General features: G+C 57.1%; 49 protein-coding genes. 24 read left to right on the top strand and 25 right to left on the bottom strand.

Annotated elements, in window-relative coordinates; all coding sequences use genetic code 11:
- Positions 1-42: 42 nt before the first annotated feature.
- On the bottom strand, positions 43-1230 hold the full coding sequence (locus SVU69_02265; GenBank protein MDY6941823.1) for an acyl-CoA dehydrogenase: 1188 nt from the start codon (positions 1228-1230) through the stop codon (positions 43-45).
- 28 nt (positions 1231-1258) lie between these two features.
- A complete protein-coding gene (locus tag SVU69_02260) occupies positions 1259-1720 on the bottom strand; it encodes a MaoC family dehydratase (protein ID MDY6941822.1) in 462 nt (153 codons plus the stop codon).
- An 885-nt stretch (positions 1721-2605) separates the two neighbouring features.
- Between SVU69_02260 and SVU69_02255 the strand changes: the two genes are divergently transcribed.
- Positions 2606-3028: a DUF4345 family protein gene (locus SVU69_02255; protein MDY6941821.1), complete on the top strand. Its 423-nt coding sequence runs from the start codon at positions 2606-2608 to the stop codon at positions 3026-3028.
- Positions 3029-3070: 42 nt separating this feature from the next.
- Here SVU69_02255 and SVU69_02250 read toward each other — a convergent pair whose 3' ends face one another.
- Positions 3071-3895 (bottom strand): pyruvate, water dikinase regulatory protein, encoded by an 825-nt coding sequence (locus SVU69_02250; GenBank protein MDY6941820.1) that lies wholly within the window; start codon positions 3893-3895, stop codon positions 3071-3073.
- Positions 3896-4145: 250 nt separating this feature from the next.
- Here SVU69_02250 and ppsA point away from each other — a divergent pair, with 250 nt between their 5' ends.
- Complete coding sequence (gene ppsA / locus SVU69_02245) at positions 4146-6527, top strand: phosphoenolpyruvate synthase (GenBank protein MDY6941819.1); 2382 nt, start codon at positions 4146-4148, stop codon at positions 6525-6527.
- Positions 6528-6659: 132 nt separating this feature from the next.
- On the opposite strand, the gene orn is transcribed toward ppsA, so the two are convergent.
- Positions 6660-7223, bottom strand: coding sequence for an oligoribonuclease (orn, locus tag SVU69_02240; GenBank protein MDY6941818.1), 564 nt, complete (start codon positions 7221-7223; stop codon positions 6660-6662).
- A gap of 410 nt (positions 7224-7633) precedes the next feature.
- Here orn and SVU69_02235 point away from each other — a divergent pair, with 410 nt between their 5' ends.
- A complete protein-coding gene (locus tag SVU69_02235) occupies positions 7634-8368 on the top strand; it encodes a ZIP family metal transporter (GenBank protein ID MDY6941817.1) in 735 nt (244 codons plus the stop codon).
- A 53-nt stretch (positions 8369-8421) separates the two neighbouring features.
- On the opposite strand, the gene SVU69_02230 is transcribed toward SVU69_02235, so the two are convergent.
- Positions 8422-9723 (bottom strand): DEAD/DEAH box helicase, encoded by a 1302-nt coding sequence (locus SVU69_02230; GenBank protein MDY6941816.1) that lies wholly within the window; start codon positions 9721-9723, stop codon positions 8422-8424.
- A gap of 326 nt (positions 9724-10049) precedes the next feature.
- Positions 10050-10865, bottom strand: a complete 816-nt coding sequence (locus SVU69_02225) for an EcsC family protein (GenBank protein MDY6941815.1) — start codon at positions 10863-10865, stop codon at positions 10050-10052.
- 323 nt (positions 10866-11188) lie between these two features.
- Between SVU69_02225 and SVU69_02220 the strand changes: the two genes are divergently transcribed.
- Positions 11189-11494: a DUF5132 domain-containing protein gene (locus SVU69_02220; GenBank protein ID MDY6941814.1), complete on the top strand. Its 306-nt coding sequence runs from the start codon at positions 11189-11191 to the stop codon at positions 11492-11494.
- The gene (locus SVU69_02215; protein MDY6941813.1) at positions 11491-11991 is read left to right on the top strand and encodes a hypothetical protein; all 501 of its coding nucleotides are present in this window, start codon (positions 11491-11493) and stop codon (positions 11989-11991) included. Before SVU69_02220 ends, SVU69_02215 begins: the two co-directional genes overlap by 4 nt.
- On the opposite strand, the gene metK is transcribed toward SVU69_02215, so the two are convergent.
- The 3 genes from metK to groL all read right to left on the bottom strand — a co-directional run bounded on the left by metK (position 11988) and on the right by groL (position 18183).
- Entirely contained in the window at positions 11988-13163 is a 1176-nt protein-coding gene (gene metK / locus SVU69_02210; protein MDY6941812.1) for a methionine adenosyltransferase, read from the bottom strand. The genes SVU69_02215 and metK overlap by 4 nt on opposite strands.
- Positions 13160-16288 (bottom strand): HAD-IC family P-type ATPase, encoded by a 3129-nt coding sequence (locus SVU69_02205; protein ID MDY6941811.1) that lies wholly within the window; start codon positions 16286-16288, stop codon positions 13160-13162. The genes metK and SVU69_02205 overlap by 4 nt, the downstream gene beginning before the upstream one ends.
- Positions 16289-16554: 266 nt before the next feature.
- Complete coding sequence (gene groL / locus SVU69_02200; GenBank protein ID MDY6941810.1) at positions 16555-18183, bottom strand: chaperonin GroEL; 1629 nt, start codon at positions 18181-18183, stop codon at positions 16555-16557.
- A 150-nt stretch (positions 18184-18333) separates the two neighbouring features.
- Between groL and SVU69_02195 the strand changes: the two genes are divergently transcribed.
- Positions 18334-19335: a ribose-phosphate pyrophosphokinase gene (locus SVU69_02195; protein ID MDY6941809.1), complete on the top strand. Its 1002-nt coding sequence runs from the start codon at positions 18334-18336 to the stop codon at positions 19333-19335.
- A gap of 4 nt (positions 19336-19339) precedes the next feature.
- Here SVU69_02195 and SVU69_02190 read toward each other — a convergent pair whose 3' ends face one another.
- From SVU69_02190 to SVU69_02175, 4 genes are all read right to left on the bottom strand, one after another.
- Positions 19340-20386 carry a hypothetical protein gene (locus SVU69_02190; protein MDY6941808.1) on the bottom strand — a complete coding sequence of 349 codons (1047 nt, stop codon included), beginning with the start codon at positions 20384-20386 and terminating at the stop codon, positions 19340-19342.
- A 5-nt stretch (positions 20387-20391) separates the two neighbouring features.
- On the bottom strand, positions 20392-21768 hold the full coding sequence (locus tag SVU69_02185) for a nicotinate phosphoribosyltransferase (GenBank protein ID MDY6941807.1): 1377 nt from the start codon (positions 21766-21768) through the stop codon (positions 20392-20394).
- Between the two features lie 93 nt (positions 21769-21861).
- Positions 21862-23292 (bottom strand): RtcB family protein, encoded by a 1431-nt coding sequence (locus tag SVU69_02180; GenBank protein MDY6941806.1) that lies wholly within the window; start codon positions 23290-23292, stop codon positions 21862-21864.
- Positions 23293-23336: 44 nt separating this feature from the next.
- On the bottom strand, positions 23337-23816 hold the full coding sequence (locus SVU69_02175) for an archease (protein MDY6941805.1): 480 nt from the start codon (positions 23814-23816) through the stop codon (positions 23337-23339).
- A gap of 126 nt (positions 23817-23942) precedes the next feature.
- Between SVU69_02175 and SVU69_02170 the strand changes: the two genes are divergently transcribed.
- Positions 23943-24749 carry a dienelactone hydrolase family protein gene (locus SVU69_02170; GenBank protein ID MDY6941804.1) on the top strand — a complete coding sequence of 269 codons (807 nt, stop codon included), beginning with the start codon at positions 23943-23945 and terminating at the stop codon, positions 24747-24749.
- Between the two features lie 71 nt (positions 24750-24820).
- A complete protein-coding gene (gene ftsH, locus SVU69_02165) occupies positions 24821-26746 on the top strand; it encodes an ATP-dependent zinc metalloprotease FtsH (GenBank protein ID MDY6941803.1) in 1926 nt (641 codons plus the stop codon).
- An 8-nt stretch (positions 26747-26754) separates the two neighbouring features.
- Here the strand turns inward: ftsH and SVU69_02160 are convergent, their stop codons facing one another.
- Positions 26755-29577: an EAL domain-containing protein gene (locus SVU69_02160; protein ID MDY6941802.1), complete on the bottom strand. Its 2823-nt coding sequence runs from the start codon at positions 29575-29577 to the stop codon at positions 26755-26757.
- Between the two features lie 319 nt (positions 29578-29896).
- Complete coding sequence (locus SVU69_02155) at positions 29897-30544, bottom strand: phosphoribosyltransferase family protein (protein MDY6941801.1); 648 nt, start codon at positions 30542-30544, stop codon at positions 29897-29899.
- 184 nt (positions 30545-30728) lie between these two features.
- Here SVU69_02155 and SVU69_02150 point away from each other — a divergent pair, with 184 nt between their 5' ends.
- The 3 genes from SVU69_02150 to SVU69_02140 are packed head-to-tail and all read left to right on the top strand — an operon-like array spanning position 30729 to position 33570.
- Positions 30729-31187, top strand: a complete 459-nt coding sequence (locus SVU69_02150; protein ID MDY6941800.1) for a host attachment protein — start codon at positions 30729-30731, stop codon at positions 31185-31187.
- Between the two features lie 46 nt (positions 31188-31233).
- On the top strand, positions 31234-33036 hold the full coding sequence (locus SVU69_02145; protein ID MDY6941799.1) for an adenosylcobalamin-dependent ribonucleoside-diphosphate reductase: 1803 nt from the start codon (positions 31234-31236) through the stop codon (positions 33034-33036).
- Between the two features lie 48 nt (positions 33037-33084).
- Positions 33085-33570, top strand: a complete 486-nt coding sequence (locus SVU69_02140; protein MDY6941798.1) for a universal stress protein — start codon at positions 33085-33087, stop codon at positions 33568-33570.
- Positions 33571-33659: 89 nt separating this feature from the next.
- On the opposite strand, the gene SVU69_02135 is transcribed toward SVU69_02140, so the two are convergent.
- Positions 33660-33848, bottom strand: a complete 189-nt coding sequence (locus tag SVU69_02135) for a hypothetical protein (GenBank protein ID MDY6941797.1) — start codon at positions 33846-33848, stop codon at positions 33660-33662.
- 139 nt (positions 33849-33987) lie between these two features.
- Here SVU69_02135 and SVU69_02130 point away from each other — a divergent pair, with 139 nt between their 5' ends.
- A complete protein-coding gene (locus tag SVU69_02130) occupies positions 33988-34428 on the top strand; it encodes a hypothetical protein (protein ID MDY6941796.1) in 441 nt (146 codons plus the stop codon).
- A gap of 22 nt (positions 34429-34450) precedes the next feature.
- Here the strand turns inward: SVU69_02130 and SVU69_02125 are convergent, their stop codons facing one another.
- Positions 34451-34756 (bottom strand): MTH1187 family thiamine-binding protein, encoded by a 306-nt coding sequence (locus SVU69_02125; protein ID MDY6941795.1) that lies wholly within the window; start codon positions 34754-34756, stop codon positions 34451-34453.
- A 146-nt stretch (positions 34757-34902) separates the two neighbouring features.
- Here SVU69_02125 and SVU69_02120 point away from each other — a divergent pair, with 146 nt between their 5' ends.
- The 5 genes from SVU69_02120 to SVU69_02100 all read left to right on the top strand — a co-directional run bounded on the left by SVU69_02120 (position 34903) and on the right by SVU69_02100 (position 38398).
- Positions 34903-35442, top strand: a complete 540-nt coding sequence (locus SVU69_02120) for a permease (protein ID MDY6941794.1) — start codon at positions 34903-34905, stop codon at positions 35440-35442.
- Positions 35442-35936, top strand: coding sequence for a hypothetical protein (locus tag SVU69_02115; GenBank protein ID MDY6941793.1), 495 nt, complete (start codon positions 35442-35444; stop codon positions 35934-35936). Before SVU69_02120 ends, SVU69_02115 begins: the two co-directional genes overlap by 1 nt.
- 104 nt (positions 35937-36040) lie before the next feature.
- Positions 36041-36469 carry a UPF0158 family protein gene (locus tag SVU69_02110; GenBank protein ID MDY6941792.1) on the top strand — a complete coding sequence of 143 codons (429 nt, stop codon included), beginning with the start codon at positions 36041-36043 and terminating at the stop codon, positions 36467-36469.
- Positions 36470-36666: 197 nt separating this feature from the next.
- Positions 36667-37605 (top strand): CHAD domain-containing protein, encoded by a 939-nt coding sequence (locus tag SVU69_02105; GenBank protein ID MDY6941791.1) that lies wholly within the window; start codon positions 36667-36669, stop codon positions 37603-37605.
- A gap of 34 nt (positions 37606-37639) precedes the next feature.
- Positions 37640-38398 carry an AAA family ATPase gene (locus tag SVU69_02100; GenBank protein MDY6941790.1) on the top strand — a complete coding sequence of 253 codons (759 nt, stop codon included), beginning with the start codon at positions 37640-37642 and terminating at the stop codon, positions 38396-38398.
- On the opposite strand, the gene sixA is transcribed toward SVU69_02100, so the two are convergent.
- The gene (gene sixA / locus SVU69_02095) at positions 38399-38902 is read right to left on the bottom strand and encodes a phosphohistidine phosphatase SixA (GenBank protein MDY6941789.1); all 504 of its coding nucleotides are present in this window, start codon (positions 38900-38902) and stop codon (positions 38399-38401) included. It abuts the gene before it with no gap.
- 311 nt (positions 38903-39213) lie between these two features.
- Between sixA and SVU69_02090 the strand changes: the two genes are divergently transcribed.
- Both SVU69_02090 and SVU69_02085 read left to right on the top strand, forming a co-directional pair.
- The gene (locus tag SVU69_02090; protein MDY6941788.1) at positions 39214-39780 is read left to right on the top strand and encodes an HPF/RaiA family ribosome-associated protein; all 567 of its coding nucleotides are present in this window, start codon (positions 39214-39216) and stop codon (positions 39778-39780) included.
- A 215-nt stretch (positions 39781-39995) separates the two neighbouring features.
- Positions 39996-43868 (top strand): PAS domain S-box protein, encoded by a 3873-nt coding sequence (locus tag SVU69_02085; protein MDY6941787.1) that lies wholly within the window; start codon positions 39996-39998, stop codon positions 43866-43868.
- A gap of 34 nt (positions 43869-43902) precedes the next feature.
- Here SVU69_02085 and SVU69_02080 read toward each other — a convergent pair whose 3' ends face one another.
- The 6 genes from SVU69_02080 to SVU69_02055 form a co-directional block, all read right to left on the bottom strand.
- On the bottom strand, positions 43903-44088 hold the full coding sequence (locus SVU69_02080) for a hypothetical protein (protein MDY6941786.1): 186 nt from the start codon (positions 44086-44088) through the stop codon (positions 43903-43905).
- A gap of 160 nt (positions 44089-44248) precedes the next feature.
- The gene (gene lon / locus SVU69_02075) at positions 44249-46633 is read right to left on the bottom strand and encodes an endopeptidase La (protein ID MDY6941785.1); all 2385 of its coding nucleotides are present in this window, start codon (positions 46631-46633) and stop codon (positions 44249-44251) included.
- A 29-nt stretch (positions 46634-46662) separates the two neighbouring features.
- The gene (locus SVU69_02070; protein ID MDY6941784.1) at positions 46663-47073 is read right to left on the bottom strand and encodes an Hsp20/alpha crystallin family protein; all 411 of its coding nucleotides are present in this window, start codon (positions 47071-47073) and stop codon (positions 46663-46665) included.
- A 137-nt stretch (positions 47074-47210) separates the two neighbouring features.
- Positions 47211-48419 carry a DUF4157 domain-containing protein gene (locus SVU69_02065; protein ID MDY6941783.1) on the bottom strand — a complete coding sequence of 403 codons (1209 nt, stop codon included), beginning with the start codon at positions 48417-48419 and terminating at the stop codon, positions 47211-47213.
- Between the two features lie 265 nt (positions 48420-48684).
- Complete coding sequence (locus SVU69_02060) at positions 48685-49071, bottom strand: DUF6632 domain-containing protein (protein ID MDY6941782.1); 387 nt, start codon at positions 49069-49071, stop codon at positions 48685-48687.
- A 48-nt stretch (positions 49072-49119) separates the two neighbouring features.
- Positions 49120-49899 (bottom strand): cation transporter, encoded by a 780-nt coding sequence (locus SVU69_02055; GenBank protein MDY6941781.1) that lies wholly within the window; start codon positions 49897-49899, stop codon positions 49120-49122.
- Between the two features lie 632 nt (positions 49900-50531).
- Here SVU69_02055 and SVU69_02050 point away from each other — a divergent pair.
- The 5 genes from SVU69_02050 (at position 50532) to SVU69_02030 (ending at position 57359) form a co-directional block, all read left to right on the top strand.
- Positions 50532-50933, top strand: a complete 402-nt coding sequence (locus tag SVU69_02050) for a MerR family transcriptional regulator (protein ID MDY6941780.1) — start codon at positions 50532-50534, stop codon at positions 50931-50933.
- A 52-nt stretch (positions 50934-50985) separates the two neighbouring features.
- Positions 50986-51408, top strand: coding sequence for a hypothetical protein (locus SVU69_02045; protein MDY6941779.1), 423 nt, complete (start codon positions 50986-50988; stop codon positions 51406-51408).
- A gap of 246 nt (positions 51409-51654) precedes the next feature.
- Positions 51655-52944: a TolC family protein gene (locus tag SVU69_02040; protein MDY6941778.1), complete on the top strand. Its 1290-nt coding sequence runs from the start codon at positions 51655-51657 to the stop codon at positions 52942-52944.
- The gene (locus SVU69_02035) at positions 52941-54224 is read left to right on the top strand and encodes an efflux RND transporter periplasmic adaptor subunit (GenBank protein ID MDY6941777.1); all 1284 of its coding nucleotides are present in this window, start codon (positions 52941-52943) and stop codon (positions 54222-54224) included. Before SVU69_02040 ends, SVU69_02035 begins: the two co-directional genes overlap by 4 nt.
- Positions 54225-54233: 9 nt before the next feature.
- Complete coding sequence (locus tag SVU69_02030; protein ID MDY6941776.1) at positions 54234-57359, top strand: CusA/CzcA family heavy metal efflux RND transporter; 3126 nt, start codon at positions 54234-54236, stop codon at positions 57357-57359.
- A gap of 16 nt (positions 57360-57375) precedes the next feature.
- On the opposite strand, the gene SVU69_02025 is transcribed toward SVU69_02030, so the two are convergent.
- Positions 57376-57671: heavy metal translocating P-type ATPase (locus tag SVU69_02025; GenBank protein ID MDY6941775.1), on the bottom strand; the 296-nt coding region annotated here is incomplete at its 5' end.

Here is a 57671-nt window from a genome sequence, read left to right as displayed (position 1 = left end):
GTTTCCTCCAGTCACGTTTCACTCACCCGATACGCGTTCATCTTATCCAAAAGCGTTATATCCCGTCTGGGATCGGCCCAGGATCAGCGCATGAATGTCCGATGTGCCTTCGTAGGTGTTCACGGCCTCAAGGTTGAGCATGTGGCGAATGACATGGTACTCGTCCGAGATCCCATTGCCTCCATGCATGTCGCGCGCGTCGCGGGCGATGTTAAGGGCCTTGGCACAGGCGTTGCGTTTGATCAGTGAAATCATTTCCGGCGCTGCGCCATCGTCATCCATCAACCGACCGACCCGCAAAGCCGCCTGCAGACCCAATGCAATCTCCGTTTGCATGTCGGCCAGTTTTTTCTGAATCAATTGCTTGGCCGCGAGCGGCTCACCGAACTGATGGCGCTCCAGGGTGTAATCACGCGCCGCCAACCAGCAGGACTCAGCGGCACCCATGGCGCCCCAAGCGATGCCGTAGCGTGCCTTGTTCAAGCAAGAGAAAGGCGCACCGAATCCTTGAGCGTGGGGAAGTACCTGCTCGTGGGGTACGAACAGATTATCAAGGAATATCTGGCCGGTGGTGGATGAACGCAGCGCCATTTTTCCGGTGATTGCGGCGGTTCTAAGACCCGGCGAATCCCGCTCGACGAGAAAACCTCGAACCACCCCCTTGTCATCGCGCGCCCAGATCAATAAGAGATCCGCGACCGGTGCGTTGGTGATCCAGTTTTTGCTGCCCGTGAGGTGGTAACCCCCTGAAACCGGAACGGCCCGCGTTTTCATCGCTGTGGGATCCGAACCGTGATCGGGTTCGGTCAGCCCGAAACAACCGATGATCTGCCCCCTGGCCAAGGGAGGTAAATAATGTGATTTCTGAGAATCGCTGCCGTACCGGTCAATGGGGTACATGACCAGACTCGACTGGACGCTCATGAGGGAACGATATCCCGAATCGACGGTCTCTAAAGCGCGGGCGATGAGACCGTAAGCCACCGACCCCAAGCCGGCGCAGCCGTGGCCATGAATCGTGGCGCCGAGCAGCCCCACTTGCCCCATTTCACGAACCAGGTTTCGCTCGAAACGCTCATGACGGAAATCGTCGGTAATCCGCGGCGATAAGGTCTGTTCAGCCCATTTGGTGACCGAAGACCAAACACCGCGTTCCTCGGACGTCAGTTGATCGTGAAGCCGGAATGGATCCTGCCAACAAAAAGCGGATGGCGCGGGAGCGGGTTTCATGCCCGCTTAATATCCACGGTATAGCGTACTAGAAATAGTAGAGACTGAGGGTTTCGGCGGTGCAACACGGTTTCGATGCCCCCTCACGTTCTACGGTCAACTGGGTTACGGTGCGAATGGCGCCCGCAATTTCTCGTACGCCAACGAGTTTGACTCTGACGCGAATGCGACTCCCTGCGGGTACCGGGGCGCTGAACCGGAGTTTGTTGAGCCCGTAGTTTACGCCCATTTTGGCGCCCCGAATTTCGACGATTTGGTCGATTAAAGCGGGCGTCAAAGAGATTGTCAGGTAACCATGCGCGATGGTGCCACCGTAAGGCGATTCTTCAGCGGCCCGCTGGGGGTCAGTATGAATCCACTGGTGGTCTTCAGTCGCCTCGGCGAACAGATTAATACGCTTTTGTGTGACGTCTACCCAGTCGCTGACGCCCACTTCTTGACCGAGCAATGCTTTTAGATCATCCAAGCCATTGATGACTCGCTTGGCCATTTGTTCCTTCTCCCACTATCAACAATACGCCTCCTGCGGAGGTTCCCTTCCCCGCCAAGAAATTTCGACTCTGGTGTACAGACCCCGGAAATCGATTCATGTGCGGCGGCGCGATCGGCATACGCCAAGCAAAATAATTTAGTTTCTGACTTACCCTGTGGTTCTTGGTTGAAATGGGGCGAATGGTTTGAGCGGAAAACGATGACCTCTATCCAAACAGTACCTTAACCACTTGTTGAGCAACAGATTTAACTGCCACTTCCGCTGCAAATCAGACCCCTGGTCAGTTTTGAACGCTAGAAGCATCGGACAATGTTGATTTCGTCCGCAACTGAGCGCCTCCGCCTGGCGCGCATCATGATACACGCGAATCTCAAGATCAGGATCGGGCAAGTGTTTTGATCCTTGCGAGAAATAGTATGTCAGGCGATAGGTTGTGGTGTACCGGCAACGTTCCAAGATGGTGAGATGCAACGGTAAGTCGTTGGCGATGATAGAAACCGCCCCGGATCGATCATCCTCTCGTCCCGGGAACAGCTTGTAGGTTCGCGCATAGTTACTTTCGTACAGCGCCATCAATCCTTTTAGATTGGGCGTTGCACAGAGATCGTTCCGAGAGGCTGTGGTGAACATAACCATTGCGCGAAATATACCATAGCGTGTCCGCGGCAAGCCCTGAATGATTCCCGCTCGTGAGTCATCCAGGGTCTATTTTCTCGTTCGAGGGCGGTCGGGTTCGCCCACCAGTTCGCGAAAGCTTACCGAGGATCGGCGAGGTATTCTATCTTGCCCATGAACTGCTAGATTTAACCGGGTGTCCTGGGTCGGTCGACAGAATCCGGCAGGCATTCACTCTGCATGGGAACCCGCAGGAGGTTAGGAAATATGGGGCGTTATATCGATTTTGGTCGGGGTGTGTTGTTAGTCACCGGTCTGATTTTCGGCCTGTACGGTTTGTATTGCGTGTTCGACCCGGCTCTCGCTGCGGGGTTGTCCGGATTGGAGACCCCCTCAACAAGTGCCGTGATTGAACTTCAGGCCATGTACGGTGGCTTCCAGGCGGCTTTTGGGATTTTACTATTGGTGTGCTGTGTGTTTCCGGGGATGGTTCGATATGGCCTCTGGACCGCTGTTGCGATGGCCGGCGGCTTGGCGCTGGCCCGAGGTGTCGGCATCTCCATGCACGGGCTGGGCGGCGCCTATATTGTTCTTGCGTTCATCTACGAAGCGGGCACGGCTATTGCCGGGCTGGCCGCATTGATGTCCGGTGCCGCGTCGGCAACGCACTCGAGACCGGCCACGGTTTAGACTCCCGGATTGATATCGCTCACCGGGTGGATTGTTCGCCGATCAAAAGAAACGGCGTGGCACACCGGTTTCATGCAGGATGGTCGTTGCGATTTCCTCAATTGATTTTGACGTGGTATTGAGCCAGGGAATCGCTTCGGCGTCGAACAGCCGTTGTGCCGTTCGGAGCTCCCAGGCGCACTGTTCTTTGCTGGAATAGCGGCTGTTGGGGCGCCGCTCGGCGCGTATTTGCTCCAATCGTTCAGGGTCGATGCTCAGGCCATAGAGTTTGTTCCGAAAGGGACGTAAAGATTCGGGAAGAATCAATCCTTTCAGGTCACATTCCACCAGCGGATAATTGGCGGCCCGGATTCCATATTGCAGCGCCAGATACAAGCACGTCGGCGTTTTCCCGCTGCGGGAAACACCGACTAAAATCAAATCGGCCTGTCGCCAGTCGTCGGGTGAGTTTCCGTCGTCGCTATCGATAGCGAAGTTCATCGCTTCGATACGGGCATAGTAGTTACGGGTATTGGCGATTCCGTGAGCGCGACCCGCGCTGTGCGAGGACTTACGTCCAAGCTCTACCTCGAGTGGCCCGATGAATGTACCAAACAGATCCAACAACACCCCTTCGCTTTGCGCCAGTATGCTGGTGATCTCATCATCCACCAACGTGCAAAACAACAAAGGGCGAATGCCGTCTTCCGCATTTGCGCGATTGATGATTTCCACCGTCCGCATCGCCTTTTCGGCGGTCTTGATAAACGGAATGCTGATATATTTAAACTCGACACCATCAAACTGGGTTAATAGACTATTACCTAAGGTCTCGGCGGTGATTCCGGTTCGGTCTGACAAGTAAAAGACGGTACGTTTCGTTTCCATATGCTAAGGTTCTTGCATCTAGGGGGCAGACTGAATTTGAAGACGTATGACACGTGTTCACGGTTACGCGGCAACCGCATGGTTGTCAATCTTATGGCAAAGTCCGCGTTTTGTCGCCCGGGCGATGTCGGTGATTCGTCTGTTTTCTGTGATTCAGTCGATGCTCAATTCCTGCCGAAAAATTAAATCGCTTCGGTCTAAAATATTCCCATTTTGTCGAACAGACTCAAGCCAGCGTGGAGAGTGATCAGTGGACAACTATTTAGTTTGGTTCAAAGCGTTGGGCATGGGCGATGTTGAACGCGTCGGTGGAAAGAACGCATCTCTTGGAGAGATGATCAGCAATCTGAGTGCAGCCGGTGTCCACGTCCCCGATGGTTTCGCAACCACCGCTCATGCCTACCGAGAATTCCTACAACAAGACGGACTTGACAAGAAAATCAATGAAGCCTTGTCCAGTCTCGATGTGGACGATGTCGAAGCGCTGGCGCAAACCGGTGCCAAGATCCGCCAATGGATCATGGATGCGTCTTTCCCAGCGACGCTCGAGCAAGCCGTTAGCCAGTCTTACCAGAAGATGGCAGATGAGGCCGGCGGCGACTTCGCGCTGGCGGTGCGGTCCTCGGCTACCGCGGAAGATTTGCCCGACGCGTCTTTCGCCGGTCAGCAGGAGACGTTCCTCAACATCCATGGCCTGGAAAACGTTCTACACGCCGTTAAAGAGGTGTTTGCCTCTCTCTATAACGACCGCGCCATCTCTTACCGCGTGCACAAAGGCTTTGATCACAGCCACGTGGCATTATCGGCTGGTGTCCAGCGTATGGTGCGCAGCGATATCGGCGCATCAGGTGTGATGTTCACCTTGGATACCGAGTCGGGATTCGATGGTGTGGTTTTTATCACCGCCTCCTATGGTCTTGGCGAAACGGTGGTTCAGGGGGCGGTCAATCCGGACGAATTCTACGTCCACAAGCGCACCTTGGAAGCGGGTCGTCCCGCAGTGCTACGCCGCACACTGGGACACAAGGCCATCAAAATGATCTACGGCGACGAGGCACGGAGCGGACGCAGCGTCAGAACGGTGGATGTTTCCGAAGCGGAGCGTCACCAGTTTTGCCTCACGGATGCGGAAATCGAAGAACTCGCACGGCAGGCAGTCATTATTGAAAAGCACTACCAGCGCCCGATGGACATCGAGTGGGGTAAAGACGGTAACGATGGCAAGCTGTATATCTTGCAAGCGCGTCCCGAAACGGTCAAAAGCAACCCCTCTCATAAGACGCTCGAACGTTATGTTCTCAAAGAAAAAGCGGATCGCTTTTTGGCTTCCGGACGCGCCATCGGTCAACGCGTGGGAGCTGGAACCGTTCGTGTGCTCAACGACATCAGCGAAATGGCTCGTGTCCAACCAGGCGATGTGCTCGTTACCGACATGACTGACCCGGATTGGGAACCCATCATGAAACGCGCAGCAGCCATCGTCACCAACCGGGGTGGCCGGACCTGTCACGCGGCTATCATCGCGCGGGAACTGGGTATTCCGGCGGTCGTCGGCTGCGGTAACGCCACCGCTGCCATTCCGGACGGCACGCCGGTGACTGTCTCATGCGCCGAGGGCGAAACCGGGCACGTGTATCCGGGCATGTTGGACTTCGAAGTTCGCAAGGCCGAGCTCGATTCCATGCCTGAAGTGCCCGTCAAAATCATGATGAACGTGGGCAACCCCGATCGGGCATTCGATTTTGCCACCCTCCCCAACAACGGTGTGGGATTGGCACGCTTGGAATTCATTATCAACCGAATGATCGGCATCCACCCCAAGGCCCTATTGGAATTCGATCAGTTGGATTCCGAACTCAAAACTCAAATTGAAGAGCGGATTTCGGGCTATGGCGACCCTGTCGACTTTTATGTGACCAAGTTGACGGAAGGTATTTCGACCATCGCGGCGGCTTTTTGGCCGGAGCCCGTGATCGTTCGAATGTCGGACTTCAAATCCAATGAATACGCGAACCTCCTGGGCGGTCACGATTACGAGCCGGAAGAAGAAAACCCGATGATCGGCTTTCGGGGAACGTCGCGCTATATCGCAGACGCTTTCCGCCCCTGTTTTGAGTTGGAATGTCAGGCCTTGAAGAGAGTCCGGGATGATATGGGCCTGACCAACGTGCAAGTTATGATTCCTTTCTGCCGAACAGTTGGCGGTGCGGAGAAAGTCACCAAACTGTTGGTTGAGAATGGCTTGGAACGGGGCAAAAACGACCTGAAAGTCATCATGATGTGTGAATTGCCATCGAACGCGCTGTTGGCGGATGAGTTTTTGGAATACTTCGATGGATTCTCCATTGGCTCCAACGACTTGACTCAACTTACGCTGGGACTGGACCGGGATTCCGGGGTCATCGCGGATATGTTCGATGAGCGTAATCCCGCGGTCAAAAAGCTATTGGAGATGGCCATATCCGCCTGTCGTCGGGCCAACAAGTACGTAGGCATCTGTGGCCAAGGTCCATCGGACCACCCGGATCTTGCTAAATGGCTGTTGGATCAAGGCATCCAAAGTGTTTCCTTGAATCCGGATACCGTCATACCCACCTGGTTGTATCTCGCCGGTGAGAAAGCGGAAAGCTAACCGCGATATTCCGACGTATAAACAAAAACCCGACGCCAGATTCCGGCGTCGGGTTTTTTTATTGCGAACAATTAGTTGCCGCTTAAATTAAAACAATAATCTCTATGATCTTCACTGGTTTTCAGACGAGAACTAGCCCCGTTGTGCCAGCGGAAGAAATAGATGTTGTCGGTAGTAAATCAACTCTGAGATGGAATCCCGAATGTCATCCAGTGCCAAGTGCGAACTGCGCTTCTGAAACCCCTGTGTAACCTGCGGCGCCCAGCGACGCGCCAGTTCTTTGATGGTGCTGACGTCAATATGACGGTAGTGAAAATAGGCTTCCAGTTCCGGCATTTGTCGGTGAAGAAACCGTCGATCTTGGCAAATACTGTTTCCGCACATGGGCGAGATCATGGGGGGTACCCACAATTCGAGGAAGGATAAAGTCCGCCGCTCTGCTTCCCCGGCGTCGATATCACTGGTTCTGACGCGATCCAAGAGTCCCGACGCAGTGTGTTGCCGGGTATTCCACTCGTCCATCCCGGCCAGGATTTGTTCCGGTTGATGGATGGCCAGAACCGGGCCTTCGGCCAGAATATTCAGATCCTTGTCGGTCACGACGGTCGCAATCTCGATCACATGATCGCGATCGGTGTCCAACCCTGTCATTTCCAGGTCGATCCAGATGAGGTTTTCCTCACTACATGTTGGCATGTTGCCCCCCTAGGTTTACGCCGGATCTATTCTAGCAGTTGACCAACTTGCGCTTGATGATTTACTTGGCCTGGTATTAGCCTCTTCAAAACCAAGTCATTTGCTTCAATAAGTTGAAGAATTCAATAACATTTAATTCGTCTTTTGCTATCGTTGTCATCGTGCCCACCGCCGGATTCGATAAGCGACCATTCCCTAGACCTCAGGCGGCGAAATCCGGTACCTGCACTCCAGTGACTTTCATACACAGCCCCAAGTGTCCGTTGACTTCCGCGCTCGGTTGCTTCGGTTGCGAAATAGCGGTTCCAGGACTAAGAGCGGCCAGGCAGTACAATTGATTAATCGCTGAGGCGATATGAAGCATGCGAGCGGCGCTCTCGGCATCACAAAACAAGTGAGTAGACTGCAAAATGGAGAATACGTTCTGGACTGCGCTGGGAACCAGCCTGTCGGCCGCGCTCGTGACATCGCTCGGAATTTCCACCATTCGCCGATTTGCCAGCTGGGGACAACGCAATACCGTCTATTTTATGTGCTTTGCGGCGGGGGTTCTTATCTCTGCCTGTTTTCTACATATCATCCCTAAATCATTTGAAATGGCTCCCAATGCGCCGATCTGGCTATTGGTCGGCTTTTTAAGCCTTTACCTATTCAATCGATTTGTGACGGCGTTCGTTTGTGAGCGCGATACGGGCATGCGGGACTATGCAATCGGAATCGTACCGATGCTCGGCATTGGGTTTCACTCTTTTATTGATGGTTTCGTTTACTCGATCGCTTTTAGCGTCAGCATTTTCACCGGCTTTCTGGCCACATTGGGCATGGTGTTGCACGAATTCCCGGAGGGGATCATTACCTATCTTCTGCTGGTACGGAGTGGGTTTACTCAGCGAAACGCAACCCTGTGCGCTTTTTTAGCCGCCGCTGCGACCACGCCCCTGGGGACGTTGATCTCATATCCGATCATCAGTGAGATCGGGTATGAGACACTTGGCAGCTTGCTTTCGCTCTCCGCCGGCGCTTTGGTCTACGTCGGCGCAACACACCTACTACCGAGAGCAGAGCAAGAGCGCGGGCGATTCAGCCTGGTCGCCTTGGCTGGCGGGGTTTTGGTGGCCGTGATCATGACGCTGTCTGAACGGTGAGCGGCATCGGCTAAGGGATCATCGTCGCTTAGTCTCCGAGCAACGATGATGTTTTAAGCTGCGCCCCGCCGCGAAGATCGTGGCTGTCCTCGACGTGCACCGTCCCGTTTTCTGCTTGGCGAACCTCCCGGCCTGCCCGTTGACCGCTTCGCGCCGCGGGAATTCACTTCCCCGTGAGGTTTTCTCCCGCCGTTTTCAATCGGCTGCGGATTGGCGTTTGGGTCTGGTTCGAAACCGGGCATGATCTGCCGATCAAAACGGCGCCCGATCAAACGTTCAATACCCGCGAGCAATTTGTATTCGTCGACACAAACCAAGGATATGGCGTCTCCTTCGGAGCCCGCCCGTCCTGTGCGACCAATGCGGTGGACGTAATCCTCTGAAACGTTGGGTAACTCGAAGTTAACGACATGCGGAAGCTCACTGATATCCAATCCCCGAGCGGCGATGTCTGTCGCGACGAGCACCTGTAAGCGCCCCGATTTGAATGCCGATAAGGCCCGGGTCCTGGCGCTTTGGCTTTTATTGCCGTGGATCGCCATGGCGGGAATGCCTTCCTTATCCAGTTGATCCGCGAGCCGGTTGGCGCCGTGTTTGGTCCGTGTGAATACGAGAACCTGATACCAGTTATGATCGCGAATGAGTTTCGACAGCAGTGCCCGTTTCCGTGCGCGGTCGACCAGATAGACGTGCTGTGTAACCGTCTCCGCAGTGGCGTTTCGGCGGGCCACTTCGATCTGTGCGGGGGCGTTTAAAAGTCCCTCCGCGAGCGACTTGATCTCATCGGAAAACGTGGCGGAAAACAACAAGTTTTGCCGATCCGGTGGCAGGAGTTTGAGCACCTTGCGTATATCACGGATAAAGCCCATGTCGAGCATCCGATCGGCTTCGTCCAGCACAAATATTTCGATGTGACCCAGATCCAAAGTACCCCGCTGCACGTGATCGAGAAGTCGACCTGGGGTTGCCACAAGAATATCCACGCCACGACGCAAGCGATCGATCTGAGGCTGCATACCAACCCCGCCGAACATCACCATCGAGTGTAAGGGCAAATGCCGGCCATAATTGCGAATACTGTCTTCCACTTGCGCTGCGAGTTCACGCGTCGGGGTCAGAATCAGGGCCCTGATGAGACGTTTGCCGCCCTGTCGGGGGTGTTCCATCAGTCGATGCAGAATGGGTAGCGTGAAACCGGCTGTCTTTCCCGTTCCCGTTTGCGCGCCGGCCATGAGGTCTTTGCCGGTGAGGACAACAGGAATCGCTTGCTGCTGTACAGGCGTGGGATCGGTGTAGCCACATTCTGACACGGCACGGACAATATCGGCATGCAAGCCGAGTGAGATAAAAGACATGGATACTCCAGGGTGAGTTCGTTGCGTGGTGTCCGCGGGCGCCGAGCGTTGGGCCGCATTGGGAAGCATGGGTCAAAAACGAAAAACGGAAAGCACGGGGACTTGTAATATTTTCATACGACAGCTTAACACAACTCGCTCGCGTGTGCGTGTCCGACTTGAGAATTGATCAGGTGCCCTCATTGATCGTGACTTGAGTGAAGTGACAAGGATAATCGGGTATGACCGCTCGAAGACAGCGAGCGCTGCGAAGTTTGATCGATACCTCGGAGAGCGAAGCGTGGTTACGGGCACGAAAACGGGGCACCGAGCTTGGATATCAAACGCTAACCAGCGGATTCAGAAATGGTTTGATAAGCGGCCTTCACCATCGTCTCGCCGTAGTGGCGTTCCAGGCGACGCATCGTAAAGTGCGCGTGAGCCATCTTCTGGAAATGTTTGATAAACAGCCAATTGATTGCGGCACCACCTGCAGCGCCGACCACCGGTACCATTTGCGCCGCAACTTTTTCCGATACCGCGAACCCGAAGCGGGAAGATATGGAACCTATTAGCGCTGCAATGGCCGGAGCCCCTTCTTTTCCCATCCCGTGACGCGATATGTGAGTCGCTGCTCGCGACACCGAGGCAGCCAATGTAAGGCGTAATCCATAGTAACCCGCGTCGGCCGCGTCATCTTCCGGTGAATAGCCGCCCAATGCAAAGACTTCCAGGCAAGCCATCCGCGTTTCCAAGTCGGCCAGGTCCTCACCTTCACGTATGGCCACGTCGGCGATCGACCGCAGCATGATGCCGGTGGAAATGGGTAGTTCGGCCGCTAAACCGGCCAAGCCGAAAGATCCGCCGAGGGCGCCGGCCCCCATGCCTGCCCACAAATGGAACCGGTCTCCCGCTCGCCCCGGTCGTTTGCTGTTCAGGGTCGAGACGGCGGTATCCAGTGCACGCCGAATGCCGATCTGAGCCGCTGCGTAGATTTCTTTGTATGCCGTTTCGGGTAATAGACGAACCACATGCTCCAATGGCCAACCCAGAAGATTGGACGCCCGAATTGCAAAACCGGGGTTTTCCAAGCGCTGATGAGCCAATTTGAGGCTCTCATGATCCTCAGATGAGAAAGTTAAGGCCAAAGTCGAATTCATCATAAAGACGGTTCCGATAATCTCAACCTAAAGCGGTCTGCCGGTAAGTTCGAATCTATCAGATCAACAATCATTCGGCCAAGATTCGCCATCTCAGGCATGGTTCTTCTGGTGCGAGGATGGCACCACAACAGAGGGATGATCGGCCATCTGGACCGCAGGCTATGAGCATTTCCTAGGACCATGATGTATTCTTTTGTGCGGTGATGTGATTTCCCCGTGTGGTGGCGAGATCGGTATTGGCAGCTTGGCTTGGTGCTTCTGTTGCCATCGCCGCCAGTCGGGCGAGATGACAACAATGAAACGTGCGACTTTGGAGAACTATCGTGGCGGTGTTCGAAAAACTGACAAAGAGCGATGTCGTCAAGGGTGTCGCGATCGGATTGGGGGTGATTGCGGTGGCTCCTGTCGTCGTACCGGTGCTATCTAAACTCTCCCGCCCTTCGGCCCGCGCTGCCGCCCGATCCGGAAACGTGCTTTATGAAAAGGGCCTGGAAACCTTGGTGGAACTGCAGGAAGTCATGGAAGATTTCGTGGCAGAGGCCAAGGTCGAACTCGCAAAGCGAGAATCGGGGCTCGCCGAGGCAACGACCGTGACGACGGCTGACGCGGCGGAGTCTTCTGACAAGTGACCGTTGCATCGTCTCTTTTGGACGCCTGGGTCGTCCATCAGACGACCGGTCGCTTGCGTTTTCGTTTACCCGGCAAACGCAAGGATCGGGAGTTTTTCGTTCGTTTGGGCGAGTGGATTACCCAATTACCCGGCATTGTGGCCTATCGCGGAAATCCGGTTACCGCAACGGTGCTGCTGGTCCACCAGCAACCGTTTGGTTTTGAATACTTGCAGCGTGTCGCCTTGGAAGACGGTTGGTTCCGGCTCCATCCTACCGAAACATTTGAACCGTTCGGCGACGCCTTGCCGAGCAACCCCTTGGCGTTTGCTCAATCGCTGAGCCAGATGGTGGACTACAAACCTGCAGCGTTCACGATGCTTCTTTCTTTGAGCTCGGTTCAACTGGCGCGGGGCGAAGTGCTTCCGCCAGCCGCCACGCTGCTGTGGTATGCAATCGGACTATTGGATCAACCGAACCGGGTTAAACCCGACGCCACCGAGTCTGATCTGGTCTAAGTGCTCGCTGCCTTGAGCCGTTCTACTCGATCGGGTTGTTCCCATGGCAGATTAAGCTCGGGCCGCCCGAAGTGGCCGTAGATGGCAAGCTGTCGGAAAAACACCCCGCCACGTTCCGCAGATAGATCTTGTAAGCCCAAGTTTTGAATGATCGCGCCGGGACGAAAATCGAATTCGGCCTCCACCCATTTCGACAGCTGTTCATCGGAAACCACCCCTGACCCCAAGGTTTCGACCTGAACGCTCATCGGATTGACCGCGCCGATGCTGTAACTAACCGCCACTTCGCACTGACGGGCCAAGCCTGCGGCCACCACATTGAACGCCGCATGGCGTGCGGCGTAAGCACCCGCCCGGTCAATACGGAAAGGATCTTTACCGCTTAGCGCTGCACCGCTATGTCGGGAAAAATCGCCGTAGGTGTCGATGCCGTTTTTTCGGCCCGTGAGGCCGGCATGGATTTCCGGTCCGCCACCGATCACCGGCCCCGCGGGATTGACGTTGATAATGGTCTTATTGTCCGGCCGGATCGATTCCTCCCGAAAAACGGGGAGTATGACTTCCTCCATCAGCATGTCGCGCAACGTATCGCCGCTCAGTTTGGCTGCCTCTTTTTGGCTGGTTACCAACGTCAGACTGTGGATGCGCTGTGGGATGCCATCCTCAAATTGCACGCTCACCTGCGTTTGGCCATCCGGGGCCAAACCCGGCGCCCGGCCCTCCATCCGCGCCAGATCCATCGACCGCGCGAGACGATTGGCCAACCAGATCGGTAACGGGACCAAAGCGGGCGTTTGATTACAAGCAAAGCCAAATACGGTCACTTGATTACCGGCCACAAGACTGGCCGGATCCGGGGCCTCCACGCCGCTGGCGGGGAGTTCCTGCATGGATGTCATGATGGTGCAGTCCTGGGCGTTGAAGCCCCCACTGAGATATCCCGCATCCTCAATGACTGACCGGGCCACATTGGGCAAGTCGACTTGGGCTGCGGAGCGAAACCGTACCGCCAGAAACAGAATGCCACTCGCAACGGCGCATTCGGCGACAACCCGGGAATGACGATCTTCCGCCAGGTACTGGTCAACCACGGCATCGCTGATCTGATCGCAAAGCTTATCGGGGTGACCGCGGGTCACGGATTCGGAGGTGAAGATAAAACGACGTCTCATGTGAGCTGCTCCGAGGTCGGCGTAGTCGCTGAAGCCGAACCGATTCCGACCGGATGATCCATCGCGCGCCAGCGCTTCACGGATTCGTTGATCAACAGGGGACCGCCGGCACAGGCCGCGACGACGAAATAATCACCCAAGCTCCGCGGCGCGGTTCCCAAAAGACGGCGCAATCCCGGTACCCAGCCCGAGAGCACCTGTACTGCCAGGGTTCCACCCACTGCCCAGTCGAGGTAGGGATTACGCGGGCGATCACCGGGAACGAACAAGCCATAGTGTTCGGACCGGCAGCTGAGCGATTGCAACAATTGAGCGACGGTGATGGTATCGAATGCTTGGGTGCTGGCGCCTGCACCCGGGCCATAGCGCCGCAATCCATAGAGATAAGCACCTAAGGCACCCACGGTGATGAATGCTGACTGGCCAGCCGTTTCCAGCAGATCACTTCGGCGAATGATGGGCTCTTCCGGATCTCGGGGTGCTTGCAGCAACACGTCGGGCTCCGGTGATTCCATGGAGAGTGCCAAGGCGGGGAAAATATCCGTAAACAGATTGATCCAGAGCAGCTGCATCGGGTTGAGCGGTTGACCGATGCCCAGCGTGACCCCCGCCAACATGACCTCGATTTCACTGAAGTTAGTGGACAGCAAGAAACGGAGCGTTTTGCGAATATTTTGGTAAATGGTCCGCCCCTGTGCGACCGCGACCGTCATGGTCTCGAGATTGTCGTCCTCTAACACGACATCCGCCACCGACCGCGCCACATCCGTTCCGTTCGCACCCATCGCCACGCCCACATCAGCCGCCTTCAGGGCGGGACCGTCATTGATGCCGTCACCAGTCATGGCGACGATTTGCCCTGCATCTTGCAGTGCTTGCACAATCCGAAGCTTATGGGCCGGACTCACCCGAGCGAAGACGTCGGTTTTTTTCACCAAACCGGCGAGGACATCCGGATCCAAGCGATCGAGGTTGGAGGAATCCAAAATCTGCACCGGACGATCATCGGCGATGTGCACCTGACGTCCGATCGCATAAGCGGTCGCGCTTTGATCACCGGTGATCATCACCGTGCGAATGCCCGCACCGTGAAACACGTCCATCAGTTCCGCCATACCCGGCCGCAGTGGATCGGCCATACCGACCATACCGAGCCATACCAGATCTTTCGGACTTGAAGGCGGATCTTCATTCGATGGCGCCTCGCCCCATGCCAACCCTAAAACGCGCAGCCCGTCACCCGCCAGCGTCTCATTGCCAGCGACGATCGCGGCCCGGCGTTCATCGTCCAGTGGGATGAGCTCACCGCCACGGGCGGCATGCGAGCACATATCCAGAACTTCCGCCGGGCGGCCTTTCAGCGCAATCCAACGTGGTCCTTCGTCCGAGTCGTGAACGGTCACCATGTAGGGGCGCCCCTCGGAACGGTATTGAGACTGGATCCTCGGATGACGCCGCTGCAACGCGGCCACATCCACTCCAGAATCCAGTGCCAACTGTACCAAGGCGTTTTCTGTCGGTGAGCCATGCAGCTTCGGCCCGTCTGGCGAATCTTGTAAGTCGGTATCACTGCACAGCACGCCGACCGTCAGAAGGCGGTCAAGGGCCCAGGATTGTTGGCGCGAGTAACGTCCGCGACCGTCGGTGAGCGCGTCGTCCTCACGGCTTAGGGTCTTATCGGTCAGGTGCACCGCACAAACTGTCATGCGGTTCAAAGTCAGCGTGCCCGTTTTATCGAGACAAAACACCTGCACCGCACCCAAGGTTTCCACCGCATTGATGTGGCGTATGGCCACTTGTTCGGCGCGCATTTTGCGGATGCCCAGCGCTAAGCTGGTGGTCGCCACGGCCGTCAAACCTTCCGGAATGGCCGCGACTGCCAATGAGATGGACATTTTCAACATGTCCAACAAGCCGTAGCCCCGCATCAGCCCGATGGCGAACACGCCGCCGCATACTGCTGCGCTCATGAAGCCTAATTGAGAGCCCATGACATCGAGTTGGCGTTGCATGGGCGTTTCCGGCGCATGGGCACGTCCCACCATGGCCTGTATTTTTCCAAGCTCCGTAACCGCGCCGGTCGCCGCCACCACGCCCGTACCGCTCCCACCGGTGACCATCGTGCCCATATATGCCATGTTGGCGCGTTCAGCCAAGGCGGTATCCAACGGTAAAGCGGTAATCGATTTGAAAGTGGGCACACTCTCCCCGGTCAGGGGCGATTCGTCCACCACAAGCCGTTCTGAGGAAACCAGTCGCAAATCGGCCGGAACGTGATCGCCTGGCCCCAATTCGACGACATCACCCGAGACCAGGTCTTCAACCGGAACCGAGCGTCGACGGCCCTCACGGCGCACGCGAGCGTTTTTCGGCGCAACTTCCTTCAAAGCGTTGATGGTCTTTTCGGCCTGTTGTTCCGTGAAATAGCCGATCCCGCCATTGATGGCCACAACGCCGAGAATCACGGCCGCATCTAAACGGCCGCCGGTGGCCAGAGATATCACCGCTGAAGCCGCCAACATTCCAACGGGTAGCGAGGTGAATTGCTCGGCTAACATAGACACGGACGATCGCGCTTTGGCCTCACCCAAACGGTTAGGTCCGTACCGCGCCAATCGATTGGCCGCTTCCGAGTCACTCAAACCCATCTGCTCGTCGGTCCCGAGACGTACCACCACCTGATCCAGCGGCCAGGCGTACCATTGACTGGGCGATGGATCCGGGGAATCGGTATCGCTCCCCATTGGCATGATGCTTTGGGTCTGGGAACGGGGCCGATCTTCGGTCGTGTTCTCCGGCGCCATCGACGCCGCCGGTAAATCGGTGGTCGGACCATCTAGCCCCGCAAAGCGTGCGACCATATGAGTGACTTCACTCCAACCCAGACCGGGATCGAATTCCACCAGGATATTGCCAGTTCGGGTGCGCACCTGCACCCGATGGATTTGTGGGTGCGCGGCGAGCTTGTTTTCCAGGGTTGTCTTCAGCGCCGCATTTGCCAACAGACCCCGCACGCGAAGGCGCACACGACCCGGTACAGTAGCGGACAGCGTCACCACGCCGGGATGGTCCGGCCGGAACTCGTCGTGAGTCGGAGCGTTCGATTCACTGCCCGTGCTAGCCAACTCGGACTCTTTACGAACGTTCGTTTCCTTGCAGGCGGGCCTGGAAGATCGTGCCGACATTAAGCTGGGTTAACCCTCGTCCGTTCCTAAGGTGGGCTGAATGAAATCGCTGATGCGTGCGCCGCCAATCAAGCGCTGCGGGCGGACGGGCAAGGCGAGCCTCAGCCAAGGCTAATTTTTCAGCATACACCGTCCGGGTTGCAATGTGACGACAGCAACGGGCATCGTCACGCGACCATTCGATCGGCTGTCACCACGAGCGGACATTATCCGAACTCCCCTTCGACCATCGGTGGGGTCGTCGCGTCTTTCTTCTCGGGAAGGTCGGTCATGGTCGCTTCGGTGAGAAGTAACAGGCTCGCGACCGAAACAGCGTTTTCCAGCGCGGTGCGTACAACCTTGGTCGGGTCCAAAATCCCCCGTTGAACCATATCGACAAACTCATTCGTGGCCGCGTCATACCCCACGTTGCCTTCGCTTTCCAGCATACGTTGCACGACAACACCACCGTCTACGGAAGAATTTTCTGCTATTTGGCGCGCCGGCGATTGGACCGCCCGTTTTAGAATCTGCAATCCTGTGCGTTCGTCACCAGACGTTTTGGCCTCTTCGGCTTCGATGGCCTTTACGGTTCGGATTAACGCCAAACCACCGCCGGGCACAATGCCTTCGGCCACCGCCGCTTTGGTGGCGCTGATCGCATCATCCAGCGCCTCTTTGCGGGATTTCATTTCCGCTTCCGACGGTGCCCCGACTCGAATCACCGCCACCCCACCGGACAGTTTCGCCAAGCGCTCTTCGAGCTTTTCCCGGTCGTAGTCGCTGGTGACTTCTTTGGTCTGGGCGCGAATCTGATTCATGCGCGCTTCGATGGCGCTGTGTTCACCGCGGCCGCCGATGAGGGTCGTGTCTTCTCTCGTGACCACGATACGGTCCGCGCGGCCTAACTGATCCAAGGTCGCGGTTTTCAGGTCCAGACCGATATCCTCCGAGATCACCTGTCCCCCGGTCAGGACCGCCATATCCTGGAGCATGTCTTTGCGCCGATCCCCGAAGCCGGGTGCCTTGACCGCGGCGCAGTGCAGGACACCGCGCAACTGATTGACGATGAGCGTTGCCAGGGCTTCGCCTTCGATGGTATCAGCGACAAACAACACCGGCCGTCCGGTCTTGGCGATTTGCTCCAGGAGTGGAATCACATCCTGCAAGATGATGATCTTGCGATCGGTGAGGAATACGTAGGCATCTTCGAGTATCGCTTCCATTTTCTCCGGCTGGGTGACGAAATACGGAGAGAGATAACCGCGATCGAACTGCATACCTTCCACCACTTGTAACGTGGTTTCCGTCGTTTTCGATTCTTCGACGGAAATCACTCCCTCGTCTCCAACCTTCTCCATCGCGTCGGCGACCAATTCACCGATGACAGGATCATTGTGAGCGGAAACCGTGGCGACCTGGGATTTTTCAGTTCGCGACTTCACGGTTTGAGAGATTGCCCGAAGCGCTTCATTGGCAACATACAGTCCGCGTTCCATACCCCGCTTGATGTCGATGGCGCTGGCCCCGGCGACCACGTTTCTTACCCCTTCGGCAAACAGCGCATGGGCAATAACCGTGGCCGTACTGGTTCCATCGCCCACCGCTTCACCGGTGTGCACCGCGGCTTGACGCAGCACTTGGGCCCCCAGATTCTCTTCCGGATCGGCCAAGCTGAATTCTTTGGCAATGGTGACGCCGTCATTGCAGACGATGGGGTCACCCCAGGGTTGTTGGATGAGCACCGATTTGGATTTGGGTCCGAGCGTCACCCTAACCGCGTCGGCCAACTGACTGGCCCCCTTGAGGATTTTTTGTCTGGCCTCCGACCGGAACGTGACTTTCTTATGTGCCATATCGCTGCTCCTTGTTTCATATCGTCGAGACGATAGAGAAACTGCGCTTTGCCTTATTTGGGCGTCACCCCGCACAATAATCGGGCGCAGGGTCAGAAAGCTTATTGACCTACGTCAAGGCGTGCCATCCATGGACGAGGGGAGTTGAGGATGTATCAAGCTCAAGATCACGCGGCACTGGTATTTGCGCCCAAGGCCGAAACCGCGTTGGGCCACGCCATCGCCCGGCATCTGAACCAGCCGCTGGCGAACCTGGAAGAGCGGGACTTCGAAGATGGAGAGCACAAGACCCGACCACTAGAAAACGTGCGTGACCGGGACGTCTACGTTGTTCATTCGCTCTATGCAGATAAACACCAAACGGTGAATGACAAACTCGTGCGTTTGCTGTTTTTTCTCGGGGCGCTTCGGGACGCTGGTGCCGGCCGCATCACGGCGGTGGTTCCGTACTTGTGCTACGCCCGCAAAGACCGAAAAACCAAGACCCGCGATCCGATCACGACCCGTTACCTCGCGCAGCTGTTTGAGGCCGTCGGTTGTGACCGAGTGGCCGTGATGGACGTGCACAACATCGCGGCGTTTCAGAATGCTTTTCGTTGTCCTACCGAGCACCTGTTGGCGGCCGGCCTTTTCGTTCGATATTTTGCCGACCTGCCGGCGATCAAAGCACCGGTTGTCGTCTCCCCCGACGCGGGCGGAATGAAACGTGCACGGGCTTTTCGCGACCGATTGGAAGCCGAGCTGGGAATCCCGGTGCCACTGGCATTCATGGAGAAAGAGCGCAGTGGTGGTCAGTTGTCCGGTGGGTTGGTCGTGGGCGAAATACACCATCGACAAGCGATCATTCTGGACGATCTAATCAGCACCGGTGGCACGTTACGTTTGGCAGCGCAAGCGCTGCGCGAACAGGGGGCCGAAAAAGTCTTTGCCGCAGCGACTCATGGCCTGTTCATGTCGGCAGCCAACACCCAATTGGCCGGAGGCGAGCTGGACGGCATCGTGGTTACGAATACCGTGAGACCCAGCAAGTTAGAGAATCCGGTGGTGATGGCCAAGATCGAAACCTTGGACGTCGCCCCCCTCTTGGCGGATGCCATCGCGCGCATGCACAGCGGCGGTTCGCTGGTGGAACTGATGGCGCAATCCCGATGATGGCTCAAGCGTAGCGATTGGCCAGTTCCAGGTAGACCGACGTTCGATCGCGCCATTTTTTATGTTCTTGAGCTGACACGTCGAGTAAATGAAATGCGGCGAGGCGGGCGCGGATACAGGCGCGATAAGCCTTGTAGAAACGAATCAGCCGATTCGGTGGGCGGTCACCCGTTTTTTCGCGGTAGATGGTCAATAAACGAGGGCCAATCCGGTGTTCGCCCAAACGTTCACATTCAAGGTCTAAATACGCCAATTCATCGACGGCGTCGAGCACTCGCAGATCACGTTTAAATTCCAGACAATCGAATATCGCCGGTGGTGTCGTCAGGCAGACATGCTCGGGGCGTAAATCGCCGTGTCCTTCGACGATTCGTCGTTCCGACGCGCGCCCGGCGAATAGTGCCGGATACGCATCTAATTGATCGAGAAGTCGATGATGTATTCCCCTGAAGTAGGCTGGGTGCAATCCGAAGTCATGGCGGTTCAACAGACGAAGATTATGAACGACAGACTTCGAGAGCCGCTCCCGGTAAGCATTGGCCGCCATTTCTAGGGGTTGAGCGGCGTGGTAGAAACGAGCCAGGTGATGCCCTAGCTGGTCGATATCTTGCGCCGTCACCGTTCCGTGCCTAATGGCATAGTCCAGCATCCGTGGGCCCGGTAAGCGCCGCATTTTCACTAGCCAGTCGACAATTTCGCCCTCTCCGTCGAGACGAAAGTGACCAATGGTATCTTGCGTGAGTGGGATAAGACCCAGGTAGACGTTCGGCGCCAAGCGGCGATTGAGTTGTAATTCGCGTTCAGCGTTGGCTTTGCGGCCGGAAACCGTCGTGAAATCGACCCATTCGGTCGCCACCGGTTTTTTTAGTTTGTAGGCGTGGTCATCGGTGAGAAATACCCACGACATGTGCGTTTCGATGACCTTAACCTGAGCGGTGGGCTCCGGATAGGATTGGGGTTGGGACAGATAAAACAGTTTCGCCTGAAGCAGTTTGATCGAAACAAGCGGCTGGAGAGGATAGAAGCTCGCTTGTGGCCGCGGCGGGTTCATGACGCTTAAGCGGAGGCAGGCGAATCAACGCCTTGATAGAGTTTTTCGATACGACGCTGTGCTCGGCGCAGGCTTTCGCTGATCGTCACCGGATAGGGCCGTTCGGGGGGGGCGAGCGCTTTGAGTTCCGGTGACAATTGGGCAAGCTGTTCTTGCAGGCGACTGCGCGCGCTATCCAGCGGTTTGGGATCCAGGCGCAATCGACGCCCGTAAGCCATCACGTGGTGAAGCAAGGCTTCTCCTGCCGGTTGTTCGCCCGAACGGACCACTATATCGCCCTGAAACAAGCCGTCGCTTGTCCGGCGAAACACTTGTTTGCGCCCCGGGTAGGTCACCTTTCCGGTGGACAGTTTTCCGCGATCCTGCCCAGCGTAGGAAACCAGTTTGTAAGCCGCTTCCAGATTCGGGGCATCGGCCACCGTGTTGACCCGCGTGCCGACCCCGAAACCGTTAATCGGCGCCTCGGCCTTGAGTATCGATTCGATAGCGTACTCGTCCAGACCACCGCTGGCGATGATCCCGACGTGTGTCAAACCCGCTCGATCCAGACGCCGGCGACTCTCGCGCGCCAATTGGGTGAGATCCCCGGAATCCAGGCGCACGGCGCGCACTTTGAAGGCCTCGCCGAGTTCCCGGGCGAGTTCGATCACGCGATCGATCCCGCTCAAGGTATCGTAGGTATCCACCAGCAACACCGTGTCGGGATACAGCTTGACGAAGCGGCGGAAAGCGTCCGCTTCCGAGTCGTGGGCCTCGATATAACTATGCGCCACCGTACCGACAACGGGAATCCCGTATTGGCGCCCCGCCTCGACCATCGAGGTTGAGTCGTATCCGGCGATGTACATCGCGCGCGCGCATTTTATCGCGGCGTCATAGCCGTGGGCGCGGCGTGCACCGAAGTCGACCACGGTGCGCCCGCGAGCGGCAGTGACGACTCGGGATGCTTTCGAAGCCACGGCTGTTTGAAAGTGGATTTGATTGAGAACCAACGTTTCGACCAGTTGCGCTTCCGGCAACGGCGCGACGACTTCCAGCAAGGGTTCGTTCGGAAACGCCAACGTGCCCTCTAACATCGCGTAGACATCGCCGGTGAAGCGGAAATCGGCGAGCCACGCCAGGAACTTGTCGGAGAACCGATCCAAAGACGCGAGAAACGAAAGATCCTCGTCGCTAAACCGTAGGTTTTCCAGGGCAGTTAGAACGGTTTCCAGGCCACATGCCACGAAATAGTTTCGCCCGGGCGGTAACTCACGAATGTAGAAATCGAACGCGCCCACATCGGTCATGCGTTCTTCCACGTAGGCTTGCAGCATGGTGAGTTCGTAGAGGTCTGTGAACAATGCGTGGCCATGCCCCGCAACCGATATCGGATCGTGCATTCGCGTTTGCTCTGTGTACATAGTCGCTTGCCCATGACCGGCTGAGGCGCAACCTTGAGATGTTTGCGCGCTTCAGCCCCATGACGGCAAACGTTACCCCTTGATGCAGATGACCGGCTCCAACCGCGCCACCCTTCTGGCCAAGCCGGCGTGTTCCGCTGCTTTTACCACCTCGCGGACGTCTTTGTAGGCATCCGGTGCTTCTTCGGCGACTCCGCGCAGCGACGGACTCCGTATGAGGATGTTGCGTTTGGCCAGCTCGTCGACCACCTCGTCTCCGTGCCAGCGCCGCGTGGCTTCCCTTCGACTCATGCGCCGACCGGCCCCATGGCACGCTGAGCCGAAGGCAATGTCCATGCCTCGCCGCGTACCGACCAGCACGTAGGATTCTGTTCCCATGGTACCGCCGACGAACACGGGTTGCCCAACATCCATCAAATCGGCCGGCAATGACGGGTGTCCGGGACCCCAGGCCCGGGTTGCCCCTTTGCGATGCACGAACAGGTCCCGGGGCTTGCCGTCCACCTCGTGAGTTTCCAGTTTGCACGTATTATGCGATACATCAAATAACAGCGGTAAGTTACTGTCCGCAAAAACAATAGAGAATGCTCGCCGTGTGAGGTGGGTTATGATTTGCCGGTTGGCCAACGCGCAGTTGATTCCTGCTCGCATGGCTCCCAGGTACGTTTCCCCTAATGGTGAATTCAAGGGCGTGCAGGCCAGCTCACGGTCCGGCAAGGTAATCCCGTAGGTGCCGGCGGCCACCACCATGCGCTTGAGAAATTCAGTGCCGATCTGATGTCCCAGGCCTCTGGACCCGCAGTGAATACTGACTTTGACGGCGTTCTCGACGAAACCCAGTGCCTTAGCCGCCTCGGCGTCAAAAATCTCGGCCACGCGCTGGACCTCGAGATAGTGATTGCCGGAACCTAGGGTGCCCATTTCCTTGCGTTGACGCTTCTTTGCCAATTCCGATACGCAGTCTGGACGCGCGCCTTCCATACAACCGCGCTCTTCGGTATGGGGCAAATCTTCCTCGCGACCATACCCCTGAGCGACGGCCCATTGCGCTCCGCCAGACAACATGGCATCCATTTCTTCAGGGTCGAGCCGAATGGCGCCGGTGCTGCCCAAACCCGCGGGAACCGCGGCGTAGAGCGCATCCGCCAATGCTTGCTGGGAGGCGCGGACCGCATCGATACTCAATCCGGTGTGAAGCACGCGAACGCCACAGGAAATATCGAATCCGACACCGCCCGCCGATACAACACCGCCCTCTTGCGGGTCGAAGGCGGCGACGCCGCCAATGGGAAAACCATAGCCCCAATGGGCATCGGGCATGGCGTAGGCGGCGTTCACGATCCCGGGCAGACTTGCGACGTTGACGAGCTGTTCTCGCACTTTGTCGTCCATCTCCGTAATGAGGGATTCGCTGGCGTAAATTACCCCCGGAACCCGCATCGCGTCACAGACGGGTATCCACCACTCGTAGTCCGAGTGTTTTTCCAAGCGACTCAGATCCATCGGTTAACCCTCATCGGTTAGCTGGCACCCCGGATGCGGATGAATCACACGTCCACCACGCATTCCGCCACCCAATCACCGTTTCGTGCTCTTGCAACCCGCAGACAAGTGTAGGTAGCGCCTTTGATTTCAACGGCCGGCTGATGGCGGGCCGGGTCAATGGCCTCACCCCAAACCGTCGCCGTCAGGCCCTCCTGGGTGATCGCGACATCAAATTGAGAGAACAGCATGCCGCGGGTTGCAATCTCATAGACCAGTGCATTGATCCAGTCGGCGAACAGCAGCTCGATATCGGATTCGGTGCGACGGATTTGGATCGCCCGCTCTGGCTTGACGCTCGCGGGGTCTGTCACGATCGCTGTGAGAGCTAAAGCGGCTTGCTCAAACGCCTCCTCCAGCGTTGCGCCCGTGCCGCGAATGCCAATGTCGGCGACGTGTTCAAAATGTTCCCAGGCCAACCCGTATCCATCCTCAACGCAGCGTCTCAGATCACACGATGCAACAACCGTAAGCCCCCATGGCATGTGTTCTCGTGATTCAAATCAATCCGTACACGAACAAACATGAGAAACATCCAACCTTGACCCACATCAACTGGCCAGAGCCCGTGGCGAACAAAGCTAAAGGTGAATCACCACGAGGATAGAATCATGTGTGAGGACGATACACTAGAACTTAGCAAACCCGTTGATAGCCGGTCTCGTCGCCGGGAATGGCGAAATCGCTATCCTGGACTACGCCGGCACCGTTCTCGTGAACGGTGGTACCCGACGGACGAGCCGGCGCAACATGACCAAGCATCTTTGTCGTGTGCCGCCAAGGCCGTCGAATTGGAGTTGCAGCATGTCCGGTTGCCGGGGCTGCTGACGCTTCCGCCTCAGGCGTCCGGGTTGGTCGTGTTTGCGCATGGCAGTGGTAGCAGTCGCCTGAGTCCCCGAAACCAGCTTGTTGCGCAGGCGTTGCAGCAAGCGAACCTGGGCACGCTGTTGTTTGACTTACTCACAGAAACCGAAGAACAAGAGGACCAAGCGACCAGACGACATCGATTTGATATCGACCTGTTATCCGGACGATTAGTTGACGCTACCGCATGGCTTGCACATCAGCCGGATACCGAAAACCTTCGGTACGGTTACTTTGGTGCCAGCACGGGTGCCGCTGCAGCCATCCGTGCAGCCGCGGAATCGGAATGGGGTGTGGAGGCGATCGTCTCACGCGGCGGACGACCCGATCTCGCGGGCCCTGCCCTGGTCAGCGTCACCGCGCCGACTCTATTGATCGTCGGCGGCGCGGACATCGAAGTACTTCGGTTGAACGAACAAGCCATGGCACAGATGCATACGCGTGTGGGGCTTGAGATTATTCCCGGTGCGACCCATTTGTTCGAAGAGCCCGGCGCACTGCAACAAGTTGCCAAATTGGCGCAACGTTGGTTTACACGCTATCTGATGGGATAGTTTGTCCGGGATAGGGCATGCGCGGGTGACTGACCGAATGTGCCAGCCGGTGCATCGAAGTATGAGAATGCATGCATAATGGGCCAATGAACCCGAACCCCCGCCCCGACAGCGAGCGTCCTGGTCCGCCGGATCAGGATCAACCACCGGTTTTTAACCTTTGGCACTTCTATTGGCTGATTCCCGTCCTGCTAGCCTTGGGTTACCTCTCCATGCTGTATCAGGCTCCGACGGGGAAGGCCGAGGCAATTCCTTACAGCGAATTCAAAGAGCGCTTGAAAGAAGGCGAGATTGCGTCGGTTGAACTGCGTGGTTACGACATCGAGGCTGTTCTGTCACAACCCATTCATCGGGATGATCATACCATTGAGCGCGTTAGTTCCCGGGTTCCTGAATTCTCTGACCCTGAACTGTTGTCGCTGATCGAGTCGGAGAATATAGAGCTGCGTGTGGTCGCGACAAAAGAGCAGGAACAAGTCGGCGACTATGTGTTGTTTCTCATCCCTTGGGTGCTGTTGATATTGTTCTTGTTTTGGATGTCGCGACGAATCTCCGGCGGCATGGGCGGCGGCGTAGGCGGACCTGGCGACTTATCGAGGTTTCTCGATACCAGTCGCAAAGAGGCCGAGATACCGAATGTCCGATTTAAAGATGTGGCGGGTCAGGAGAACACCAAGCGCGAAGTGGCCGAGTTGGTTGAGTACTTGCGCGAACCGGAAAAATTCGAACGTCTGGGCGCTGAGATTCCACGCGGGGTATTGCTGATGGGGCCGCCGGGTACGGGAAAGACCCTACTGGCGAGGGCACTGGCGGGAGAAGCGGGTGTGCCCTTTTATTCTATTTCTGCGTCAGAGTTTATCGAAGTGTTCGTGGGCGTCGGGGCATCGCGGGTGCGACGCTTGTTCGAAACGGCCAAGGCTCACGCGCCCAGCATTATTTTTATTGACGAGTTGGATAGCATTGGGCGTACCCGCGGCACCGGACTGGGCGGCGGCCACGACGAACGAGAGCAAACCTTGAACCAAGTGCTGGCGGAAATGGATGGATTTTCCGGTCACGAAGCGGTGATCGTCCTGGCGGCGACCAACCGGCCCGATGTTCTGGATTCGGCACTGCTAAGGCCTGGACGGTTCGACCGCCACGTGGTGCTGGATTTGCCGGATGTCGGAGACCGGCTGGCCATACTCAAGGTTCACACCCAAAAAGTACCGCTGGATGCGAATGTCGATCTGGAACAGGTGGCCGCCGGGACACCGGGAATGTCCGGTGCGGATCTGAAGAATCTCGTCAACGAGGCTGCCATTCTGGCGGCACAGCAAGACGCCGATCGCGTCGAAATGGAACATATCGACGCGGCAAGAGATAAACTCCTGCTTGGCACAGTCAGAACGCTGGCGATTCAACCCGAGGAACGACACCGGCTGGCCGTTCACGAGGCGGGGCACACTTTGATCGCATACTATTTGCCCCATGCCGATCCGCTATACAAGGTGACCATCATTCCCCGGGGTCGGGCGCTCGGGGGCACGCAACAACTGCCGCAGGAAGAGCGTCATACTTTGCCGGAACATTATCTTCGTGATCGTCTCGCGGTCTTGCTGGGTGGGCGATCGGCTGAAGTGGCGCTGCTTGGCACGGTAAGTTCCGGGGCGGATGACGACATACGACAGGCGACTGCCCTGGCACGCGCAATGGTTTCTCGCTGGGGGATGTCCGACACCATTGGCCCGGTCGATCTCCGTGCCAGCGAGGAGCACCCGTTTTTAGGTCGTGAGATCGCTCAGCCGCGTCATTTCAGCGAACATTCTGCGGAGGCTGTTGACGAGGCGGTTCGACATCTAATACTGGAAGCGGAACAACGGGCACAGGAAGTCATCAAGCTTCACCGAACAGACCTTGAACGTTTGATCACGCGATTGGAACGTGAAGAAACGCTGGAAAAACCTGCAATCGAAGCGTGTTTAACACCGCCTTCCGATACCGCACAAAACGCCTGATCGTGGCCTTACGCTTGCATCGCAACGGGTAGGACCCGCTCTGCAAGCATGCGATCGATCTCATCAGGCGAAACCGGTTTGGAAAAGTAGTACCCCTGCCCTTCCTCACACTGCCAATCCGTCAAGTGCTCACGTTGCTCAGATGTTTCAACGCCTTCCGCGATCACCCGAAGATTGAGGCTGTGGGCCATTGCAATCACGGCGTTGGTGATGGCCACATCGTCGAGGTCATCGGGAATGCCCGTCACAAACGAACGATCGACCTTGAGGTAGTCGATTGGGAACTGTTTGAGGTAACTGAGTGATGAGTAGCCCATCCCAAAATCGTCGATGGCAATCAGGATTCCGAGATCATGGATATCCGACAAAATACGTCGCGCACCGACGGGGTCGGGCATCACCATGCTCTCGGTCACTTCCAGGCGGAGCAAGGCCGGATCGAGATCGGATTCGGCCAAGATCGATTGAATGCGCTCGATCAAATCGGATTGGTTAAACTGCCGGGCGGATAGATTAACCGCCATGTGGATGGGTTGGCCTGATATTTTTTCCCAGGTTTTCGCCTGTTGGCAGGCGGTACGGAGCACCCATTCACCGACCGGGACAATAATACCCGTTTCCTCGGCCAGTGGGATGAAATCACCCGGCGGTATGCGTCCCAGTTCCGGATGACGCCATCGAATCAAGGCTTCTACGCCGGTGATTTCCCCGGAGCGCATGTCCACCGTCGGTTGGTAATCCAACTCGAATTCGTTTCGTTCCATGGCTTGGTGTAAATTATTTTGCAGCACCAAGGTACGAACCGCTTTGGTGTTCATCTCTTCGGAAAAGAACTGGAAGGTGTTTTTGCCCTTTGCTTTGGCTTGATAGAGTGCGGCGTCGGCATGTTTGAGCAACGAGGAAAGATCGCGCCCGTCATGCGGGTAGCAACTCACACCGACGCTGACGGTGGTAAAGATGCGGTGGCTTAGGTGCTCAAACGGTTCACTCGTCGCTCGCAACAGTTGGTTGACAATCTCAGTCGCGTCGGATGGTCGCTCGAGATCCGGCAAAATGACGGCGAATTCATCCCCCCCTAATCGAGCGACCGTCGCCGCCTGTGGAACGCAGACGAGCAGTCGCTCTGCGACCTCTTTTAGTAAGTGATCCCCGGCGTGGTGTCCGAGGGATTCATTGATGGTTTTGAATCGATCCAAATCCAGCAGCAAAAGTGCGACCACACTGCCATCTGCGGATGCCTCGCCAATGGCTTCTTCGAATCGACTGGTGAGCAACGAGCGATTGGGCAAGTGGGTCAAGGCGTCCCGATTCACCAAAAATTCCAGCCGCTGTTCGTAATCCCGTATCCGTGAGACGTCACTCAAGACAATGACGTGGTGAATATCGCTGTCGATGTCGTCTCGAACGGTGCTGACACTGACGAGTCCGTGAAAATACTCTCCGGTTTTTCGACGGCAATGAATCTCAGTCTGCCATCCATCGCTCGGTGCAATAGAATCCTCCGCCACACGATTACGCCAAGCCACTTCGAGGTGAGGAGGATGTTGATGGTGCACCTCGTCCAAGGTGAAACCGGTTATTTCCGTGTAGGCTTGATTGATGCGGACGACCCGGTAGTCGGCATCGGTGATAATGATGGCTTCCGCCGTGTTTTCCATGGCCTGCGCCGCCAACCGAAGCTCTTGTTCCGATTGCTGACGCGAGGTGACATCATTGACCGTTCCCAGCATTCGCTTCGGACGTCCCGATTCGTCTTTCAATATCACGCCGTTCGCCGATACGAAACGATACTCGCCGTCTTTGTGGCGTAATCGGTAGTCGGCGTGATAGTCAGTCCCGTGTTCGACCGCTGCCGCAAAACGGCGTCGCACCCATTCGCGTTCGTCGGGATGGATCCATTCCGACCAGCGCTGCATATCGATATCTGCCAGCGCACCGGCGCTATAACCGACCACTTGTTCTGGTGCGCCCGTCCACTCTACAGTGTCTTTTTCCAAGTTATAGTCGTATATCAACTGGCCGGTTTGTTGACTGATAAGCCGATAACGCGCCTCGCTCTCCTTCAACGCTTTCTCGACTCGGGCACGTTCGCGGATATCGCGCAAAACAGTCGACAAGAACGGCACACGGCCACGGGCATCTTTGTGCGCGATGATGACTTGGGATACGGCAACCTCCTCCCCGCTGGCTTCGATGATGGCGGTTTCCCCGTGCCAGACGCCTTCCAGCATGGCCATTGGAATCCCATCATTCATAATCAGATCCAGCGCCCAACGTGGATGGAGCGCGCTCACGTTTCGGTTTTGGATCTGGGAATCGGTCAGGCCAAAAAAGCGCTTGCCCGCCGTGTTCATATACGTCAGGCGGCCATCGGGGCGTGCGGTTCCGACAATGTCTGATGTCACCTCACAAATAGCCACCAAGCGATCCCGCGCTCGTTGCGCTTCACGATGGATGATCGCGGTTCGAATGAGGTGCGGCAGGCGACGAATCTGTTCCGGCGTCTTAATGAGGTAATCGGCCGCCCCACGTTTCATAGCGGCGACAGCGACCTCTTCTGACCCAGTCCCGGTGACGATAATGACCGGAACGTCTGGATGATGTTCTTGCACGGCTTGAAGAACTTCCAAGCCCTCGAATCCGAGAATATTGAAATCGCTGAGCACCAGTTCGAACCCGCCTTGATCTAAGCAGGACTCGAAATCACTCTTTCCCGTCGCCTCGATCAGCGTGAACGGTTCGCCGCTCCGTTCGAGCGCATCACGCACCAGAACCCGATCTGGCTCATAGTCGTCGACGTACAAGATGCGGATTTCGGAATTTTCAGACATGCCCGCGTTCCTGATGAGGTACTGCTACGAAGCGGCGGCGAATAGCCGCTGACGCTATAAGGTAGCCGGTCATTTGGCAAAAACTTTAGCGTGAACCGCTAGGAGATGGTATGGGGGAATCCTACATACTGCCCGACTTTTGCGCTGGGGATATTGAGAAGTCGATCAACGTCATAGGCTGATCACGTCGGCTGACGACAGATCGTCGCGGCGTCGATAAAGTAGACATGACGTTCAATCAAGCACAAGGCTCAGCAACACATTTGGAAATAGATCCGCAATTTATCACGTTTGACTCAATGGCGGGCCTTATAAGAAATCATTTCTGATTGGGTTGCGGCTCGCGAAAGTGTCGAAGTGTTTCTGCCACTTCCGAGTCCTCGACCTGGGAAAAATCCTGAAAAAACTGCCCGACTGCGTAAAACTCGATCGGTGCCTCAAGGCACACAACCTCATCGGCATGTTGCTCAATCAAATACAGCGTGTCGGGTGGAGCGACACCCACCGCCGCAATAAGCCGCTTGGGGTCTCGCGCCCTCAGTGCGTCCAGCGCCGCTACCATGGTCGCTCCGGTGGCGATTCCGTCGTCGACGACGATCACCGTTCGCCCAGTCAGGTCAATCGGTTTCAATCCGGGGGTGTATTGGTCACGTCGACGCCGCAAAGTCGCCAACTGATGCGCCTTCTCCGATGCCAGATATTCTGCGGGTATTTTTAATCTGACCGCATGTTTGGGCTGATAGACATGCCCCGCTTCGTCCACGGCACCGATCGCAAACTCAGGGTTTCCCGGCGCGCCTAATTTGCGGACCAAAACGACATCCAAATCACCATGCAGCGCTTCGGCGATCGTGGCCGCCATGGGCACCGCGCCTCGCGGTATCGCCACCACCACCGGGCGGTCGGCCGCGTAAGCCTTTAATGCGTCGGCCAACCGCCTGGCCGCATCTTGACGATTCACGAACACGATTCGGACTCCTTACAACCGATTGGGGCGTTACCCCAATCTTGGTTATCCGGCCGTAAAATATGCCAAGCTTGTAGCGGGGCATTGATACACGTCAACTGAATACGCTCGGTTCTCCACTAGTGTTTGATGTGATTCCACCCGTTTTTCAGGGCGCTGGGAGCCGATTTGCGAGGACTTGATTATGAAAAACCGGTTTTGGGTTGTTACTGCCGATGCTGGACGGGCGCGCATTTATGCGACCGACACCGGGGCTGATGATCTTCGTCTTACCGCGACCTTCGACAACGACGCTGGTCGTCAGCCCGGACGGGACCAAGAAAGCGATCGTCCCGGTCGCAGTTTCGATCGCTTTGGCCAGGGCCGGCATGCGATGGGTAAGGCTCATTCGGTCAAAGAGCAGGCCGAGGTCGACTTCGCGCGCGAGCTCTCGCGTCACCTTACCGAGGCGCGGCACACCGGAGATTACCAACATTTGATTCTCATCGCGGCCCCTCATTTTCTCGGATTGCTGCGTGAAGCGCTGGATAACACCGTCATGCAACACGTCACCTTGGAGCTGGATTTGGATCTCATGCCATTCGAGAGCCCCGATCAGATTCGTCAGCACTTACCCGATCACCTGCCCACTCAACGTACATAGCGACCTCGCCGCGCGCCGATATCGGCTTTCGAATCAGGTCGACACGATGCAAGAGCCTTTTCAGACAGAGATCGCACAGCATATCTGGGAAACCCGCTATCGTGATCGTCGGGCGAACGACACTGGCGACACTACCCCCCAGGATACCTGGCGGCGAGTCGCTCGGGCGCTGACGCAAAGCGAGAAGACCCACGGCGATCAGTGGCGCCATCGCTTTTTCGATGTAATGAAGGATTTACGTTTCTTACCCGGTGGGCGAATCCTGGCCGGTGCGGGAACGGCGCGACGTGTCACCCTCATGAACTGTTTCGTGATGGGGCGGATCGCCGACAGCCTGGACGGAATTTGCGCCGCGCTCCGGGAAGGCGCTCTAACCATGCAGCAAGGCGGCGGCGTCGGTTACGACTTTTCCACACTTCGACCCTTCGGCGAAACTGCGGGGGACACGGGCAACACGGCTTCTGGTCCGGTCTCGTTCATGCATGTTTGGGATGCCATGTGCGCGACTTTGCTTTCGACCGGCGCGCGAAGAGGCGCCATGATGGCCACCTTGCGTTGTGATCATCCGGATGTCTTGCGCTTCATCGAAGCAAAAGCCCAATCTGGAAGGTTGAGCCACTTCAATCTTTCCGTTTTGATCACTGATGAGTTCATGGCGGCGGTCCGAGCCGATCAGGCTTGGTCCCTGGTATTTCCCGCAAGCCAGTCCCGGAGCGAGTCCGGCGATATCCAGATGCGGCCATGGCCCGGATTCGAAGCTGCCGTCCCTTGCCGAGTGCACAAACGTGTCCCGGCTCGTCAGATCTGGCGGGCTCTGATGCGGTCCGCATACGAAACCGGCGAACCCGGTGTTTTGTTCATCGATCAAATAAACCGTAGCAACAACCTCCATTACTGTGAGCACATCACCGCAACGAATCCCTGCGGAGAAGTCCCATTACCGCCATACGGCGCCTGCGTATTGGGTTCGATTAACCTCACGCGTTTTGTCCGCGATCCATTCACCTTGCGTGCGCGACTGGATTGGTCCGGAATCGCACACACGGCTACCATCGGCGTTCACATGCTGGACAACGCGATCGACGTTTCCGGCTATCCCCTTCCCGCTCAGCAAACCGAGGCTCAAAGGAAACGCCGGATCGGACTGGGTATTACCGGCTTGGCTGACGTACTGTTGATGCTGGGGCTGCATTATGGACAGCAAGCCGCTCGTGATGTGGGCGCCAATATCGCCCGCGTCGTGTGTCATGCGAGTTATCGCGCCTCAATCGATTTGGCGCGGGAGAAAGGCGCATTCTCGCTCTTTGATCGAGATGCTTATCTCGAAAGCGCATTCATCGAGACGCTGCCCGATGATCTCAAATCCGCGATTTACACCTTCGGCATCCGAAACAGCCATCTGCTTGCGTTCGCTCCCGCCGGCACCATTAGCCTGTTGGCAGATAATGTATCCAGCGGGATTGAGCCCGTGTTTGGTTTCCATCAGGAGCGTTCGATTCGTCAGCCGGATGGTACGCAACGGTTCTACGCTCTGGATGATTATGCGTTCAGTCTATGGCGTGCCCGTCACAGCGCGAGCGGCCCATTGCCGGATTGGTTTGTGGAAGCGGATCGATTGGCACCGGCAGATCATTTGGCCATGCAAGCCGCATTGCAACCCTATGTGGACAATGCCATCTCGAAAACGGTGAACGTACCCAAAGCGCAATCTTTCGGTCGCTTTTGCGATTTGTATTCGCAGGCCTATGATTCCGGATTGAAGGGATTCACTGCTTTCCGGACGACGGGCAATGCCAGAGACGTTGTTGCTCGCTGCGGCCCCGTTTGCCATCCTGACCCTTCGTGGTAACCACTGTTAGCGTTCGCACATGCGATCTGATCACACCAAGAGAGCTTTATGATTAACCGTATTCTGGTTCCTGTGGACGGCTCTGACGTCGCCAACCGTGCGATCATCTTCGCGAGCGAAATGGCCGCGGCATTGCCATGCGACCTGAACTTGATGACTGTCCAGAAAGCCGTGCCCGCTCGGCAACAACTCCAGGCTTACTTGACACACTTGCAGTCGCGACCGGCAGACCAACGGGATACGGCCGAAATCGCCAGCGTGCTTGACGTCCTATCGGAATCCGCCGAGGCCCAAAGCCGGACCATTCTGACGGAGGCGGAAGCTTTGGCACGGCTACACGGTGCCTTGGAGATCGCGTGCACCTTGCGCGATGGCGACCCTGCGACGGAAATCCTGGCAATGGCCGAAAACGAACCGATCGATTTGATTATCCTCGGCCGGCGGGGAGCCGGTAACATTCGAGAGCTGTTGCTCGGCAGCGTGGCGCTGCGCGTAACACAAGCGGCGAACTGCCCTGTTACCCTGATTCGCTGATTTTTGTCGGTCGATTAAGAAGCGCCGCCTGAGCCGAAACACGCAGCGACCAAGTTCGGCGGGGATGGAGAAATCGAGCGGCGTGTCTGTTAAGGCGAGATTTCATCCTGGCCGCGATCAAGAAAGTATTTGAGGAGAAAGTCTTCTTCCAAAGGAGAAAGATCAAAACGTCGACACGCCTCCTCCACCGTTTTCAAGTCTTTGCGTTCTTGTTCTGAAAGCCATTTGACGGCTCGCCTCAATCGCTCACCGCGGGGAAGCATTCCTTGCTCGGTCATTTTTTCAGCCTCGCGACAGGTTACATCTCAGTGCTTTATTTTTGTTCCGAACTAGCAGACAATTCCACAAGACAGAGCCGCTGACCCGGCAGTCGGTTGAGTTTTGCTAACCATTCTTGCGCAACGAAATAAAACTGACATGTTCACCGACGTCGTTTTCACTTCTCGCTACGCGGCTGAGCAACTCAGTCCGAATACTGACGGATGTGTCATCTCCGTAACCGACCCTCATCGCCCTCCGGCTTCGATAAGCGAGGGTTGGCGAGATATCCTCCGGTTACAGTTCCATGATCTGGTCAGGGTTGACGACTGGCCAGGGGACGACCTCTTGCCTGGCCCTTGTATCATTTTCAGCGATACGCATGCCGAGCAGGTCATCGCGTTTCTCGATCGCTGGCACCTGCTCGAGGATGGCCCCACTCGCTTGATCGTACACTGTGAGATGGGTGTTTCTCGGTCTGCGGCCATTGCGCGGTTTGCCGCCCAACGGTTCGGGCTCGCGTTCGATTGGAACTATCGTTTCCACAATACGCACGTGGTCGATTGTTTGTGGAAATATGCCGACACGGGCGCGACCTGACCATCCCCTGGATTCTACCAATTCAACTGTCCGCTAGTTTGACCGATACGCTGTCGATCTTCTCCTGACAAGACTGTTCCCGGTCGGTTCGCGTGCCCACTTTCAGAGTTGTCAGTATTCGCGGCGCACCCATTCGGTGGACGATTTCGTGGCAGGATCTCAAAGCATCGAATACTTCATCCCAGGTCCCTTCGATATTCGTACCGTAGGCATGCAATTGTGGATTTAGTCCCGCCTCTTCGAGTGCTCGAACGCAAGCCGTTATGTACGGAGATAACGATACATCGGTCCCAATGGGAACCAGGCAAATCTCTGCAGTGACTTTCATATTTTCGATCCCTTTGAATCGTTGGCGTCGAAAGACTTTGAGTCCGAAACGAGTCAGGTGGATTACGTGTTAGGATCATGCGTTCGACAAGCCGTTTGACAGTGGCATCACCGTGGTGCCATCCAACACAACAATCCAATTAGAACATGAACTCACCTCGCCAGCGCGGGCATATGACCCTGTTTTTCGTGCTCTTGACGGGCTTATCCGGGGTGGGGTTGTACCTAACACAAGGGGCTGAATCCGTTATCGAGGCAACCGGAGAAGGCTTGCAGCTCATTGTGCTGATCATGCCCATCCTGGTTGCCGCGTTGCTGGTCGCCGGATACGCGCAGGTGCTCTTGCCGCGTCAAACCGTTGAGAGCTGGCTGGGGACGAACAGTGGACTTCGAGGACTACTGATCGCGACGGTGGCAGGCGCACTCACCCCAGGGGGACCTTTTGCCGCTTTCCCGCTGGTTCTAGCGCTCTACCAGGCGGGTGCCGCGTTTGAAATCTGCGTCGCATTCGTAACGGCTTGGTCTGTGTTGGGCCTGAGTCGGGTCCTGGTGTGGGAGATTCCTTTTCTCGGCTGGGATTTTGTATTGCTCCGCTACGCCGTCTCATTACCGCTTCCCATCGTGGCTGGATTCACGGCCCGCGCGTTTCGCCTTCATCGTCTCCGAAGCTCGGAGAGCACCCACTGATGCTGAGTGCTTTCATCACCTTATCGATGCTTCTGATCGCCCTTGCGATCGTCGCTCAAGGCAGGAATCCCCAGGCCCATCGACAGGCCTCCGTGGAAGCGTGGGGGCAAATGAAAGCGCTGCTGATTCCGCTGCCCTTGGCGGTGTTGGCGGCCAGTTTTCTATCCCACCTCATTCCCACCGATCACCTCGTCGGCATACTGGGGCAAGGCTCCGGCTTGAAAGGAATTGCATTGGCCTCGTTGCTTGGAAGCCTGATGCCCGGCGGTCCGATATTCGCATTCCCACTGGCAGTTGCGCTGTTTGATGCCGGTGCCGGCACGCCGCAACTGGTGGCCTTGCTGACCAGTTGGTCTACCCTGGCCTTTCATCGCGTATTGGTATTCGAACTGCCACTCATGGGCTTCGGTTTCATCGTCCGTCGGCTGGCGGCCAGCGCAATACTACCCATCATAGCGGGCATCACCACGCACGCGGTGATGATTCTGAACTGAGTCCCATCAAGACCACCCAGTATCGCTACTTGACGGTCTCCCGTGTAAGACCCACGATGTATGGTAAAGGCCAAATCGTGTTGGCCCTCTCTTTTGGACTCCACATGACGCCACTGACCATCGACCCGGAGGCGCTTCGTTTGGCGCTCCAAGCTCACGACGAATCTGAGTGGTACCTTGACCGCCGCACCGGAGAGATCATCGCGGTGCCCGACCCAGAGCTGACGGGCGAGCCTGATTTCGAAGGCATCCATGCCAATCCGGACCGGTTCGTCTGGATTGAGCCGATCACCTCTGAAAAAGTCCTCCACATGATGCGGAAATTTGTCGAAACGCTCGAGCCCGCATCGTTCAAACGCAAACTTAACGAAGCGCTTGATGGCGAGGGTCCTTTCCGGGCATTTCATGAGGCGTTGGAGAATACGCCGCCGATCAAAACCCAATGGCAAAAGCACGAAGACACGTGTTATCGGGAAATTGGTCGAATCTGGCTCGAGGGGATGGGAATCGTCGCGACGCTGCAGCCGAACTGACGGCGACTGCCAAAAAACAAGCCGCCTCTCATCCCGCCCTCGTTTTGTGAACGCGCATCGTAATCCTGCCGTCCTGCCGGCGATATTTTTTCGCGAGCCGCATGAATGTTTTCCAACCGAGTAGCACGGTGACATCGCACCGTTCGTTTCTGTTATAAAGCATTACAATTTTGTTACATTTTTGAATTTATTAGCCAATGGCCTACCGACTCGACGATCCAAGTTCCGTTCCCCAAGAAATCCAACGTGTGGTTATCGAATGCATCGATAGCGCGAGACGCGAACTCAAAAGAAAGGGAGCGGATCAACACGAAGGAATTCACGAAGCCCGCAAACGTTTCAAAGAAATCCGCGCCGTCCTGCGACTGGTCCGCAACCAACTGGGTGACACATATGCAATGGAAAATGCATGGTTTAGAGACGTGGCACGAAGTCTGTCTCAAGTGCGCGATGCCCAAGCCATGTTGGAGGCCTACGATAAACTCCATATTCGATTCGATGCTCAGATGCAGGCACAGGGTATACCCGAGTTTCGAAGGGTGCTTGAGCAACGGCTTGATGCCATCTCAACAGGAGACCAGGATCTATCGGTCAAAACCGGGAATTTGCGCCGGGTCCTACTGCAGGCAAGCACGCGCGTGAGCGCGTGGACTTTCCCTTCCGCCGGTTTCGACACCCTGGCGAGCGGTTTGGAGCGAATCTACGGCCGCGGACGCCGTGGTTACCAAAGCGCCTTCGAGCAACCCACCGCGGAACAATTCCACGAGTGGCGAAAGCGCGTTAAGGACCAGTGGTATCACACCAAGCTGCTGAAGAAAGTTTGGTCTGATCACATGTCCCAAAGGCAAGCCGGTTTGAAGCACTTGTCCGATCTTCTGGGCGATGATCATGATCTGGCCGTGTTAAGGCTGGTGGTGCTGCAACATGAAAACGAGTTCATTCGGGAAGAAGCGATGCATCAAATGCTGGGGTTGATTGGGCGCCGGCAAGCAGAACTTCGAAGCCACGCCGAGATCTTGGGCAGACGGTTGTTCGCCGATAGTCCGGAGTGTTTCGTCCGGCGTATGGAATCCTTTTGGATCGCGTGGATCCAGGAGCGGGAATACGGTTTGGAAGGGATGGTTGCGAGTAGCTGATCGCCGCATCCCCATCGACCGTGGATTAGGAATCATGATGAAAACCATAGCGTTCTATAACCTTAAAGGCGGCGTCGGCAAGACGGCCACCGCCGTCAATATCGCCTGGATCGCCGCCAGATCAGGGTTGAAAACAGTTTTTTGGGACCTCGATCAACAAGGGGCGTCGAGTTTCTATCTTCGCGTCGACCCGAAACTCTCGGTCAAAACGAAAAAACTGATTACGGGCAAAAAATCGCTCGGCAAGCAAGCACAACCCACCGAATACGACAACTTGTCTTTGATTCCTGCGGATGAATCGTATCGGGACATGGATCTTATGATCAGTGACAGGAAGAATTCCGCCGAGGTTCTGGCCGAGGTGCTCGAACCGTTGAACAAATCCTATGATCTGCTGGTCTTGGATTGCCCACCCAGTTTTTCAACGCTCTCCGAGAATATATTCGCCACCACGGATGCGATTCTGCTGCCGTTGATACCCACACCGTTATCGATCCGGGCATATGACCAGATCGTAGCGTTTTTTAAGAAACATAAGATCCCGCGGCGGAAACTGCACCCGTTTTTTTCGATGGTTGATCGTCGGCGCAAGCTCCACAAACAATGGCTGGAAAATCCGCCGCGGGAACTGATTAACCTTCTTAGCGCGTATATTCCCTATGCGTCTGTGGTAGAACAAATGGGACAACACCAGGCACCGGTCGGCGCATATTCGCCGCACTCTCCTGTTCAGGCGGCCTACGTTGCATTGTGGGAGGAGCTTGCTATGCGGTTGAAACTCACCGTGGGATGATCAGGGTTTGGCGATCAACCGGAGCTGCTTGGGCGTTAAAAACCAATGGAGCGTTGCGCGCCCTGGTTGCATCTGATCGCCCAAGCCCAAGCAGGCAACACCCCCCTTCTTGAACGGTAGCTGGCAATCATGGCGTGAGCCTGTCAGTAACCACGATGCGAGTTGCCCGAGGTCGGGTTGATGCCCAACCAAAGCCACTTCGTCCGCAACGGTTTCGTTGAAAGCTTTCACTAAACGTTTGAAACTCCCCTCGGGCGCCAATTGGGGTTCCACTCGCAGCTGGGCGAAGGTAAACCGCCGTGCCAACAGAACTGCGGTTTGACGAGCTCGCGTTAACGGGCTGGTTACGATGTGCTGAGGAGCAAATCCTAGTTCGGTGAGTCCGGCAGACACCCGTTCCATCCGCTTGCGACCTTGCGGGGTGAGCGCTCGATCGAAGTCCTTCATCTCCGATCCCGGGGGTAGCGTGTCGGCAATTGCGTGCCGAATCAGATAGCATTTCATGTGCTAAGGTCCACCGCGCTCTTGGGGTTCTCTCTCATGCGTGCGTGGGCCAGGGCTGGCCGCCATCCACCCTTTCGATAGGAAAGAGCTCAATTGGATTGATCGTCGTCATTTCTCGCTCAAGCCGATTGTCTTATCTATAACTATAGAAGTAGGTCGATATCGCAACATCGACTTGCTCGGTTTGGTGGTTATCAACGTCACCCGACAGCATGCGCGGTAACATATCGACAATAAAGCTGCGAATGCAGCCACCTGGCAGCGACATCTGAAGCCCCTGAGCGGGGCACGGCAACAGCGAGAGGCAGACCATGCAATCAATACCACAAGTCACATTTCGCAACCTACCGGCCACACCCGCACTCGAACAAACAATCGATAACAAGCTTCGAAAACTAGAACAAGTCTACGACCGTATCATCGCCTGCCGTGTGATCGTGGAGGCACCCCATCAGCACCATCATAAGGGAAAGATCTATCATATTCGGATCGACTTGACTGTCCCGGGTACCGAACTGGTCGTCAATCGCAATCCTGCGGCCAAACAAGCGCATGAGGACGCCTACGTTGCCATTCGGGACGCATTTAGTGCCATGCAACGACAGCTTGAAAACTATGCCCGCAAGCAAAAAGGTCAAGTGAAATACCACGACGCGCCCCCACACGGTCGCATCAAAGTCCTGTTCCCGGAAATGGACTATGGTCAGATCGTAACTCCGGAAGGCAGAGAGCTTTATTTTCATCGAAACAGCATTTTGGGCGCCTCCTTCGATCAACTCGCCGAAGGTGCCGAAGTGCGTTTCTGTGAAGATATGGGTGACGACGGACCGAGAGCGAGCAGCGTGCGACTCATCGGAAAACACCACATCGTAGCCTGAATCGGGACGTTACCCGGCCGGGTGCTCCGCGGAGGCAGGGCAACTGGCTGGGTACCTCTCATTGCACAATCGTCCTTGGTCAGAAGCCCGGGTATTGGCCACAACCCATCAGCGCGTCATGTGAACCGATCTCTTTCCTCCTGCGTGAGCTGTGTTATAGTGGGTAACTGTCTGTTGCATAAAGCTTAGAAACGGCTCCATCAAACCGTGTCGCGATGTTCTTCACGCTTGGAGGAATGTCGAACAGCGGGCAAAATAATAATGAATCACGATTGGTCCGAGCGACCAATTTAGTGTGGAGCGATCTGGAGGATGAAATCATTCACCGGTCTTTTCTAGAGGCTATTCTTGCCTCGACTACCGATAGTATCTTTCTCCTGACGGATTCAGGTCGTCTTGCTTACGCTAACGAAGCCGCGAGATCAACGCTGAAATTGGCTAGCGGCCGCCTTCCTCGCCGAAAGTTCGCTGAGCTGTGGTCAGCAGCTTGCAGGGAAACCATCAACCGCGCACTGCAAAATGTCATCGATAGCCAGTCGGCCAGCGTAATTGAGGTCACCGATACAGGAACAGACGCTTCATCGACGATTTTCGAGTTGGCACTTTCCCCGATACCCGAGGGAGATGGGTCCACCGCCCGCGTTTGCGTGATCGGTCGTGAAATCACTGACCGACGGCGAACGGAAGACAGTCTGGCCCGGACAACCCGCCTATACGATACGTTAAGTCATGCCCGTCGAGCGATCGTCCGGGCACAAAATCAAGACGCTTTGTTCATGGAGATTTGCCGAATACTCAGTGAGTTCGGGGATTTTCCGTTGACGTGGATCGGCGTTATCGACCCGGATTCGAACACCATTAAGCCCACGGCTTGTGGCATGTACCAAACTTTTTTGGCCGATCTCGCAGTGGACCTGGATACATCGGCCTCCGCTGACCTCTCATCCCCCGCCATCGTCGCTCGCACAGGCGTATTGCATACGATTCAGAACCCATCCCCGGAGGAGCTGGACCGTGTCGCTGCAACTTGGGCGAACCGTCACGGCAATTTGCGCTTCGGCAGCACCGGTGCCTTCCCCCTTCAGGTTGGATCTAGGACCATCGGTGTGCTCGCCGTCTATGCGGAAGATGCCAGCGGTTTGGATTCCGATACGGTGTCGCTGTTGTCATCTCTTAGCGAAGACGTTTCGTTTGCACTTGACGTGCTGTTCCAAAACCAGGCGCGACAGCGCGCAGAGCAAGCGCTCAGGGAACGAGAATCACAACTGGCCGAAGCGCAGAAACTCGCCCATCTAGGCTACTGGTGGATGGATACAGAAGGACAACACATCGACGCCACCGATGAAGCCAAACGAATTTTCGGCTATCCGGCTGACCACCCGGGAGTATCGCACCAGCAACTCCTAGAGCGCGTGCACCCCGATGACAAAGTGCAACATCTCCAGTACTTGCAAGAAATGGTTAAGGGTCTGGACCAAGTAGAGTTCGATTACCGCATCATCCTGCCCGACGAGACCGAGCGTTGGGTTCATTCGGTGACCTATGCGGAACGGGGTGCCGACCATCGGACCCAACGCGTCTACGGTATTTGTCAGGATATTACGGAACGCAAGTTGGCCGAACAGGCACTGATCGAAAGCGAAGCCCGTTGGCAATTCGCGTTAGAGGGTGCCGACGAGGGCGTGTGGGACTGGGATGTTCAGACCAACTCGGTTTTTTATTCCAACCGATGGAAAGATATGCTCGGTTATGCGCCGGATGAGTTGGTCAACGATCTCTCGGAGTGGGACTCTCGGCTCCACCCGGAGGACCGATCACACGCCTACAATACCATTATCGCTTATCTGCGAGAACGAAAAACGCCGACCTACGCGGTGGAGTATCGTCTGCGGGCGCGAGACGGGAATTACATCTGGATACTCGATCGGGGAAAAATCGTTGATTGGACGGACGAGGGTCTGCCGAAGCGGATCATCGGCACCCACACGGATATCACGGAGCGAAAAAATGCTGAGAACGCGCTCAAAGCCAGTGAAGCGATGCGCTCGACGATTCTCAACTCCACCATGGATGCCATTGTCGCGCTTGATGAGAACAACAAGATCATCCTGTTTAACTCGGCCGCCGAAGACATGTTCCATTTCAAAGCCGACGAGATCGCCGGTCGGCCAATCTGGGATTTAATCCCGAACAAGCTCCACGCCGGATACCGGACATGGGTTAAAACGCTACCTGATTCCGAAAATGGGAGTCTGGTGCGCGCTAAGCCGGTTCGTGTTTACGGGCGACGGGCCGACGGGAGTGAGTTTCCGCTGGAAGTCTCAATGACGCGCACGGAGCTGGATGGCCAACGAATTTACACCAATGTGCTAAGAGACATTACGGATCTGGTCAGTGCGGAACGAGAACTTCGACTGTCAGCGGAAGTACTTGCCTCCTCGGCGGAAGCAATTTGCGTCACAGACAAAGATCGCCGGATCATCTCTATCAATCCGGCCTTGTCGAAAATGACTGGCTATTCCGCGGCAGACCTAGTCGGACAACCTTCGGAAATCCTGTACCCACCCCAATCACAAGCGCTTTACCGGGAAGCTCGCACCAGTGCCGAGCAGGGACACTGGCAAGGCGAAGGTTGGTGCCGACGCAAAAGTGGCGATGCGTTCCCCATTTGGTTAACGGTCAGCGCTGTGACGAACAAACGGGGGGGGCCGACCCATTACATCGCCATGTTCTCGGATATCACGGACCGTAAACGTGACGCGGACCGGATCAACTACCTCGCCAATCACGATCCACTCACCGGATTGCCGAACCGAACCATGCTGGATGGTTTATTGGAAAAGGCGCTGTTAAGTGCGCGTCGCTCCGGTTCTCACTTAGCCATCTTGTTCCTTGATCTGGATCGATTCAAAACCATTAACGATTCCCTGGGACACGACGTGGGCGACCGTTTGCTCATGTCGGTGGGACAACGGCTGAAATCCTGCCTTCGGCAGTCCGATACGGTTGCCCGGCAAGGCGGCGATGAGTTCATCATCCTGCTTCCGGATATCCGCAATTTAGACCGGGTGGTCTCCATTGCCGAACATCTGCTGGAGGTGATCGGGCAGCCTTACGAAGTTCGCGGCTTACAGCTCAACATCACACCCAGCATTGGCGTGGCCTTGTATCCGCGTGACGGCCGGGATGGTCCAACATTGATCAAAAACGCCGACACTGCGATGTATGCGGCCAAGGAACGGGGCAGAGCCAATATTCGATTCTTCAGTCGGGACATGGCGGAACGCGCCAAAGAACGTCTGGCCATGGAAAACCGCTTACGAAAGGCGCTGGATAACGGCGAATTCACCTTGCATTATCAGCCGCAGATCGATGCGCTATCCGGACGGATATTGGGCGTGGAAGCGCTGCTGCGCTGGGTGACGCCGGAACTCGGCATCATCCATCCGGAGCAGTTCATTCCGGTTGCTGAAGAATCGGGTCTCATCGTGCCGTTGGGACAATGGGTGATTGAGGAAGCCTGCCGTCAAAACAATGCCTGGCGACAAACCGGATTGCCTCATGTGCCGGTCGCCGTAAACCTGTCCGCCTTGCAGTTCCAGCATGGCGATCTGCGAAACATTGTTCTCCGAGCATTACGGCAATCGACCCTGGAAGGCACCGCCCTGGAACTGGAGCTGACCGAACATGTCCTGCTCCAAGACCTGGACAGCACGCTGCGTACACTGCGTGAACTGAAGGATGCCGGCATCGCCATCGCCGTAGACGATTTCGGCACCGGCTATTCGTCTTTGGGTTATCTCAAACGATTCCCCATCGACAAGCTGAAAATCGACCGCGAGTTCGTGCGTGATATTACCATCGATCCCAACGACGCCGCGATTACCTCGGCGATTATCGGCTTGGGACGCAGCCTCAACATTCACGTGGTCGCCGAAGGCGTGGAAAATGCCTATCAGTTCAAGATGCTCTCGGATTGGGGTTGCGACAGCATTCAAGGTTTCTTCTTCGCCCGACCCACTTCCGCAGAGCAACTCCTCACCAGCGTGTTGGAGCAGTTCGGCGCCAAACGCAAGAAAGAAGGGTAGTTGAGGAATCTCGGCGTCACGACCCCTCGGCGACTCAACGTACGGTAGGTAAACGGACCTGACCGGCAACGGAAACCGGATAGGCCGCCCCGTGGATATCGCTTTTGAGAAAAAAGCGGTTGGCACTCTGAACGACCAAACCTAACTCATCGCCCGGTTCCAACACGGCGCCGACTCCCGCCAATTCAATTGCGTGCTCACCAAACCCTCGGATCGGCACCACCTGCTCATTGACGGACTCCCTTCCCACTGGCGCGAGTTGTTAGTTTATGGGTATCCCCAAGTCGGCACCGCTCCACGTGTCCGATTCCATTTCTGATGTTTCAATTCACCCTCTCTCCCGTACACTTCGGCTCTTAAGCACATCGGTTGTTCATCGCTTAGACGGCATCGGCATGGGCAACTCGAATTTCTTCACCCAACGCCTCGCTTATGACCTGATCGACCGTCTCCAGCCACACAAATTCAAGCTGTTCTCGGGCGTTTTGGGGAATATCTTCGTAGTCTTTGCGATTGCGCGCCGGCAGCAGTACTTTCTTGATTCCCGCACGGTGGGCCGCCAATACTTTTTCTTTGATACCGCCCACGGGCAGAACCAAACCCCGAAGGGTGATCTCACCGGTCATGGCGACGTCGTGACGAACCGTTCGCTCGGTCAACAGAGACAACAGTGCGGTGAACATAGCGACGCCCGCACTGGGCCCGTCTTTGGGTATGGCGCCTGCGGGAACATGGACGTGAATATCGCTATTATCGAACATCGCCGGTTCCAAACCCAAATCCATCGCGCGGGACTTGATCAGACTCAAGGCCGCTTGCGCACTCTCCTTCATCACCTCGCCCAATTGGCCGGTCAGGATAAGCCGCCCTTTTCCGGGGGCGCGGCTTGCTTCGATGAACAGCACATCGCCACCCACCGGCGTCCAGGCCAAACCGGTGGCCACGCCGGGCACGCTGGTTCGCATCGCCACTTCGCTCTCGAAACGCTCGGGCCCCAGGATATCCGGCAGGTCTTCAGCATTCACCCCAACCGACTCCACTGTGCCTTCGGCGATTCGCATGGCCACGCTCCGGCAGATAGCCCCGATTTCGCGTTCCAGGTTTCGGCAGCCGGCCTCCCGCGTATAGCCTTGAACCAAGCGATGCAAAGCACTATCCGATATGCCACACTGGGACTCGGTCAAACCGGTCCCTTTCAATTGCCGAGGGACCAGATAGCGGCGGGCAATTTCCACCTTCTCCGCTTCCGTGTAACCCGGGAGCTCGATCACTTCCATTCGGTCGCGCAGCGGTCCTGGGATGTTGTCCAGAACGTTGGCGGTACCGATGAACATGACTTTCGACAAATCGAACGGCACGGCCAGATAGTTGTCGCGGAAGGTCGCGTTTTGTTCCGGGTCCAACACCTCTAACAGCGCGGCAGAAGGATCGCCCTGAACGCCGGCGCCCAGCTTGTCCATTTCATCAAGCATAATCAACGGGTTGCGCGTGCCCGCTTTACGGATGGCCTGGATCATGTTGCCGGGCAAAGCCCCGATATAGGTCCGCCGGTGACCGCGCACCTCGGCCTCGTCGTGAACGCCACCGAGACTGACCCGCTCGAACTGTCTGCCCATGGCTCGGGCGATACTTTGCCCCAAAGACGTCTTGCCCACGCCGGGCGGCCCCACAAAGCACAAAATGGGACTTTTACCCTCTGGATTCAGCTTGCGAACCGCCAGATGCTCCAGGATGCGGCGCTTGATCTTATCCAGGCCATAGTGGTCCTCATCGAGCACCCGCCGGGCGGCGTCGATCTCGATCGCCTCGGCGGTCGTCTTGGACCAGGGCAGCTCGATGAGCCAATCGAGATATGTACGGAGCATGCCGTATTCACCGGCACCCTCCGGCATACGCTCGAGCCGCTTCAACTCCTTGCGTGCTTGAGCCTCGACCTCTTCGGGCATCCCGGCATCGGTAATGGCCTGCGCGATCTCCTGGACCTCCGCCGCTCGATCGCCATCCTCACCGAGCTCTCGTTGGATGGTTCGCAGTTGCTCTCGAAGCACCGCTTCCCGCTGACGTTCATCCAGGCTTTCTTTGGTTTGCTCGGTGATTTGACGCTGCAGACGCAGCACCTCGACTCGGTGATCGAGCAGCTGGCGAATCCGCTGCAAGCGCGTTTCGGTATCCAGGGTTTGCAGAATCTCCTGCTTCTCCTGCGGGGTGACGTCCAGATAGCCGGCCACGATGTCACCCAGTGCCGTGGCGGAAGTAATTGAGCGCAGGGCTTTTGCCATCTCCGGCGGCGCCTGAGGCAACAGGCTGACTGCTTCAACGGCTTGATCGCGTAAGTGATGGGCCAAGGCTTCTGCCTGATGAGTGACTTGTTCATCATCCGGAAGACGTTCCACGCGCGCCAGCAGGAATGGTTGGCCGGGGATAAAATCCACCACTCGAAAACGCTTATCGCCATGGCAGACGAGATGATGTCCACCGTCGGGATCGGTCACGTAACGCAGAATGCTTGCGGCAGTGCCGACGGTATAGAGGTCTGTCGGTTCCGGCTGATCGACTTCGGCATCTCGTTGTAACAGCAAACCAACCGGTCGCTCGGTGCGGGCCGCTTCTTGTGCCGCTGCGATGGATTGCTCCCGACCCACGGCGATGGGCATCACAATGCCCGGAAAAAGAACGAGGTTCCGGACGGGGATGATGATCAGCACATCTTCCGGCAGACGGACGCTTTCAACCTCATCCGCCGCTTGCGACGGGCTCGGTACCATGTCCTTGATGTCGTGTTCTTTCATGACGTTTATATCTTGCGTAATAGAATTTCCAGGCAGCCGTTGGCTAACTCACTCCCCACGACTTCGAGTGGTCTGGTCGGAAGCGGCAACCGGCGCTCGAACCGACCGTGCGGGATCTCCAATCGGTGGATGGCGGTTCCGGCGGAGCGCACGCCGGATGGCAAGCGGCGTTCGCCCGAAATCGTCACGGCCCCGTCTTCGACGGTGACCACCACCTCCGACGGCGCAACCCCCGGCAACGCGACCAGTATCCGTATCGTGTCATGGGACTCGTAGACGTCTACGGGGGGTTCCCAAACCGCCCTTACGGCGCCCGCGCGTCCGGGTTGAAAGAACTGCCGCTGCAAACGCTCGGCACGGCCGATCATTTCCAGGGCGCGAGCCCACATGAGCTCTTCCAGGTCGCGTGTCGACATGAACAATCCCCGAAGCGATGGTGAGATGAGATCGCCGATCTGTTTCAGATGGCCGATCGTTGATGAACTCAATAGTGGGGCCGACGGTGCCCCTTATCAATGCACTCGGCGACGATTCCAAGTCTGGAAATCATTAATCAATGCCGGATCTCGAACATCAATTGAAATGCGGGTGGCTCACCCTGCAATATCGGCGTTGGCAGTAAATTCAGATCGATGTGGAAGCTGGCGCCGCCGGAGGATTCTTCGCTCGAACCCAGTGCGCCGGTGATGCCCCGGAGTATCTGTTTACCGGGCGGCGTGGTGGTCAGAAACGCCGTAATCAATCCTTTGATCATGCCGCCGGTATCCAGACCGCTCGGCGGATTCAGGATGGCATTGATGCGCTGTAAACTTTCCGGTTCCGGAATGCTGGGCTGCTCAAACAACACCCGGAAACGGGCCGGGCCGGCGGAGAACAAGGTGGCACCGCCCGGCACACTGGGCGCCGATTCTTCCTCTGCACTGGGTGGCGGCATGAGCAGCCACCAGGGCGTGGGATCCAGCAGCGTGTCGGCCCAGGGCGTGAGGCTGAACAAATTGTAGCGGGCACTTGGGATGTTGCCCGTCAACATCAGTTCGAACAGATCCGGATCCATCAACAACCAGTTATAGATGGCCAGCTCTCCGGTGGGGTCTAGCGTCCCCAGACTGAGATCGAGGCTAAGATCCAGGCCGCCGAAGGTGACAGGTGGGGGCTGCCAACTCAGATCGAAGTCCGGCGACGGTAGAGATTGGGATAGGTTCGGCTCGTCCTGGCGTTGAATATCTCGTCCAATAGGCCCCTGCTGGATGACGTGGGTCAGCTCATGAGCCAGCAAGTGACGACCGGAAGCGGTTTGCGGCGCGAATTGTCCGGGCCCGAACACGATATCCGGGCCCAAAGTAAAGGCGCGGGCATGGATGGCCTGGGAAGTCCGGGCGGCCTGATCACCGGTGTGCAATCGCACATGGTCGAAACGGTAGCCGAAACGAGGCTCGTAAAAACGCCGCAATTCCGACGGCAATGGCTGTCCGCCGCCGCGGATGGATCGAATGGTGGTCTCGATGCCCGCGTCGGCGGCAAAAGATCCCTGCACATCCCGGCTGTTCGGTCCGCTCTGAGATAGTGCTGTTTGAACCTGTTCAAGCTCTTGATGCTGCGCTTCACAGGATGGGCACGGCGCGGCGTTTTGTGAGTGTGGTGCGGGTGCTGGCATTCGCATCACCGCATCGGCCATGCGATCGGCCTCCCGTTCGTACTTGTCGTCCGGCGCACCGACGACCAACTTAGGCTGGATTTCCGCGTGGCCGAGAATCTGTCTCACAGCGCGACGTTGCCCGGCATGCTGCGACGTGGGAATCACAGCGTTGCGCCGTACGGGCGAATTAATCGGGCACGTCACGTTGGCCGCTTTAGTTTTCGCATGCACCGCTGTCATCTCCGTGGAGATTCTGCCATCGCGTCGCCAGCCACGGCCTCACCCAGCCACCGTCATCGGGTCGATGACGCCTGACCACTGACCTTCCGCCGATGGATTCAGGTTCCCGTGTGATAAGCCTACCCGCTTCAACCACCAATCGCTATGTCTGTCATACGGCCTCAACGCGTTTGGGCCGCAGCCAAAAGAATAAAGCAGCCAATGCCAGCAGCGCCGGGACGTCGCCCAATAGGTGCATGGGTTCACCCACGGCGATTGCATCATAGGCCATCACCAAACCATGCAAGGTCATTGAAATAATCGTGAAGTCAATAATGATCCGATCCCGGCGCGGATCACGCACCGCCATCAACAGCGCAATCCCATTGGCGGCAAACATGGCCCAAATCATATGCTCGTAGGCGGGATGCGGTGCGGGCGTCATCCATCGAAAGCCAGCCGGCCACAATTCCAAGCCGATGGGCGTAGCGACCAGTAAAGCCAAACCCACGATAACCATCACCACCCGTAGCAAGCGATATTTTTGCTGATCTTCCATGCTCTACCACCTCTTCTTCCGTTCGCTGGCTACCACCGGCGGTGCGCATTAGCTCTTCAATCGCATAATACGAAAGGCGCCGAGCAAGACGACCAACCCGATGAGCGTCCCGATGATCAAATCAGGATAGCGCGACCCGCTGTAGCAAACCAGCAGGCCGGCAACGATCACACCGATATTGGCAAGAACATCGTTGGCCGAGAATATCCAGCTCGCTTTCATGTGCACACCACCGTCGCGGTAACGATGAATCAGCATCAAACAAAGCACATTGGCCGACAAGGCCAGCAAGCCGATCAAGATCATCAGCGCCGATAAAGGGTCACTCCCGAATAGAACCCGTCGACCCACCTCGAAGAGCAGTCCGATAGCCATCGTTAACTGCAAAATCCCGGCCACCCGCGCCGCTCTCACCTTGGCCGCTCCGCCTCGTCCAACGGCACCCAGGGCAACACCGTATACCGCCGCATCGGCGAACATATCCAGCGAGTCCGCGATCAATCCGGCAGATTGGGCGAGCAAGCCTGCGATCAGCTCAAGCCCGAACATCGCCCCGTTAATAACCAGCAGTATCCGCAGCGTCCGGGCTTCAGCCGCGTCATCCTTTGTGGTAGCACGTAGGCGGGTTAAATCATCGGTTTGGGTTTCACGAGTTTCTGTGAGCACGGCGCCAAGGCCTAATCCGGCGAGCCGCTCAGTGATGGGGGCGATGGGTCCGTCATGGAAAACATCCACCGTCCGTTTATCCAGGTCGCAGTGGATTCCATGCCATCCCGCGATCGTCTCAAGCGCCAGACGGATCATGCGCTCTTCCGATGGACAGTCCATCTTCGGCACCGAGAACCTGCTCACATATTGGGCGGATTTCGATGCATCGGTGTCCTCAGAAGTAGGCTGCTCAGACGAACTCATTTCTAGGCCTGTCGCAAGTTTTGGGATTCTGTCGTCTGTGTTTCCCACAGCGTTCGTCTTGAACTAGAATTCTTGCATGCACGCGATCAGACTCTGCATCGTCTCGCACCAATGGCTCTGTTCATGGATACTCCTGTGCGTGTTGTTCTACGGTCCGCTGACGGTCGCCTGCGCCCATGTCGATCAAACACAACGCGCCCCCCACTGCCAAACAATCGGTCATTCCGACCATAGCCTAGCTGAGACGCAGCCAAGCCCACCGACGGATAACTGTATCGTCGCCCTGGTCGATCGATCCATGAGCTGTGACACCGCCAGCATCGCACAGGCACCGGATAAAAGGGACTTATCCCCGCCGATGCCCCTGGACAAAACAATCCTGTTACTTGCAGCATTCGCGATCAACCCCGACGGGATCGCGCGAATTCCGCGAGACCATCTCGATTCGCGCACACCATCAGGACCACCCGTCTACCTCGAGAGTGCGCGTATCCGTTTGTGAGTTTCGCTTCTTTGTTGACTTTCGGTATAAACAAAGGAGCAAGCGTATGGTCGTTAACGAAATTGCCAAACGCGCCGGGGTCCCCCCACATGTTGTGCGCTACTACGCACGCATCGGATTACTTAACCCCCAGCGCCATCCAGATAACCAATATCGGCTGTTCAGTCCGGCGGACGTCACCCGAATCCGTTTGATTCGTTATGCCCAATCTGTGGGATACAACCTGGACGAAATCCGCTCTGTCTTGGCGACGCTGGCCAGCGGACCGGTATCGTGGGCTTGGATGTACCGAGAACTAGACAACAAAAAACGGCGCGCGCGCCACGCACAGGCCTGCCTTGTCGCCCAACAGGACAAGCTGGATCAGATCATGGCTGCGGGGGAAAAATCCCAACCGATATTCGACAACCCGGAACAAATGCTGGAGTGGCTTGAGCGGTTGACCTAATCAACCATTGCGCGATGACCTGCTGCCCGGTCCGTGCCCATTGACGGGTGCAATGGGCGTAAAAACCTGGACGGGTTTGGAACACGGGTACTATCATCAGACGATGCATCGGTTTCGCCAAACAGGGTTATGGGTCGCGATCATCGCGTTGGTGATGACACGTGTGGTCGGCGTGCACGTGCATGTATGCAGTGCGCCGGAGCCTGGCATGTCCGTGCCGGCACATATGGACATGCTTGGAGGCCACGCCGATCACCACCATGACCAAAAAGGCCATTCCGATCCGGACGTCGATCTTCCCATCCCGGTGATGTCCAAAGCCAGTGAGAAGTATCATGCCCTGCTCCCGGTGCTGATATTCGTCCTGTTCCTATTGACGATTCGCCGTGTCGTCCGAGTGGTAGACGCGCGGCCGCCTCCCTTTCGTTCCGCTTGGACACAACGCCCTCCCCTCCGGGCCCCCCCTGCCTTCTGATCATCGTCGGATTGAGCCTCCGATCACTCTGACCGTTTGAGTTCCGTCGCTCTTCGAGTTCGCGTACGGAACGTGTGGCATCGTCATCGCCCGTAGAAACGAAATCAATGACGACGGAAACGGCCTTGAGCGGTCCTACGGCGACGCGGGTCAATCTGAGATCTTCGCGCTTTTCAATCGAACCGACCGTATTGAGAATACGGCGCCCCGCGCGCGCGTCAGCACGATTCAGGAATGGAGGGGTTCATGACCCGAATACTATTGATAGTCGCCGCCTTGTCCGCCCTCGGGTGGTCGATTCTGGCGGCGGCCGACGACCGTCACGCGGGCGCACCGTTGACGCTTGCTGCGGCAATGCACGCCACCCTGGAGAACAACCCGGCGTTGAAAACGTTCCGTGTTCGCCGAGAGGAACTGCTTGCGGAACACAAAACCGCAGGGCTTCGGCCACCACTCAAACTCCGGGTGGGTATTGAAAACGTGGCTGGTACCGGCACGCTGGAAGGTACCGAGCAGGCCGAGTTGACCCTAGCGCTTTCACACGTGGTGGAATTGGGTGGCCAGCAAACCGCACGGGTGTCTGTCGCGGGTAGCCGACAAGATTTGCTTGAAACGGAGCAGCAGTCGGTGCAACTGGATCTACTGGCCACGGTTGCCCGCCGATTTGTACATGTTCGCGCTGATCAGGAGCGATTGGCATTGGCGACCGAGGCCACCGCTCTTAGCCGGCGAACGCTGGAATCGGTGGAGCGACGGGTTCGTGCGGGGCAATCGCCCCAGGCCGAGCGGGCGCGAGCCCGCGCGGCCCTGGCCCAAGCCGAGCTCGATGCCGAACACGCGGCACATGAGCTTGGTGCGGCCCGGGTACGCTTGGCCAGCTTGTGGGGCGAATCCCGTCCAAATTTTAACCGGGCAACGGGCGATTTGCTGGCGGTGGGCGAGCCAGGCGATATGGATCGACTGATGGCCACCATCGAGGCCAATCCGGACATCGCCCGGTTCGACCGACGACGACGAATGCGCAACGCTGAGCTGCGCCTCGCGGAAGCTCAATCCCGCGGAGGCGTGGAGTTTTCGGGCGGTCTTCGGCGCTTAGAAGGTACCGAAGATACGGCTTTGGTCTTCGGTGCCAGCCTGCCCTTGTTTTCAGCCTCCCGTTCGCAAGGCGAAATTATGGCGGCCGATGCCCGCTATCGGTTGACGGAACACGACCGTCAAGCCGCTATCCTCGAGATCCGATCAGGCCTGTATTCCATTTATCAAGAGCGAATCCACGCACTGACGGCCGTCGAAGTGTTGCATGGTGAAATCATCCCGCAGCTGACGGCGGCTTTGAACGACACGCGCCGTGCCTACGAAAGTGGCCGCTATGGCTACCAGGAATTCGCCGCGGCCCAACGAGAGCTGCTGAATGCCCGTCGATCTCTGATCGATGCAGCCGAAACGGCTCACATTAACCGTATCGAGCTCGAACGCCTCGCCGGTATGCCACTGGAACCGACGCTCTTCAGTGCTCGTGAGGAGCCTTCATCATGATCGTGAAGCCACAACGAAGCTGCTTGTTCCCGCTGATTCTGGTGATTTCCAGCCTCGCTTGGTCCACTGGACGCGCCGCGGAGGATCATGCCCACAAAAGCCCGGCGGCGACGACCTCCCACGCCGCTCCCCAGGATCATGATCACCATGACCATGCGGAAAATCCCGAGGGCCCCCACGGTGGAAGACTTCTGATCGGTCACGGTCTGACCCTGGAAATAACGGTCTACGAGCGTGGCGTGCCGGCGGAATTTCGGGTCTATCCGTATCGGGACGGAAAACCGATCGATCCCACAACGGTCGATCTCACCGTCGAACTCGCGCGGCTCGGCGGCCAGATCGACCGCTATACCTTTCTACCGGAAGGCAATTACCTGCGTGGCGAGGGTGAGGTCTCAGAACCGCATTCGTTCGACGTCACGGTTCACGCGCGAGCCGGCGGTGAGCATTACCATTGGGCCTACGCCAGTCACGAAGGTCGGGTTACGATTCCACAACGGATCGCCGAGCAAGCCGGTATTACCACAGCGTCGGCACAATCGGGTTCGATACGGGAGACGGTCCGGCTTTACGGTCGTGTGGTCCCCGTCACCACTCAGGTTCACCCGGTGCGGGCGAGATTTCCCGGAGTGGTTCGATCGGTGCATAAGCAGGTCGGAGATTCGGTGAAAGTCGGCGAGCGCTTGCTGACCATCGAGGCCGATGCCAGCCTGCGCAACTACACGCTGGAATCGCCTATCGCCGGCGAAGTTACCGACCGTATGGCCAACCCGGGCGAGATCGCCGGCGACCAAACCCTGATGACGGTCACCGATCTTTCCACCGTTTGGGCCGATTTGGCGGTGTTTCCAGAGCAGGCGGATCGGATTCGTGTCGGTCAACAGGTACGCCTTCAGGCGGGCGGTGCCGTGACCGAGTCAACCATCACCTACCGTTCCCCCATCGGCCGTCCCGGCCCGGCCACCATTGCCCGCGTGACGCTGGACAACACTCAGAGAATATGGCCCACGGGGCAGTGGCTGGAAGCGGAGGTCGTTGTCTCCGATGCGCCCGCGGAACTGATTGTCGACAACCGCGCGCTGCAACGTTTCCGTGATTTCACCGTGGTGTTTGCCAAGTTTGGCGATACCTATGAGGTTCGTATGGTCGAGCTGGGTCGCCGGGATGCGCACATGAGCGAAGTCCTATCCGGCCTGAAGCCCGGCACGGAATACGTCGTGGGTAACAGCTACCTGATCAAGGCGGACATTGAAAAGTCCGGCGCATCACACGAGCACTGAGTCACTTCCATGATCGATACGCTACTCCATCACGTCATCCAGCGTCGCTGGCTGGTATTACTTCTGGTGGGCGCCGTGTCCGGGCTCGGTGTCTGGAACTACCAGCGTTTGCCCATCGATGCGGTACCGGACATCACCAACGTCCAGGTGCAAATCAACACGGAAGCACCCGGCTACTCCCCGCTGGAAGCCGAACAGCGCATTACCTACCCGGTCGAGACCGCGCTGGCGGGCCTACCGCGGTTAGCCTACACGCGTTCCCTTTCGCGCTACGGACTCTCGCAGGTCACGGTGGTATTCGAAGACGGCACGAATATCTACTTCGCCCGCAACCTCATCAACGAACGCCTGAACCAGATCAAAAGCCAATTACCGCCCGGTTTGGAACCAGCCATGGGGCCCATCGCTACCGGTCTGGGTGAAATCTTCATGTACAGCGTCAGTGCACAGCCCGACGCCCGCCAAAATGACGGTTCCCCCTACGACGCCACCGCCCTGCGCACCGTTCAGGATTGGATTATCCGTCCGCAACTGGTGTTGGTTCCCGGCGTCACCGAAGTGAACACGGTCGGTGGCTATGAGAAACAGTTCCACGTCACTCCACAACCCAAAAAGCTCCTCGCCTACGGATTGGGATTTCAAGACGTCGTGGCTGCCTTACAACGTAATAACCTCAATCGTGGCGCGGGCTACGTGGAAGTGAACGGGCAGCGGCTGCTGATCCGCTCTCCCGGCCAGGTTGCGGCCATCGCCGAGATCGAACAGATTCAAATCGGCCGTATCGACGGAATTCCGGTCCGTGTTGCCGATGTCGCCGAAGTGTCTTTGGGCAAGCAACTGCGCAACGGCGCCGCCACCCGTGATGGCAAGGAAACCGTGCTGGGTACCGCCATGATGCTGGTTGGGGAGAATCCACGCGCGGTCGCCCACGCAGTGGCCGAAAAACTCAAGCAGATACAAAAATCGCTACCCGATGGCGTGGTTGTCGATGCGGTCTATGACCGCACCAAGCTGGTCGATCAAACCATCGCCACCGTCCAGAAAAATCTGTTGGAAGGTGCCTTACTGGTGGTGGTGGTGCTGTTCCTGTTACTCGGCAATTTGCGAGCGGCTTTGATTACCGCCGCGGTAATTCCTCTAGCCATGCTCATGACCATCACCGGTATGGTCGAGGCCGGCGTTTCGGCCAACTTGATGAGCCTCGGCGCCCTGGACTTCGGTCTGATCGTGGACGGTACCGTCATTGTGGTCGAAAACGCCGTTCGCCGGCTGGCCGAAGCGCAAGGGCAGCAAGCCGGCCAACTTTCACTGCGGGAGCGCTTGGCGGTGACTTATTCGGCCACCAACGAAGTCATTCGCCCCAGTTTGTTCGGCGTCGGCATTATCACGCTGGTGTATTTTCCGATCTTCAGCTTCACCGGCGTGGAAGGAAAGATGTTCCATCCCATGGCCTTCACCGTGGTCATGGCCCTGACAGCAGCGATGATTTTGTCGTTGACCTTCGCTCCCGCTGCCGTCGCACTGGGGCTCCGCGGCCGCATCACCGAGCGAGAAAACCGCATCATGCAATTGGCCAAGCGCTTGTATGCGCCAACTTTGGGGGCAGCTCTGCGATTTCATTGGCTCATGGTGGCAGGCGCGCTGCTTCTGGTGGTCGCGAGTATCTTGCTCGCCGGCCGCTTGGGTTCCGAGTTCATTCCTCAGTTGGATGAGGGCGATATTGCGCTCCATGCATTGCGCATCCCCGGAACCGGCTTGGAGCAAGCGGTAAAGATGCAGACGCAACTCGAGCAGCGGATTGCCGAGTTTCCACAGGTGGATAAGGTATTTGCCAAAATCGGGACGCCCGAAGTTGCGACCGACCCCATGCCACCGAGCGTGGCAGACAATTTTGTGATCCTCAAGCCGAGGGACCAGTGGCCCGATCCCACGTTGAGGAAGTCGGAACTGGTGCGGGAACTTGAAGCGGCCGTTGCCGGCTTGCCGGGCAACAACTATGAATTCACTCAACCCATTCAGATGCGCTTCAACGAACTGCTGGCAGGCGTCCGCGCAGATCTGGGCATCAAAGTCTTCGGCGACGACTTGGAAACGCTACGGGTCACCGCCCAGGCCATAGCGGACGTGGTTTCGGAGTTAACGGGCGCGGCCGACGTACAAGTGGAACAGGTCTCGGGCCTGCCTATGCTGTCCATCGTTCCCCGGCGGGCCGCTTTGCAACAATACGGCCTCAGTGTGGCGGAGGTACAGGATCTGATCGCCATCACCATGGGCGGCCAACGCAGCGGTTTGGTATTTGAGGGCGACCGTCGCTTTGAAATCATCACCCGACTGCCGGAAGAACTCCGCAGCGAGGTCCGTTCATGGCCTGACCTTCCGGTTCCGCTTCCCGGCGGCGGCTACGTGCCCTTGGCCGAGATCGCCGAGATTCAAGAGGGCATTGGGCCCGCGCAGATCAGCCGAGAGAACGGCAAACGGCGGGTCGTGGTCACGGTCAACGTTCGCGGCCGCGATTTGGGATCTTTCGTATCCGAAGCGCAACAAGCCATCAACGACCAAGTGGACCTGCCCGCCGGTTATTGGCTGGACTATGGTGGCACCTTCGAACAGTTGGAATCGGCCAGCCAACGGCTCGCACTGATGATTCCCCTGACACTGGCCGCCATCCTGGGGGTGCTGCTCCTGGCATTCGGCTCCCTCAAGGACGCATTGATTATCTTCAGCGGGATACCCTTGGCCTTGACCGGAGGTATCGCGTCACTGACCTTACGCGACATGCCCTTTTCGATATCCGCCGGGGTCGGTTTTATCGCGCTATCGGGAATCGCCATACTCAATGGCCTGGTGATGCTCTCTTTCATACGGCAACTGCGGGCCGAGGGGCTTTCGCTCGATGCCGCCATTCGACAGGGGGCGATGACGCGTCTGCGGCCGGTGCTCATGACCGCCTTGGTCGCCAGCCTGGGTTTTGTCCCGATGGCCGTGAATACTGGCATCGGTGCTGAAGTGCAGCGGCCACTGGCCACGGTGGTGATTGGCGGTATCCTCTCCTCCACCTTACTGACTCTTTTGGTGTTACCGGCTCTTTACCGTATCGCCCATGGACGGGAGAGCCGACAGGAGGTGGCGAACTAGCCCAAGGTCATCACCCTCATGAGAACGATAACTCGACCCGGTTGAGCCGCAACGCGTTCGCGATAACGGAGACCGAAGAGAGGCTCATCGCCGCGGCCGCGAGCATGGGCGAGAGCAACAAGCCGAAAAACGGGTACAACAGGCCGGCCGCGATGGGAACGCCCAGGCTGTTATAAACGAAAGCGAAGAAAAGATTCTGGCGAATGTTGCGCAGCGTCGCCTGGGACAGCCGCCGGGCGCGGACGATCCCGGTCAGATCGCCCTTCACCAGCGTGACCCCGGCGCTTTCCATGGCCACATCCGTGCCGGTAC

The organism is Pseudomonadota bacterium (genome assembly GCA_034189865.1).
Taxonomy (GTDB): Bacteria; Pseudomonadota; Gammaproteobacteria; order UBA5335; family UBA5335; genus JAXHTV01.
The sequence above is the reverse complement of the archived record's forward strand: the minus strand, read 5'-3'. Positions and strand labels throughout refer to the sequence as shown.

Coding starts and splice junctions, on each gene's coding strand:
- SVU69_02265 (MDY6941823.1), bottom strand. CDS start 1,230: ATGAAACCCGCTCCCGCGCCATCCGCTTTTTGTTGGCAGGATCCATTC.
- SVU69_02260 (MDY6941822.1), bottom strand. CDS start 1,720: ATGGCCAAGCGAGTCATCAATGGCTTGGATGATCTAAAAGCATTGCTC.
- SVU69_02255 (MDY6941821.1), top strand. CDS start 2,606: ATGGGGCGTTATATCGATTTTGGTCGGGGTGTGTTGTTAGTCACCGGT.
- SVU69_02250 (MDY6941820.1), bottom strand. CDS start 3,895: ATGGAAACGAAACGTACCGTCTTTTACTTGTCAGACCGAACCGGAATC.
- orn (MDY6941818.1), bottom strand. CDS start 7,223: ATGCCAACATGTAGTGAGGAAAACCTCATCTGGATCGACCTGGAAATG.
- SVU69_02235 (MDY6941817.1), top strand. CDS start 7,634: ATGGAGAATACGTTCTGGACTGCGCTGGGAACCAGCCTGTCGGCCGCG.
- SVU69_02230 (MDY6941816.1), bottom strand. CDS start 9,723: ATGTCTTTTATCTCACTCGGCTTGCATGCCGATATTGTCCGTGCCGTG.
- SVU69_02225 (MDY6941815.1), bottom strand. CDS start 10,865: ATGATGAATTCGACTTTGGCCTTAACTTTCTCATCTGAGGATCATGAG.
- metK (MDY6941812.1), bottom strand. CDS start 13,163: ATGAGACGTCGTTTTATCTTCACCTCCGAATCCGTGACCCGCGGTCAC.
- groL (MDY6941810.1), bottom strand. CDS start 18,183: ATGGCACATAAGAAAGTCACGTTCCGGTCGGAGGCCAGACAAAAAATC.
- SVU69_02195 (MDY6941809.1), top strand. CDS start 18,334: ATGTATCAAGCTCAAGATCACGCGGCACTGGTATTTGCGCCCAAGGCC.
- SVU69_02190 (MDY6941808.1), bottom strand. CDS start 20,386: ATGAACCCGCCGCGGCCACAAGCGAGCTTCTATCCTCTCCAGCCGCTT.
- SVU69_02185 (MDY6941807.1), bottom strand. CDS start 21,768: ATGCACGATCCGATATCGGTTGCGGGGCATGGCCACGCATTGTTCACA.
- SVU69_02180 (MDY6941806.1), bottom strand. CDS start 23,292: ATGGATCTGAGTCGCTTGGAAAAACACTCGGACTACGAGTGGTGGATA.
- SVU69_02175 (MDY6941805.1), bottom strand. CDS start 23,816: ATGCCATGGGGGCTTACGGTTGTTGCATCGTGTGATCTGAGACGCTGC.
- SVU69_02170 (MDY6941804.1), top strand. CDS start 23,943: ATGTGTGAGGACGATACACTAGAACTTAGCAAACCCGTTGATAGCCGG.
- ftsH (MDY6941803.1), top strand. CDS start 24,821: ATGCATAATGGGCCAATGAACCCGAACCCCCGCCCCGACAGCGAGCGT.
- SVU69_02160 (MDY6941802.1), bottom strand. CDS start 29,577: ATGTCTGAAAATTCCGAAATCCGCATCTTGTACGTCGACGACTATGAG.
- SVU69_02150 (MDY6941800.1), top strand. CDS start 30,729: ATGAAAAACCGGTTTTGGGTTGTTACTGCCGATGCTGGACGGGCGCGC.
- SVU69_02145 (MDY6941799.1), top strand. CDS start 31,234: ATGCAAGAGCCTTTTCAGACAGAGATCGCACAGCATATCTGGGAAACC.
- SVU69_02140 (MDY6941798.1), top strand. CDS start 33,085: ATGATTAACCGTATTCTGGTTCCTGTGGACGGCTCTGACGTCGCCAAC.
- SVU69_02135 (MDY6941797.1), bottom strand. CDS start 33,848: ATGACCGAGCAAGGAATGCTTCCCCGCGGTGAGCGATTGAGGCGAGCC.
- SVU69_02130 (MDY6941796.1), top strand. CDS start 33,988: ATGTTCACCGACGTCGTTTTCACTTCTCGCTACGCGGCTGAGCAACTC.
- SVU69_02125 (MDY6941795.1), bottom strand. CDS start 34,756: ATGAAAGTCACTGCAGAGATTTGCCTGGTTCCCATTGGGACCGATGTA.
- SVU69_02120 (MDY6941794.1), top strand. CDS start 34,903: ATGAACTCACCTCGCCAGCGCGGGCATATGACCCTGTTTTTCGTGCTC.
- SVU69_02115 (MDY6941793.1), top strand. CDS start 35,442: ATGCTGAGTGCTTTCATCACCTTATCGATGCTTCTGATCGCCCTTGCG.
- SVU69_02110 (MDY6941792.1), top strand. CDS start 36,041: ATGACGCCACTGACCATCGACCCGGAGGCGCTTCGTTTGGCGCTCCAA.
- SVU69_02105 (MDY6941791.1), top strand. CDS start 36,667: ATGGCCTACCGACTCGACGATCCAAGTTCCGTTCCCCAAGAAATCCAA.
- SVU69_02100 (MDY6941790.1), top strand. CDS start 37,640: ATGATGAAAACCATAGCGTTCTATAACCTTAAAGGCGGCGTCGGCAAG.
- sixA (MDY6941789.1), bottom strand. CDS start 38,902: ATGAAATGCTATCTGATTCGGCACGCAATTGCCGACACGCTACCCCCG.
- SVU69_02090 (MDY6941788.1), top strand. CDS start 39,214: ATGCAATCAATACCACAAGTCACATTTCGCAACCTACCGGCCACACCC.
- SVU69_02085 (MDY6941787.1), top strand. CDS start 39,996: ATGTTCTTCACGCTTGGAGGAATGTCGAACAGCGGGCAAAATAATAAT.
- lon (MDY6941785.1), bottom strand. CDS start 46,633: ATGGTACCGAGCCCGTCGCAAGCGGCGGATGAGGTTGAAAGCGTCCGT.
- SVU69_02070 (MDY6941784.1), bottom strand. CDS start 47,073: ATGTCGACACGCGACCTGGAAGAGCTCATGTGGGCTCGCGCCCTGGAA.
- SVU69_02060 (MDY6941782.1), bottom strand. CDS start 49,071: ATGGAAGATCAGCAAAAATATCGCTTGCTACGGGTGGTGATGGTTATC.
- SVU69_02055 (MDY6941781.1), bottom strand. CDS start 49,899: ATGGACTGTCCATCGGAAGAGCGCATGATCCGTCTGGCGCTTGAGACG.
- SVU69_02050 (MDY6941780.1), top strand. CDS start 50,532: ATGGTCGTTAACGAAATTGCCAAACGCGCCGGGGTCCCCCCACATGTT.
- SVU69_02045 (MDY6941779.1), top strand. CDS start 50,986: ATGGGCGTAAAAACCTGGACGGGTTTGGAACACGGGTACTATCATCAG.
- SVU69_02040 (MDY6941778.1), top strand. CDS start 51,655: ATGACCCGAATACTATTGATAGTCGCCGCCTTGTCCGCCCTCGGGTGG.
- SVU69_02035 (MDY6941777.1), top strand. CDS start 52,941: ATGATCGTGAAGCCACAACGAAGCTGCTTGTTCCCGCTGATTCTGGTG.
- SVU69_02030 (MDY6941776.1), top strand. CDS start 54,234: ATGATCGATACGCTACTCCATCACGTCATCCAGCGTCGCTGGCTGGTA.